Raw genomic sequence first — 57,671 nt, 5'->3', positions numbered from 1 at the left:
AGATCCGGATGCTGCCGGCCCTGCCCGCCGCCTGGTCGGCGGGCTCGGTCAGCGGCCTCAAGGCGCGGGGTGACGTGACGGTCGGCGCCACCTGGCAGGCCGACGGAAGCACGGAGTTCACCCTCGCACCGCGAGACAGCGGGCAACTCGCCGTTCGCGACGCACTGTTCACCCACCCGTACAGTTTGGTGGACACCGCGACCGGCCAGACGCAGACGGTCTCCGCCTCCGGTGACCGGATCACCTTCGCCGCGGTCGCGGGCCACACGTACCGCGTCACCGGGACACGCGCGGTGAGGCCGGAGAACGGCCGCACGTACACCCTCACCAGCATGTCCAGCGGCAAGGCGGCCGACGTCCGGGACGGCTCCACCGCCGACGGCGCGGCGGTCATCCAGTACACGCCCGGTGGCGCCGCCAACCAGAGGTGGCGGCTCACCGACACCGGGAGCGGGACCTTCACCCTGGCCGCCGCACACAGCGGCAAGTGCCTGGAGGTGCCGGCCGGATCGACCGGTACCGACGGCGCCGTCATCCGGCAGTGGGGCTGCTCGACCGGCACGCACCAGCAATGGCGCTTCGAGTCCGTCGGGGCCGACGTCTACCGGCTGGTGTCCGCCGGCGGCAAATGCCTGGACGTGCCGGGGGCCTCGACCGCCGACGGCGTCCAGCTGATCCAGTGGACGTGCAGCACGGCCGCCAACCAGAAGTGGAGACTCGCTCTGGCCGAGTGAGCCACCCACGGCGAACGGCGCCCGCCTTCCGGCGGGCGCCGTTCTGCGTGTCGGGGCGCCGTCTCCGTGTCAGGGGGTGCGCACGGCGAGGCCGGGGGAGTCTGCCGCCGTGCCGTCCGTCAGCCAGTGCTCGACGGCGGCGACATGCACGGCGCTGGCGCTCGCGGCGAGCGAGGCGTCACCCGAGGCGAGCGCGCGCCAGATGGCCTCGTGCTCGCGGTGTGCCTGCTGCCGGGCCGGCGCGTAGCGCGTGCCCCGGACGATGCGCAGCCGCTGGGTGTGGGTGGAGAGGATGCCGAGCAGGGTGGAGAGGACCGGGTTCCCGACGGCGTCGGCGATGATCCGGTGGAACTCCATGTCCAGTTCGACGAACTCTTCGATGCCGATGTCCGCTGCGCACTGGTCGAGGACGGCACGCAGCGTCCCCAGCTGTTCCGCGGAGAGCCGGCCGGCCGCCAGCGCGGTCACCTGGGGTTCCAGCAGGCGCCGCACCTCCAGGAGCTGACGGGCCGTGTGGCCCTCGGAGACGTCGGCGGCGAAGGACAGGGATTCGAGGAGAATGTGCGGTTCGAGCCCGGAGACGTACGTCCCGTCGCCCTGCCGGGGGACCAGGATACGCATCGCGGTGAGCGCCCGGACGGCCTCGCGCAGCGAGCTGCGGGACAGTCCGAGCTGGTCGGCGAGATCGGCTTCGTTCGGCAGCTTGGCACCGGGCCGGAGAGCACCGCGGACGATCATCTCCTTGATCTTCTCGATCGCCTGGTCGGTCACGGCCATCGTGGGACTCCCTCATGGGCGGGGTGAGGGGGACGGCAGGGAGTGACGTCGGAGCGGCGCGTCCCTGAGGGGACACGCCGCTCCGACGGCTCGCCGACCGCCCCGGGGGCGTGATGTCATTCCTGCTTCTCGCCGGAGGCGAAGCGAGAGATGATCAGCGCGACGATGATGATCGCGCCGTTGAGGAACTGGTTCCACAGCGGTGGTACGCCGGCCAGCGTCATGACGTTGACCACGAGCTGGAGCGTCAGCACACCGGTGAGGGCGCCGAAGAGCGTGCCACGGCCGCCGTTCAGGCTGACACCGCCGATGACGGTGGCCGCGAAGACCTGGAAGATCCAGCCGCTGCCCTGGTCGGCGGAGATGGAGCCGTAGTGGCCGGTGTAGAGGATGCCGGCGAAGGCGGCGAGCAGACTGCCCAGGATGAGCACCGTCCAGACGATCCGGTCCACGCGGATGCCCGCGGCGCGGGCCGCCTCCGCGTTGCCGCCGATCGCGTAGAGCGCGCGTCCGTGCCGCAGCCAGGCGAGAGCCGAGCCGCCGAGCAGGAACAGCACCGCGCAGATCCACACCGCCGCGGGGACGCCGAACCAGCTCGCGCGCCCGAGGTAGCTGAAGGAGGCGGGCACGTTGACGATCGACTGCCCCTCGGAGATGGCGATCTGCAGACCCCGGAGCAGGGTGAGCCCGCCCAGCGTGACGATGAAGCCGTTGAGCCGCAGCTTGAGGATGAGGAACCCGTTGATCGCCCCGATGATCGCGCCCACCAGCAGACAGAGGGGGACGGACGTCCACTCCGGGAACAGCCCGAGGCCGGTGAACCTCGCCCCGTAGTCGGGCAGCACCAGCCACACGGCGACGACCGGCGCGAGGCCGATGGTGGACTCCAGAGAGAGGTCCATCCGGCCGATGATCAGGATCAACGCCTGAGCCAGGACCAGCAGGCTCAGCTCGGTGGCCTGCTGGCCCACGCCGAGCAGGTTGTCCGACGTGAGGAAGGCGGGCGAGACGATGAAACCGATGACGCCCAGGACGAGGAGCACGGGAACCAGCGACAGATCGCGGAACCGTGCCAGTTCGAAGCGTCTGCCGGCGGACTCGGGGACGGTGGCCGTCGGCGGCTCGCGCAACTCAAGGGTGGGGGACATGGTGTTCCTTCTCGGTCGGCTTCTCGGTCGGGACGGCCATGCCTTCCATGGCCGCGACCAGTTCTTCGTCGCTCCATCCGTGCGCGAACTCCGCTACCACCCGGCCGTGGAACATGGCCACGACCCGGTCGCAGACGCGCAGGTCGTCGAGTTCGTCGGAGACGATCACGGCGGTCCGGCCCTTGTCGGCGACCCGGCGGACGGTGCCGAGCAGGGATTCCTTGGACTTGACGTCCACGCCGTTGGTCGGACGGATCGCGACCAGGACGTGTGGCGCGGTGGCCAGCGCGCGGGCGATGACGACCTTCTGCTGATTGCCGCCGGACAGGGCGGTGACGGGGGCGGCGGGGCCGGGAGTCTTGATGTCGAGGTCGTCGATCATGCGCTCGGCGAAGGCCCGTGTCCTCGACGGCAGTACCAGGCCGTACGGACCCAGTTGGCCGGTCACGGTCAGGGTGGCGTTCTCGGCGACGCTCCGCTGTGGGACGAGGCCCTGGATGTGCCGGTCCTCTGGTACGAAGCCGATGCCGGCCGCCAGCGCGGCGGGGACCTGCCCGGTGCGGACCGCGCGGCCCGCCACGGTGATCGTGCCGCTGTCGGGCCGGCGCAGACCGGCGAGGGTCTCGCCGAGCCGGACGTTGCCGCTGGCGGCGGCTCCGGCCAGCCCCACCACCTCACCCGCGTGCGCGGTGAGGGAGACGTCCTGGTAGCTGCCGGACAGGCCGAGGCCTGCCACGTCGAGCAGGGCAGGCCCGTCCGGCCGACTGGTGCCGCTCACCGGCCGGCCGGGTTCCGCCCTCCTGGAACTCTCACCGGTCATCGCCTCCACCAGGGCCCGCCGGTCGAGCTCCGCGACGGGCGCGGTGACGATGTGGCGGGCGTCCCGGTAGACGGTCACCGTGCCGCACAGCTCGTACACCTCCTGGAGGTGGTGCGAGATGAACAGGAAGGCGACACCCTGCTCCTGGAGCGCGCGCAGCTTGCCGAAGAGCCGGTCGATCCCGCGCGCGTCGAGCTTCGCGGTGGGTTCGTCGAGGATGATGAACCGGGCGCCGAAGGACAGTGCCCGGGCGATCTCGACGAACTGGCGCTGCTCCACCGTCAGGTCCTCGGCGCGCGCGTCGGGGTCGACGTCCACTCCGTACTCGGCGAGCAGCTCCGTGGCGCGGTGTCGCAGTCGCTTCCAGCTGATGGGGCGGAGCGGCCCGTTGCTCTGCCGGTCCAGGAAGAGGTTCTCGGCGACGGTGAGGGCGGGGATGATCGTGGAGCGCTGGTAGACGCAGGCGACCCGGGAGCGCCAGGCACGGGTGTCGCCGAGGGCGGGGGCGGGCTCCCCGCCGAACCGCAGGGTGCCGGTGTCCGGACTCTGCAGGCCGGTGAGGAGGGAGACGAGCGTGGACTTGCCGGCACCGTTGCGGCCCACCAGGGCGTGTGACTCGCCGGGTGCGACGCTGATGCGGGCGTCCTTGAGCGCGACCGTGACGCCGAAGCGCTTGCTGATGCCGTCGGCTTCGACGACGGGGGCCCGGACGGGGCTGGAGTCCGCCATGGCGGGGGGTTTCCTTTCCGCGGTGACCGTGAGCGGTGGGCGCGCGGGCGGGGCGTTGTGTGACCGCCCGCCGCTCACGGGGCCTGTGGGCGGGGCTTGACCGGCAAGCTCCGGAAGAGAGGGCCTAGCCGATGGTGTTGCCCCAGAGGGACTTGTCGTCCACGTTGTCCTTGGTGACCAGCGGGGCGGGAAGCTGGTCCTCCAGACCGTTGGGCAGCTCGACGATGGTGGAGTCGTGGTCGGTGGGGCCCGGCTTGAAGGTCTTGCCCTCGGTGGCCGCCTTGGCGTAGTACAGGGCGTACTTGGCGTACAGGTCGGCGGGCTGGGAGACGGTCGCGTCGATCTGGCCCTTGCGGATCGCGTCGAACTCGGCCGGGATGCCGTCGTTGGAGACGATGGCGATGTGCCCGGGCGTTCCGGCCGGTTTGAGCAGGCCCTTCTGCTGGAGCAGGGTGAGGGTCGGCTGCAGGAAGACGCCGCCGGCCTGCATGTAGACGCCCTTGAGGTCCGGGTGCGCGGTGAGGGTCGACTGGAGCTTCGCCGAGGCGACGTCGCCCTTCCAGTCGGTGGCCAGCTCGATGACCTGGATGCCGGGGAACTTCTCCTTCATGCAGGCGGCGAAGGCCTCGGACCGGTCGCGGCCGTTGACGGAGTCGAGCGCCCCCTGGAGCTCGGCGACCTTGCCCTTGCCGCCGAGCTGCTTGCCGAGGAACTCGCAGGCCTTGGTGCCGTACGCCTTGTTGTCGGCGCGCACCACCATGTAGACGTTCCCCTTGTCGGGGCGGGTGTCGACGCTGACCACCGGGATCTTCGCGGCTTCGAGCCGATCGAGGGTGGAGGCGATCGCACCGGTGTCCTGCGGGGCCATGACAACGGCCTTGGCGCCGGTGTTCTGGAGGACCTGGACGTTGGCGACCAGCTTGGTCACGTCGTTCTGCGAGTTGCTCACCGGCAGCGTGTCGAGGCCGAGGGCCTTGGTCTCGCTGCCGATGTACTGGGCGTAGGAGTTCCAGAAGTCGGAGTCCGCCCGCGGGAGATCGATGCCGATGGCGGCCTTGCCGCCGGAGCCGGAGTCGGCGCCCTCCCGGTTGCAGGCGGTACCGAGACCGGCCACGGCGACCACGGTGGCGGCCATGGCCGCGATTCTGACGGAGCGGGGCTTCATGCTGGGGATCTCCTTGCTGGGATGCCGGCGTACCCGTGCGGGGTGGGCGTGAGCCAGTGGTGTCCGGGGCGACGGGGGAGGACCGCGGGAGAGGCGGGTGACCTGGTGGTTCTGGGGGCCTACGACGTGGATCGCGCCTCTGAAGTCATCCGATGACTTCCGGGTAACGAGGACCATACGAGCCGGGAACCCGGCTGACAAGAGGTGGGAGCGGATCTCTCGTGACCGCTTCCTCGCGTGCTCGGCTGGGGTGGTGAAGTCGGGTCGCCTGCTGGTGAACCGCGCCGGTGGGAGGCGATGGACGGATTTGATCCACAGACATCGGATGTCTTCTTGCGGCCGCGCGGCTCGGACTCGTATGGTCCTGGGCAAGCAGATTCATCCGATGTATTGGTGAGGCGACAGCTCGCCCTCCCGACACAAGGACAGGAGACGGACCATGAGGCTATTGCGCGTCGGTGACCCGGGGGCAGAGATCCCGGCGGTCCTCGGCGACGACGGCACCGTCCACGCGCTCACCGGACTCACCGCCGACATCGACGGGGCGTTCCTCGCCTCCGACGGCGTCGACCGCGTCCGGCGGGCGCTCGCGGAAGGCACGCTGCCGCCCCTCGACACGGAAGGACAGCGGATCGCCGCCCCTGTCGCCCGCCCCGGCAAGATCGTGTGCATCGGGCTCAACTACCGCGACCATGCCGCGGAGACCGGCGTCCCCGTGCCGGAGCGGCCGGTGGTGTTCATGAAGGATCCGGCCACCGTTGTCGGGCCCTGCGACCAGGTGCTCATCCCGCGCGGTTCGGTGAAGACGGACTGGGAGGTGGAGCTCGCCGTCGTGATCGGTCGCCGCGCCCAGTACCTCAGCTCGCCCGAGCAGTCCCTCGGCCATGTCGCGGGGTACGCGATCAGCAACGACGTCTCGGAGCGGGAGTTCCAGCTGGAGTACTCCGGGCAGTGGGACCTCGGCAAGTCCTGCGAGACGTTCAACCCGCTGGGGCCGTGGCTGGTCACCCCGGACGAGGCCGGCGACCCCCAGGCGCTGGGCCTCCGGCTCGCCGTCAACGGCGACACGCGCCAGAACGGCCACACCAAGAACATGATCTTCGATGTCACCCACGTCGTCTGGTACCTGAGTCAGTACATGGTGCTCAACCCCGGCGACGTCATCAACACCGGCACCCCGGCCGGCGTGGCCCTCGGCCTGCCCGGCACCCCCTACCTGCGCGCGGGCGATGTGGTCGAGCTGTCCATCGACGGCCTCGGCACCCAGCGTCAGACCTTCGCACACGCCTGAAAGGCACCACGTTGAGCGCACACGCCGCGCGGATCACCGCCCTCGACACGTACGACATACGCTTCCCCACCTCGCGCGAGCTCGACGGCTCCGACGCGATGAACCCCGACCCCGACTATTCCGCCGCCTACCTCGTCCTGCGCACCGACGCGGAAGACGGCGCTGAAGGCCACGGCTTCACCTTCACCATCGGGCGCGGAAACGACGTCCAGGTCGCCGCCATCGGCGCGCTGCGCGAGCACGTGCTCGGCCGGCCGGTCGACGAGCTGTGCGCCGACCCCGGCTCCCTGTACCGCGACCTGATCGGCGACAGCCAGCTGCGCTGGCTCGGCCCCGAGAAGGGCGTGATGCACATGGCGATCGGCGCCGTCGTCAACGCGGTGTGGGACCTCGCCGCCAAACGCGAGGGCAAGCCGCTGTGGCGGCTCCTCGCCGACGCGGAACCCGAATGGCTGGTGGGGCAGATCGACTTCCGCTACATCGAGGACGCCCTGACACCCGCCGAGGCACTGGAGCTCCTGACCAAGGGCAGGCAGGGCGCGCGCGAGCGGGCAATGCGGCTGCGCGAGCGGGGCTACCCGGCGTACACGACCTCGCCCGGCTGGCTCGGCTACTCCGACGAGAAGCTCACCCGCCTCGCCCGGGAGGCCGTCGCCGACGGCTTCACCCAGATCAAGCTGAAGGTCGGCGCCGACCTGGCGGACGACATCCGCCGCTGCCGCGCCGCCCGCGCGGCAGTGGGACCGGACATCCGGATGGCGATCGACGCCAACCAGCGGTGGAACGTCGCCGAGGCCATCACCTGGACGAGGGCGCTCGCCGAGTTCGACCCGTACTGGATCGAGGAGCCCACCAGCCCCGACGACATCCTCGGTCACGCCGCCGTCCGGCAGGGCGTCCACCCGGTCAAGGTCGCCACCGGCGAGCACGTACAGAACCGGATCGTCTTCAAGCAGCTCCTCCAGGCCGACGCCATCGACGTGCTCCAGCTGGACTCCGCCCGCGTGGCCGGTGTCAACGAGAACCTCGCGATCCTGCTGCTCGCCGCCAAGTTCGGCGTACCCGTCTGCCCGCACGCGGGCGGCGTGGGCCTGTGCGAACTCGTCCAGCACCTCTCGATGTTCGACTACGTGGCCCTGTCGGGCACGGTCGAGGACCGCGTCGTCGAGTACGTCGACCATCTCCACGAGCACTTCGTCGACCCCGTCGTCATCGAGGCCGGTCACTACCGGGCACCCACCACGCCCGGCTTCTCCGCCACCCTGTACCAGAGCACCATCGACACGTTCACTTATCCCCACGGCACCTTCTGGGCTGCGGACGCCGCAGCCCAAGCAGCCTCAGTCGTTGCGGCCGAAGCCGATGCAGCCGCCGCGACCACGGCCGGTGCGGACACGGAGGAACCGGCATGACCCTCGACCTCGGCGGACTCACCGCCCTCGTCACCGGAGGCGCCTCCGGTATCGGACTGGCCACCGCCCGGCTCCTGCACGAGCGCGGGGCGGACGTCGCCGTCCTCGACCTCGACCCGAGCGGCGCCGGCGGCCCCCTGCACGGCTTCACCGCCGACGTCGCCGACGATGCCTCCGTCCGCTCGGCCGTCGAGGGGGCGGCCGAACGGCTCGGCGGCATCGACATCCTCGTCAACAACGCCGGCATCGGCGCCGCCGGCACCGTGGAGGACAACGACGACGAGCAGTGGCACCGTGTCCTGGACGTGAACGTGCTCGGCATCGTCCGCACCACCCGCGCCGCCCTCCCGTACCTGCGCCGTTCGACGGCCGCCGCCGTGGTCAACACCTGCTCCATCGCTGCCACCGCGGGACTCCCGCAGCGCGCGCTGTACTCGGCGAGCAAGGGCGCCGTCCTGTCCCTGACCCTCGCCATGGCGGCGGACCACGTCCGCGAGGGCATCCGCGTCAATTGCGTCAACCCCGGCACCGTCGACACGCCCTGGGTGGGCCGGCTCCTCGACCAGGCGCCCGACCCCGCCGCCGAACGCGCGGCGCTCGACGCCCGCCAGCCCACCGGCCGGCTCGTCACCGCCGACGAGGTCGCCGCCGCCATCGCCTACCTCGCCTCACCCTCCGCCTCCTCCGTCACCGGCACCGCACTCGCCGTCGACGGCGGAATGGCCGGCCTGCGCCTGCGCCCGGAGCCGAAGCCATGAGCCTGCGCGACAATCCACTCGGCCGCGGCACACTGCGCGTGAGCGAACTCGCCTTCGGTGCCGCCGGGATCGGGAACCTGTTCACCCCGGTGAGCGACGCCCAGGCGGAGCAGGCCGTGTCGGCCGCCTGGGAAGGCGGCGTACGGTACTTCGACACCGCCCCGCACTACGGCCTCGGCCTGTCCGAACGGCGCCTCGGCGCCGCGCTGCGCGGTCTGCCCAGGGACGAGTACGTCGTCTCCACCAAGGTCGGCCGGCTGCTTAGCCCCCGTACGGAGACGACCGGCGACGACCTGGCCAACGGTTTCGCCGTCCCGGCCACTCACGAGCGAGTCTGGGACTTCACCGCCGACGGCGTACGCAGGAGTCTGGAGGCCAGCCTTGAGCGGCTGGGTCTTGACCGGATCGACCTCGTCTACGTACACGATCCTGACGACCACGCCGAGCAGGCTCTGACCGAGGCGTATCCCGCGCTGGAGGCGCTGCGCGCGGAAGGAATCGTGGGCGCGATCGGCGTCGGCATGAACCAGGCCGGGCTCCTCGCCCGCTTCGTCCGCGAGACCGACATCGACACCGTCCTGCTCGCCGGCCGCTATACCCTGCTCGACCAGCGCGGGCTCACGGAACTCCTCCCCCTGGCCGCCGAGCGCGGGGTCGACGTGGTCGTCGGAGGCGTCTTCAACTCCGGACTGCTCGCCGACCCCCGCCCCGGCGCCACCTTCGACTACGTCACCGCCCCCGACGACGTACTGGCCCGCGCCATCGCGCTCAGGACCGTGTGCGAGGACCACGGCGTACCCTTGCGCGCCGCCGCCCTGCGCTTCCCGTTCGGGCACCGGGCCGTCACGAGCGTCCTGGTCGGGGCGCGCAGCGCCGCCGAGGCGCAGGACGCCGCCGCCATGGTCCGCACCCCCGTGCCGGCCGCGCTGTGGGCGGAACTCAAGGAACGCGGACTACTCCCCGCCGACGTCCCGACCCCCGAGGGGACGGGCTGATGCGCGTCGCATTGTTCATCACCTGCTTCAACGACACCCTCTTCCCCGGCAGCGGACGCGCCGTGGTGAGCGTCCTCGAACGCCTCGGCCACACCGTCGACTTCCCGACGGAGCAGACCTGCTGCGGGCAGATGCACTTCAACACCGGCTACCGCCGGGACGCCGCGCCGCTGGTGACCCGTTTCGCCCGGACCTTCGCCGAGTACGACGCCGTGGTCACCCCGTCCGCGTCCTGCGCCGGGATGGTACGGGAGAACCACCCGCTCCTCGCCGAGCAGTACGGGGACACCGCCCTCCAGCGGCAGGTGGACGAACTGATGCCCCGGGTGCATGAGTTCACCGAGTTCCTCACCGACGTCCTGGGCGTCACCGACGTCGGCGCGCACTTCCCCCGCCGGGTCGCCTACCACCCCACCTGCCACTCGCTGCGCGGCCTGCGGCTGGGCGACCGGCCCCAGCGCCTGCTGAGCGCGGTCGACGGCCTCGAACTCGTCGACCTGCCCTCCGCCGACTCCTGCTGCGGCTTCGGCGGCACCTTCGCGGTCAAGAACGCCGACACGTCGAACGTCATGCTCGCCGACAAGACCGCCGCCGTCCGCGCCAGCGGCGCCGAGGTGCTGTGCGCCGCCGACAACTCCTGCCTCCTGCACATCGGCGGCGGCCTCTCCCGACAGGGCGACCGGGTCCGGAGCATGCACCTGGCCGAAATCCTGGCGAGCACCGAGGGAGAGCCGTGGTGAGCGATCCCCGGAGCCGCGGCGTGATCTGGCTGGGCTCCCCGGCCTTCCCCGAGGCGGCACGCACCGCCCTCGCGGACGAACAGCTGCGTGCGAACCTCAAGCGGGCCACCGGCACCATCCGCGACAAGCGACTCGCGGTGGCGGCCGAGCTGGACGACTGGGAGGAGCTGCGCGACTCCGCCGCCGCGATCAAGAAGCGGGTCTCACGCCACCTGGACCACTACCTGCTGGCGCTGGAGGCCTCGGTCACCGCGGCGGGCGGAACCGTCCACTGGGCCTCCGACGCCGCCGAGGCCAACCGCATCGTCACCGAACTCGTCCGCGCCACCGGCGAGTCGGAGGTGGTCAAGGTCAAGTCCATGGCCACCCAGGAGATCGGCCTCAACGAACACCTCGCCGAGGTCGGCATCACCGCCTACGAGACCGACCTGGCCGAGCTCATCGTCCAGCTCGGCGACGACCGGCCCTCCCACATCCTGGTCCCCGCGATCCACAAGAACCGCACCGAGGTCCGCGACCTCTTCGTCGCCGAGATGGGCCACTGGGGGCAGCCCGCCCCCGAGGATCTGAGCGACGACCCGCGTGAGCTCGCCGAGGCCGCGCGCCTGCACCTGCGGGAGAAGTTCCTCACCGCCAAGGTCGCCGTCTCCGGCGCCAACTTCGCCGTCGCCGACACCGGAACCGTGATGGTCGTCGAGTCCGAGGGCAACGGCCGCATGTGCCTCACCCTGCCCGAGACCCTCATCACGGTCATGGGCATCGAGAAAGTGATCCCCACCTGGCAGGACCTGGAGGTGTTCCTGCAACTCCTGCCCCGCTCCTCCACCGGCGAGCGCATGAACCCCTACACCTCGACCTGGACCGGAACGACCGAAGGCGACGGCCCCCGGGACTTCCATCTCGTCCTGCTCGACAACGGCCGCACCGACACCCTCGCCGACGAGACCGGCCGCCAGGCACTCGCCTGCATCCGCTGCTCCGCCTGCCTGAACGTCTGCCCCGTCTTCGAGCGCACCGGCGGCCACGCCTACGGCTCCGTCTACCCCGGGCCGATCGGCGCCGTCCTCACCCCCCAACTCGTAGGGGTGGAGAACGCCGCCTCCCTCCCCTTCGCCTCCACCCTGTGCGGAGCCTGCTACGACGCCTGCCCCGTCAAGATCAACATCCCGGAGGTCCTCACCCACCTCCGCGTCAAGGCGGTCGAGGGGAAGGGCAGGGCATCCGCCGAAGCGCTCGCCATGAAGGCGGCGGCCACCGTCCTCGACTCCCCGCGCCTGCTCGCAGCCGCGCAACGCGCCGCCGCCCTCGGCGGCAAGGTCCTGGCCCGCGAGGGCCGCATCGGCCGCCTGCCGGGACCGCTCAGCGGCTGGTCGGACACCCGCGACACTCCCGCACCGCCTGCGGAGTCCTTCCGCACTTGGTGGCGCAAGAACCGGAAGGAGGAGCGCCCGTGAGCAGCCGCGACGCCGTCCTCGGCCGTATCCGCGCCGCCCTCGCCGACGTAGCAGCCGAGGAACGGCCCGAGGACGTGCCCGTCCCGCGTGCCTACCGCCGCCGCCACGTCGAGCCCGGGCAGGACGTCGTCGCCCTGTTCGCGGAACGGGTCGCCGACTACCGCGCGAACGTCATCCGGACCGACGAGGCCGGGCTCCCTCTCGCCCTCGCGGCGGCGCTCGGCGGGCGCGGCGCCCGGAACCTGGCCGTGCCCCGGGGGTTCCCCGCCGCCATGCTGCCGACCGGCGCGTGGAAGTGGCACGCCGAGCCCCTGGACGTCCCCGAGCTGGACGCCCTGGACGGAGCGATCACGCTGGCCGCCGCGGGGATCGCGGTCACCGGAACGATCGTCCTGGACACCGGCCCCGGCCAGGGCCGGCGCGCCCTCACCCTCGTCCCCGACTACCACCTGTGCGTCGTCCGCGCCGAGCAGATCGCCGACGATCTCCCCGACGCCCTCGCCCGCCTCGACCCACAACACCCGCTCACCTTCGTCTCCGGCCCGTCCGCCACCAGCGACATCGAACTCGACCGGGTGGAAGGCGTCCACGGTCCCCGCGCCCTGGACGTCGTCATCGTCGACCCCACGCCCACGGAGCAGCCATGAGGATCGCCCTGCACACCCGCCTCCGCGCGGGCCGGATCGACGAGTACGAGGCGGCCCACCGCGCCGTACCGGCCGAACTCACCGCCGCCATCAGGGCCGCGGGCGTCACGTCGTGGACCATCTGGCGCAGCGACCGCGAGCTCTTCCACGTACTCGACTGCGAGGACTACGCCCGCCTCCTGGCGGAGCTGGAATCCCTCCCGGTCAACATCGCCTGGCAGGCGGAGATGGCTGAACTCCTCGACACCGTCCACGACTACTCCTCGGCGGGGGCCGAGGCCGGACTCCCGGTGGTGTGGCGGCTGTGACGACCCGGGAGATCATCGACGCCCACCATCACGTCTGGGACCTGGCGATCCGGTCGCAGCCCTGGATCACCGGCGACGCCCTCGCCCCACTGGCCCGCAGCTTCTCGATGGACGACCTCGCGACGGAGGCGCGGGCGGCGGGCGTGGTCGGCACCGTCCTCGTACAGACCGTCTGCGTCCCCGAGGAGACGCCCGAGATGCTGACCCTCGCGGCCGGCAGCGACCTGATCGCGGGAGTCGTCGGCTGGGTCGACCTCACCGCGCCGGGCGTCGTCGACGCGATCGCCGCCCTGCGTGAGGGGCCAGGGGGAGACCGTCTCGTCGGCATTCGTCACCAGGTCCAGGAGGAGCCCGACCCCGAGTGGCTGCTCCGTCCCGACGTACGGCGCGGACTGGCCGCCGTCGCGGAGGCGGGGCTCGTGTACGACCTCGTCGTCACGCCGCGCCAGCTGCCCGCCGCGACTGCGGCAGCGGCCTGGGTCCCAGGCCTGACGTTCGTCCTCGACCATCTCGGCAAGCCGCCGATCGCCGGTGGCGAGCCCGGCCCCTGGGCGGCCGACCTCGGTCGTCTGGCGGCCCTCCCCAACACGGTCGCCAAGCTCTCCGGCCTCGTCACCGAGGCCGCCCCCGGAGCCCGGCGCACCGAGGACCTGGTGCCGTACGCCGACACAGCGCTCGACGCCTTCGGCCCGGGTCGGCTGCTGTTCGGCTCCGACTGGCCGGTCTGCACCCTGGCGGCCGACTACGCGACGGTCGTCGGGATCGCCGAGACACTCGTGCACGCGCTCGACACGGCGGAGAAGGACGCGGTGTTCCGCGGCAACGCGATCCGTGTCTACGGACTCGAGGGGACCGGTCGGCCACCGGTGGGCGACGGGCGCCCCGCGCCCGGGTGAGCACGGCACTGTCGGCCCCGGCTGAGCGAGGCGACCGCGGGAGCGAGGACTATGCTGCATGGAGCAGGAGCGAGGGAGGTGGAGCGGGTGCCGGTCACGGACGAGGCGATCGAGAAGATCAAGGCCATGATCGTGAGTGGCGAGCTCGGCCCCGGCTCGAAGCTCCCCAAGGAGGCCGATCTCGCCGAGCGGCTCGGTCTGTCGCGCAACTCCCTGCGGGAGGCGGTCAAGGCACTCTCCCTCATCCGGGTGCTCGACGTGCGCCAGGGCGACGGCACGTACGTGACCAGTCTGCAGCCCCAACTGCTGCTGGACACGCTGGGCTTCGTCGTCGACTTCCACCAGGACGACACCGTCCTGGAGTTCCTGGAGGTCCGCCGCATCCTGGAGCCCGCCGCCGCTGCCATGGCCGCACGCGTCATGCCCGACGAGGACATCGCCGCGCTGCGGGAGGTGCTGGACGACCTCGCCGAGGACGCCTCGCTGGAGGAACTGATCGCCAACGACTTCGCCTTTCACCGCGCGATCGCCGTCGGTTCGGGCAACACCGTGCTCTGCTCGCTGATCGAGGGACTCTCCGGGCCGACCGCGCGAGCGCGGACATGGCGCGGGGTGACGGAGGAGGGCGCCGTGGAGCGGACCCGGCAGCAGCACCGGGCCATCTTCGAGGCCATCGCCGGTCGTCGTCCCGATCTCGCGCATTCCTGGGCGACGGTCCATGTGGCAGGAGTCGAGCAGTGGCTGCGCGACACCCTCGGCGCGGACGGGTCTCCGCTCGGCTGAGGTGCCGCCACGGAGGTGAGGCTCCTCAGCCCGCGGTGACCGAGCGGTCCACCGCCCCCGGGCTGAGGGCGTCCTCGATCACCATGACCGCGGCGCCGACGACGCCCGCGCGGTCGCCGAGGAGGCGGCCGCGCATGGTCAGGTGCTGCGTGGCCAGTGGCAGGGAGCGGCTGTAGACGACCTCGCGGATGCCCGCGAGAAGGTGCTCGCCCGCGTCCGCGAGGTCGCCGCCTACGACGATCACGCCCGGGTTGAAGAAGTTCACCAGAGAGGCAAGAACCTCGCCGATGTCCCGGCCGGTCTGGCGGACCAGCTGGACGGCCAACGGGCTTCCCGAGCGCACCAGATGGACCACCCCTCGGGCGTCGGCGGCATCCTCGCCCAGGGCGCGCAGTCGCGCGGCAAGGGCGGCGCCGCCGGCGACGGCCTCCAGACAGCCGGTGTTGCCGCACCGACAGAGCTGGTCCCCGGCGGAAGGAACCCTGATGTGTCCGATGTCGCCGGCGGCCCCCTGGGCGCCGCGGTGGAGGCGGTGCTCCGTGATGATGCCGCTGCCGATTCCGGTGCCGACCTTCACGAACAGGAGGTGCTCGCACTCGTCGCCGGCAGCCCAGTGCTCGCCGAGCGCCATGATGTTGACGTCGTTGTCGACCAGGACGGGGACGCCGAGCCGTTCGCGCAGCCACTGGGACACGTCGAAGCCGTCCCAGCCGGGCATGATCGGCGGGTTGACGGGGCGTCCGGTGCCGTGTTCGACGGGCCCGGGAAGTCCGATTCCTGCGCCGCACACCTCGGCGAGGGTGCGGCTGCTCTGGTCGAGGAGGGCGCCGAAGGCGTCGAGCAGCCAGCCGAGGACGTGCTCGGGCCCCTCGGAGATCGGCATGTCCTGGGTGTGTTCGGCCAGTACCCGGGTCTTCAGGTCGGTCAGGGCGATCCGCGCGTGCGTGGCGCCGAGGTCGGCCGAGAGCACCAGCCTGGCCTCGTCGTTGAAGGCGAACGCCACGGCGGGCCGGCCGCCCGAGGAGATGGCGTCGCCGGCCGGGGCGATCCATTCCTGGTCGAGCAGGGCGTCGAGGCGCTGCGACACCGTGGATCGGGCGAGCCCCGTCAGCTGCATCAGTTCGGTACGCGTGCGGGCGCGGCCGTCCCGAAGGATCGCCAGCAGTGCACCCGCTCCAGCCACCTCTGTGGTCAATGCCCCGTCTCCTCGCCGTCTCGATGTCGTCGCGCCCCATTAACGGTATCGAACTTCGCACTTTTTCTTGACCGTCGTCATAAGTCCTTCCTACGATCCGTAACATGCTTGAAATAAGACGAGAGTTGGCGGAACTCAGGGTGGGTATCGTCGGAACTGGCTTCATCGGCCGGGTACATGCCCGGGCCGTGGCCAAGGCCGGTGCCCGGCTCGTCGGCGTTGCCGCGACGAGCGCCGAGGCCGCGCTCGAGGGCGGCAGGCTCCTCGGAGCAGAGCTCGCCTTCGAGTCGGCCGAGGAGCTCATCGGCTCCGGCCGCATCGACGTCGTCCACATCTGCACCCCCAACCACCTCCACGCGCCCCTGGCCCTGAAGGCGCTCGACGCCGGGCTCGCCGTCATCTGCGAGAAGCCGCTCGCCACCGACGCACCGACCGCGGCGCTCATGGCCGAACGCGCCGCCCAGACCGGGCTCGTCGCCACCGTCCCGTTCGCCTACCGCTTCCACGCGATGGTCCGGGAGGCCCGCGCCAGGCTCGCCGAGATCGGCAAGGTGAGCCTTGTCCAGGGCAGTTACCTCCAGGACTGGCTCCTGGAGTCGACCGACGACAACTGGCGCGTCGACCCGGCACTCGGCGGTCCCGGCCGAGCGGTCGGCGACATCGGCTCCCACTGGTGCGACCTGGCCGAGTTCATCACCGGCGACCGGATCACCAAGGTCAGCGCCCAGACCGCCGTGGTCGTCCCGGAGCGGGCAGGCCGAGGGACCGTACGCACCGAGGACATCGCCACCGTCCAGTTCACCACCGTGTCCGGAGCCCTCGGCGCGATGACGATCAGCCAGGTCGCCCCCGGACGCAAGAACCGCCTGTTCCTGGAGATCTCCGGGACCACCGGCAGTCTCGCCTTCGACCAGGAGCACCCCGACCAGCTGTGGCTCGGCGGCCGCACCGACTCCAGAGCCCTCGTCCGGGACCCGCTGACCCTCACCGAAGCCGCCCTGCCCTACTCGCCGCTCCCGGCGGGGCACCCGCAGGGTTTCCACGACTGCTTCGACGCCTTCGTCGCCGACACCTACGCCGCGGTGCGCGGGGAGCACCGGGACGGACTGCCCACGTTCGCGGACGGCGCCCGGGCCGCCGTCGTCACCGACGCGATCCTCGACTCGGCACGGACCGGCGGGTGGGTCTCGTGCTGAGGATGACCGGGATCGGAAAGAGCTTCCCCGGCGCCCGGGTGCTCTCCGGGGTCGACCTGGAGGTGGCGGCCGGCGAGGTGCACGCCCTCATCGGGGAGAACGGCGCCGGCAAGTCCACCCTCATGAAGATCCTCGCCGGGGTGCACACCCCCGACGAGGGCACGATCGAGATCGAGGGTCGCGCCCTGGCCTTCGGGCACCCGTTGGACGCCCAGCGGGCCGGAGTCTCGATCATCTACCAGGAACTGACGCTGCTGCCCGAGCGGACCGTCGCCGAGAACGTCTTCCTCGGCCGCGAACCCGTCCGCCGCGGTCTCGTCGACCGGGAAACGATGGAGCGCACGACCGCCGAGCTCCTCGCCTCGCTCGGCGAGGACTCGTTCGGCCCCCGCGATCTCGTCCGCCGGCTCTCCGTCGCCCAGCAGCAGGTCGTGGAGATCGTCAAGGCGCTCTCCGTCGACGCCCGGATCGTCGTCATGGACGAGCCCACCGCGGCCCTCGCCGAACACGAGGTGGAACTGCTCTACCGCCTGGTCCGCCAGTTGCGCGAGCGCGGCATCGCCGTCCTCTACATCTCCCACCGGCTGCGCGAGATCTTCGACCTCGCCGACCGGGTCACGGTCCTCAAGGACGGCGCCAAGGTCGCCACCGAACCCATCGACCGGATCACCACCGCCGACCTGGTCCGGCTGATGGTCGGCCGCGAACTCACCGACTACTACCCGCCCCGCGCCCAGCGGCCCCCGGGAGACGTCCTGCTCGCGGTCCGCGGCGGCGGCAACGACCGGCTCGACGGCATCGACCTGGAGCTGCGCGCCGGGGAGATCGTCGGCGTGGCCGGACTCCAGGGCGCCGGCCGCACCGAACTGGTCAAGGCGCTCTTCGGCGCGGAGCCCTTCACCCGGGGCGAGATGACCCCGCGCAGACCCCGCTCGGTACGGGACGGCATCGCCGCCGGCATCGGCCTGGTCACCGAGGACCGCAAGTCCGAAGGGCTCGCCCTGCACCAGTCGGTCCGCGACAACGCGCTGCTCGTGGCGAGGGCCCGCAAGGGACGCGCCGGCGGAACCGTACTCCAGCTGCTCGAACGGGTACGGCTGGCCCCGCCCCGCCCCGAGCAGGAGGTCCGCTATCTCTCCGGCGGCAACCAGCAGAAGGTCGTCCTGGCCAAGTGGCTGACCGTCGCCCCGAGGGTGCTGCTCTTCGACGAGCCGACCAGAGGCGTCGACGTCGGTGCCAAGGCGGCCATCCACGAGCTCGTACGAGAACTCGCCGACGGCGGCATGGCCGTCCTGATGGTCTCCTCCGAGCTCCCCGAACTCATCGGCATGAGCGACCGGATCCTCGTCCTGCGGGACGGCCGGATCGCCGGTCGACTGCCCGCAGGCGCGACGGAGGAAGCCGTGATGGAACTGGCGGCCGGATCATGACCCAGGAACTGCACACCCCCCTGCCCAGGACCTCGGCTCCGCGCGGTCTCCGCGACCTCGGCGCCGACAGCCCGGCCCGCCCCGTCTACCTGGCGCTCGTGGCGCTGACGGTCCTCGCCTGGATCCTCTTCCTCACCGACGGCGGCCAGTTCTTCAGCCAGGCGAACACCGTCGGCATCCTCCAGCGCTCGGCCGCGCTCGGCATCGTCGCCGTGGGCCAGACGCTCGTGATCCTCGCCGGCTCCCTGGACCTCTCGGTCGCCTTCCTCGTCAGCCTGGTCTCCCTGGTCGCGGCCGAGACCATGGCCGGCTACGGGGTCCTCCCCGCGGTCGGCGCCGTTCTGGCCGTCAGCGCCCTCGTCGGCCTGGTGAACGGACTGGTGATCACCCGTCTCAAGGTGCACGCGTTCATCGCGACCCTGGGCATCTCACTGATCATCAAGGGCGTACTCGACCAGCGGTACGACGGCCCCGCAGGCAGCGTGCCCGAGTCCTTCCAGCACCTGGGGTACGACCGCGTCGGCCCCGTCCCCGTATCAGCCCTGCTCTGGGCGGCCATCGCGTTCGCCGCCTGGTTCCTGCTCCGCCGCACCACCCTCGGCTACCGGATCTACGCCGTCGGAGGCGATCCCGAGGTCGCCCGCCTCTCCGGAGTACGCACGGACCGGGTCGTCGTCGCCGCCCATGTGCTCTGCGCGCTGTGCGCCGGCATGGCCGGTCTCCTGCTCGCCGCACGGCTCGGCGCCGGCGCGCCGACCGTCGGCAGCGACGGAGGCTACGACCTGGAGTCCATCGCCGCGGTCGTCCTCGGCGGCACCGCCCTCGCGGGGGGCCGGGGAGGCGTGGCCGGCACCGCCGGAGGCGTGCTCCTCCTGGCCGTCCTCGACAGCGTCTTCAACCAGCTCGAGATCAACTCGTTCGCCAAGGACGTGGTCCGCGGGCTTGTTTTTGTCGCCGCCCTGGCGATCTACGCCCGCCGGAGGCTCGCCCGATGAGACGCACCCTGCCCATCTTCGGAGTCCTCGCAGTCCTGCTCGTCGCGATCGCCGTCGCCAACCCGTACTTCCTCGAACTCCCCGGCTTCCTCGCCTTCGTGAAGCGGGCCGCGCCGCTGGCGATCCTCGCCGCCGGCCAGTACTTCGTCATCGTCTCCGGAGAGTTCGACCTGTCGGTCGGCTCGCTCGTCACCGCCGAAGTCGTGATCGCGGCGCGGCTGATCGACGGCGACCCCGGGGCGACCTGGCCCGTCATCGCCCTGCTGCTCGTCCTCGGCGCGCTGGTCGGACTGGTCAACGGGGCGGTGACCACGTTCCTGCGGGTCCCCTCCTTCATCACCACCCTCGGCATGATGCTGATCCTGGCCGGCGCCGTGTTCCTGTGGACGGGCGGCGCCCCGCGCGGCGCGCTCACCGAACAGTTCCGCACCTTCGGGCGCGGTGACCTCGGCCCCGTACCGTGGTCCGTCCTGATCCTCCTGGCCGTCGTGGCCGCCGTCGTGCTCCTGATGCGCGCCGACTTCGGACGCACCCTCGTCGCCACCGGCGACAACCCGGGCGCCGCCGCGCTCTCGGGCGTACGGGTGCCCCTCACCAAGACGATCGCGTTCGTGCTCTCCGGAGCGTCGGCCGCGGTCTGCGCGATCCTCCTCGGCGGGTTCGCCGGAGTCTCCGCCCAGGTCGGCCAGGGCCTGGAGTTCCAGGCCATCACCGCGGTCGTCCTCGGCGGCGTCGTCCTCGGCGGCGGCCGCGGCTCGGTGGTGGCCGCCATCGCCGGAGCCTTCACCCTCGAAGCCCTGTTCACCCTGCTCAACCTGTACGGCATCTCGGGCGCCCTCGAATCCGCAGTCCAGGGCGTCATCCTCATCGCCGCCATCGCCCTGGGCGCTCTGAACCTCCCCGCATGGGCGGCCCGCGCCCGCGCCACGAACGCCACCACCCACACCACCCCCGACCCCACCCACGCGAAGGGCTGATCTCCATGTCACTCACCCCCAGACGCGCGCTCGCCGGTGCCGTGCTCGCCACTCTGCTTCCGCTCACGGCCTGTTCCAGCGACCTGCCCGAGGGACCCGCGGCCTCCGGCGGCGCCACCTCCCAGGGCTCGGGGGACGGCAAGAAGAAGACCGGCGACCAGTCGAAGTTCTTCGTCCAGGCCGACTACGACGCCCAACTCGCCATGCGCGCCAAGCAGCCGACCGGGCCGGCCGACAAGCCGTGGGAGCAGGCCATCGATCCGCAGCCGGTCGACACGGCCGCGTACAAGAAGACCGGGCAATACCACCTGTGCTTCTCCAACGCGGCCACCGACAACCCCTGGCGCCAAGTGGGTTGGAAGACGATGCAGGCCGAGGTCGCCCTGCACGAGGAGATCGCCGAGTTCACCGTCCTGGACGCCGAAGGCAAGGACGACAAGCAGATCTCCGACATCGCCGAGCTCTCCGCCAAGGGCTGTGACGCGCTGATCGTCTCGCCCAACACCACCGCCACGCTCACCCCCGCCGTCAAGGGCGCCTGCCCGAAGGTGCCGGTCATCGTCTTCGACCGCGGAGTCCAGACGGACTGCCCGGTCACCTTCATCAAGCCGATCGGCGGGTACGCGTTCGGCGCCGACGCCGCCGAGTTCCTCATCGACGAGGTGAAGCCCGGCGGCAAGGTCCTCGCCCTGCGCATCCTGCCCGGCGTCGACGTCCTGGAGACCCGCTGGTCGGCCGCGGAGATCGCCTTCGACAAGAGTGAACTGGACGTCGTCGGAGTCGAGTTCACCGACGGCGACGCCGCCAAGACCAAGGTCGTCGTCAGTGACTACATCCAGCGCTTCGGAAAGATCGACGGTGTCTGGATGGATGCCGGCGCCACCTCCGTCGCCGCCGTCGAGGCCTTCGAGGACGCGGGCGTGCCCGTCCCGCCGATCAACGGCGAGGACCAGCAGGACTTCCTCCAGAAGTGGAAGGACGCCGACCTGACCGCCGTCGCCCCCACCTACCCCACGTACCAATGGCGCACTCCGGTCATCGCCGCCCTCAAGATCCTCAAGGGCGAGAGCGTGCCCAAGGTCTGGAACCTGCCGCAGCCCAAGGTCACCCAGGAAAGCCTCGGTGACTACCTCAAACCCGGCATGCCGCCCCTGCACTACGCGCTCTGCGGCTGCGAAGCCATGCCCGGATACCCGCAGAAGTGGGGCGGCAAGTAGATGCGCTCCCTCGGCGTCAACACCTGGGTCTGGGCCTCGCCCCTCACCGACACCGTCCTGGAGAAGCTCGCCCCCCACATCGCCGACTGGGGGTTCGACGCGATCGAACTTCCCGTCGAGCGCCCGGGCGACTGGGATCCCGACCGGGCCGCCGAACTCCTCGCACGCCTCGGTCTCGCCGCCTCGGTCGTCCTCGTCATGCCGCCGGGCCGCGAACTGGTCGCCGCCTCCGCCGAGACGATCCGCGAGACCCAGGACTACCTGCGGCACTGCGTGGACGTCGCCGTCACCCTGGGCGCCCCGGCCGTCAGCGGACCGGCGTACGCCTCGGTCGGCCGCACCTGGAAGCTCGACGCCCGCGAACGCGCCGCCGTCTACGCGGAGCTGCGGGAGAACCTCACGCCCGTCGTGGACCACGCAGCCGAACGAGGTGTGCGGATCGGCGTCGAACCGCTCAACCGCTACGAGACCAGCCTGATCAACACCGTCGACCAGGCCCTGGAGGCGCTGCCCGAGCACTGCGGGCTGGCCCTCGACACCTACCACCTCAACATCGAGGAAAGGAGCCCGATCCAGGCCGTCCGGGACGCCGGTTCCAGGATCGCCCACCTCCAGGTGTGCGGGACCGACCGCGGTGCCCCCGGCGCCGACCACTTCGACTGGTCCGGCTTCGCCGCCGCAGTCGACGAGAGCGGCTACGAAGGCCCGCTCGTCATCGAGTCCTTCACCCCGGACAACGCGGCCATCGCCACGGCCGCCTCCATCTGGCGGCCCCTGGCCGCCTCCCAGGATGCCCTCGCCACCGACGGACTGGCATTCCTGCGGACCCTCTGAGCACTGACCCCAGCCGACCCTCCGTCTCAGGGAGACCAAGCAGTGCAATCCTCACGCATGAGGCGTGCCCTCTCGGCCGTCGCCATGACGCTCCTCGCCCTTCTCTTCCTCCAACTCCCCGTCCAGCAGGCCGCCGCCGCACCGCGGGCCGTCGCCGAGCCGACGTTCAAGGTGCTGTTGTTCACCAAGACCGCTGCCGGCGCCTATCGCCATGACTCCATCTCGGCCGGCGTGGCGATGTTCCAGCAGCTCGCCGTGGACAACGGCTTCCAGCTCGACCAGAGCGAGGACTCCGCCGTCTTCGCCTCGGCCGGGCTGAACACCTACGACGCCGTCATCATGTTCCAGACCTCCGGCATGGTCTGGGACAACGACGCCGAGCGCCAGGGCATGCAGAACTACGTGCGCAGCGGACGCGGTGTCGTCGCCGTCCACAACGCCACCGACATGAACATCGAGGCGGAGTTCCCCTGGTGGGACCAGGTCGTCATGGGGGGTGCGCACATGACCGCGCACTCCGCCATCGTCCAGGGCACCGCCAAGGTCGCCGACAAGGTGCACCCGTCCACCGCCGGGCTGCCGGACCGCTGGGTACGTGCCGAGGAGTGGTACAACTTCGACAAGAGCGCGCGCGGCAACGTGCACGTCCTCGTCACCGCCGACGAGACCACCTACGACGCGGGCGGCGCCAAGATGGGCGCCGACCACCCCATCTCCTGGTGCCAGGTCGCCGAGGGCGGCAAGGTGTGGGCCACCGCGATGGGCCACCAGACCTCCTCGTACTCCGAGCCGCTGTTCCGGCAGCACCTGCTCGGCGGCCTGCAGTGGGCCGCGGGCGCCGCGGCCGGCGACTGCGGCGGCACGGTGACCAACCGCTACCAGAAGGTGGCCCTCGACAGCGCGCCCGACCAGCCCATGGCCCTGGACGTCGCCGACGACGGCAAGGTCTTCTACATCTCCCGCTCCGGCTCCGTCCACGTCATCCACGAGCACGACGGCGTCTCGGAGACGCACACGGCCGGCGTCCTGGACGTCTACGACGGCGGCGAGGACGGCGGGATCGGCCTGGCCCTCGACCCGGACTTCGTCACCAACCGCTGGATCTACCTCAATTACTCGCCCACGGGCACGGCCGAGGTCAACCGGGTCTCCCGCTTCACCGTCAAGGCCGACGACACGCTGGACATGGCCAGTGAGAAGAAGGTCATCGAGGTTCCGGCCTACCGCGAGGTCGACGAGCCCGGCCACACCGGCGGCTACCTCGACTTCGGCCCCGGCGGCAACCTGTACATAGGCCCCGGCGACGACACCAACCCCTTCGCCTCCGACGGGTACGCCCCGATCGACGAGCGGGAGGGCCGGGAGCACTACGACGCCCAGCGCACCTCCTCCAACACCAACGACCTGCGCGGCAAGATCCTGCGCATCCACCCCGAGGCCGACGGCACGTACACCGTCCCGCAGGGCAACCTCTTCGCGGCGGGCACGGCGAAGACCCGGCCCGAGATCTACGCGATGGGCTTCCGCAACCCGTTCCGTTTCGCGGTCGACCCGGAGACCGGCTGGATATCGCTCGGCGACTACGGCCCCGACGCCGGCGCCGCCAACCCCGACCGCGGCCCCGAGGGCACGGTCGAATGGAACCTGGTCAAGGAGCCCGGCTTCTACGGCTGGCCGTACTGCACGGGCAACAACACCCCGTTCAACGACTACGACTTCACCACCAACACCTCGGGCGCGAAGTTCGACTGCTCCGCGCCGAAGAACGACTCGCCCAACAACACCGGTCTCACCGACCTGCCCGCCGCCAAGGCGGCCACCGTCTGGTACGACTACCACGCCTCGACCCGGTTCCCCGAGCTCGGCAGCGGCGGCGGCGCCCCGATGGGCGGCCCGTTCTACCACTACGACCCGGCGAGCACCTCGGAGCGCAAGTTCCCCGCGTACTACGACAAGACGCCGTTCTTCTACGAGTGGAGCCGCAACTACTTCAAGGAGTTCCGCCTGGACTCCGACGGCCAGCTGCTGAAGATCAACCCGCTGGTCGCCCAGATCGACCCGCACGCCGCCATCGACATGAAGTTCGGCCCCGACGGCGCCATGTACATCGCCGAGTGGGGCAACGGCTTCGGCCACTCCAACACCGACGACGGCATCTATCGCATCGACTACGTCGCCGGCAACCGGTCCCCGCTGGCCAAGGCGTCCGCGACGCCGGACTCCGGACAGGCCCCGCTCCCCGTCACCTTCTCCCCGGCGGGCTCCAGCGACCCCGACGGCGACGCCCTCACGTACGCCTGGGACTTCGGCGACGGAGCCACCTCCACCGAGGAGAACCCCACGCACACCTACACCACCAACGGGCAGTACACCGCCCGGCTGACGGTCCGTGACGCGGGCGGCAAGACCGCCACCGCCAACGTCCCCGTGACCGTGGGCAACACCCGCCCCAAGGTCACCTTCACCAATCCGCCCGACGGCAGCTTCATCCAGCTCGGTGACAGCATCGCCTACAAGGTGACCGTGACCGACCCCGAGGACCGCAGGATCGACTGCTCCAAGGTCGTCGTGACCGCGGCGCTCGGACACGACAGCCACAGCCACGACACCGGCCAGTTCACCGGCTGCTCCGGAACGATCCAGACCAGCGCCTCCGGTCACGACGCCGACGCCAACACCTTCTTCGTCCTCTCCGCCGACTACACCGACGCGGGCGGTCTGAAGGGCACCACCAGCATCACCCTGCAGCCCCGGCACAAGCAGGCCGAGTACGCCACGGCCAAGTCCGGGGTCCGGATCGTCGAGCAGGGCGGAGCCGAGGGCGGCAAGCGCGTCGGCGACATCTCCGACGGCGACTGGATCGCCTTCACCCCGATGAACATGACCGGCATCGACAAGGTGAGCTTCCGGGTGTCCTCCCCGTCGGCCACCGGTGGTTCCATCGAACTGCGCGCCGGCTCGCCGACGGGCAAGCTCATCGCCTCCACCCCCGTCCCGAGCACGGGAGGCTGGGACAACTACAAGCACCTCACGCCGGTGAAGGTCACCGACCCGCGGGGCACGCACACCGTCTACGCGGTGTTCAAGGCCCCCGGCGGGAGCCCCTTCGACCTGGACTCGCTGACCTTCCTGCGGCGGGGCGACGCCGCGCCGACGGACCCGCCGGGCCCGGAGAACGGAAGCACGTACACGCTCACGAGCGTGTCCAGCGGCAAGCTCGTCGACGTGCGGTCGGCCTCCACCGAGGACGGCGCAGCGGTCATCCAGTACGCGGCCAACGGCGGCACCAACCAGCAGTGGAAGCTCACGGACGCCGGGGACGGAACCTTCCGGCTGGTCTCGGGACTGAGCGCCAAATGCCTGGAAGTGCCGGGTGACCAGGTCTCCCAGGACGGCGCGCTCGCCCGTCAGTGGACCTGCGGCACCGGTGACCACCAGCGCTGGAAGCTGGAGTCCGCGGGGACGGGCGTCTACCGGGTCGTGTCGCTCTCCGGCGGCAAGTGCCTGGACGTCCCCGGGCAGTCCACCGACGACGACGTCCAGCTGATCCAGTGGACCTGCAACGGCGGCACCAACCAGCAGTGGAAGTTCACCAAGACCGGCTGATCGCGTCCCGTCGGACCGACCTGACCCGATCCGACGGGACCTGAGCCGCCCTCCGGCCCGGCGCCCGCACATCCAGCGGGTGCCGGGCCCCCGGCGGCAGCCCCGCTGACTCTCACCACCCCGCACGCGCACGAGGAGTGAAACCCCGATGACACGTCCGATCACCCTCTTCACCGGGCAATGGGCCGACCTCCCGTTCGAGGAGGTGTGCCGGCTCGCCGCCGAGTGGGGCTACGACGGCCTCGAGATCGCCTGCTGGGGCGACCACTTCGAAGTCGACCGCGCCCTCGCCGACCCGGAGTACGTACCGAAGAAGCGCGCGGTCCTCGACCAGTACGGCCTGGGTGTCTGGGCCGTGTCCAACCACCTCGTCGGCCAGGCCGTCTGCGACCATCCGATCGACGCCCGTCACCGGGCCATCCTGCCCGGCCGGCTCTGGGACGACGATCCGGAGCGGGTACGCCGGAACGCGGCCCGCGAGATGGCGGACACGGCGAGGGCCGCGGCGCTGCTCGGCGTCGACACGGTCGTCGGCTTCACCGGATCGTCGATCTGGCACACGGTGGCCATGTTCCCGCCGGTCCCCGCCGACACGATCGACGCCGGATACCGCGACTTCGCCGACCGATGGCATCCGATCCTCGACGTCTTCGAGGAGCACGGCGTCCGGTTCGCCCTGGAGGTCCACCCCAGCGAGATCGCCTACGACCACTGGACCACCCGGCGCGCTCTGGACGCGATCGGCCACCGCTCCTCCTTCGGGCTCAACTGGGACCCGTCCCACATGATGTGGCAGGACATCGACCCGGCCGGCTTCATCCTCGACTTCGCCGACCGCATCTACCACGTGGACTGCAAGGACACGAAGATCCGCGCCCGGGACGGCCGCCGGGGCCGGCTCTCCTCGCACCTTCCCTGGGGCGACCCGCGCCGGGCCTGGGACTTCGTCTCCACCGGCCACGGAGACGTTCCGTGGGAGGAGTGCCTCCGCGCGCTGAACACCGTCGGCTACACCGGCCCCCTCTCCGTCGAATGGGAGGACGCGGGCATGGACCGCCTGGCCGGCGCCGCAGAGGCCGTGACCTTCCTGCGTCACCTGTCCCGCATCAGCCCCCCGGCCGCCTCCTTCGACGCCGCGTTCGACACCTCCGCCTCAGGAGCCGACCATGAGTGACACCGCACGCCGGACCACACGGGACAGCGCCCCCGACGCCGCGCAGGGCACCGGGACCGACGGCCCGCAGCGCGCCCCGCGGGGCAGAGCCCCCGAGGCCCCTCAGGGCACCGCGCGGGACTCCGGGCGGATCGGCGTCTGGCTGGTCGGGGCCCGCGGCTCGGTCGCCACCACGGCCGTCATCGGCGCCGCCGCCGTCTCCGCCGGTCTCGTCCCCCCGACCGGCATGGTCGCCCAGCTGCCGGAGTTCGCCGGCAGCGGGCTGCCCGCCCTGGACCGCCTCGTCTTCGGCGGGCACGACGTCACCGAGACCCCGCTGCCGAAGCGTGCCGAGCAGCTCGCGGAGGCCGGGGCGTTCTCGGCGGCACTGCTCGGGCCCGTCGCCGGGGCCCTTCACGCCGCCGACGCCGAGATCCGGCCGGGCGTACGGAACGAGGCCGGCGGACCGCCCCAGGCGCTGACCGCCGCCGCGCTCGTCGAGGACCTGGTCGCCTTCCGCCGCCGCCACCGGCTGAGCGACGTCGTCGTCGTCGACGTCTCCTCCACAGAGCCCCCGGCCGTACCCCATCCCGCCCACGAAGACCCGGAAGCCCTGGAACAGGCCCTCACCACCAGCGCCGACGTCCTGCCGCCCAGCTCCCTGTACGCCTACGCCGCCCTGCGCGCCGGCTGCGCCCACATCGGCTTCACCCCGTCACCGGGCATGCGGATCCCGGCCCTCCGCCGCCTCGCCGAGGACCTCGGCCTGCCCTACGCCGGAAGCGACGCGAAGACCGGCGAGACCCTCGTCCGCACGGCCCTCGCGCCCCTGTTCGCCCACCGGGCCCTGCGCGTGCGGTCCTGGTCCGGCACGAACCTGCTGGGCGGCGGCGACGGAGCCACCCTGGCCGACCCGGAAGCCGCCGCCAGCAAGAACGCCTCCAAGCGCGGCGGGCTCGCCGCCCTGCTGGGCACCGGCGTCGAAGGGCTCACCCACATCGACTACGTCCCCAGCATGGGGGAGCGGAAGACGGCCTGGGACCACATCGCCTTCGAGGGGTTCCTCGGCGCCTCCATGACGCTCCAGTTCACCTGGGACGGCTGGGACTCGGCCCTGGCCGCACCCCTCGTCCTCGACCTGGTCCGGTTCCTCGCCCGCGCCCGGCAGACCGGCGCCGCCGGACCGCAGGAACAGCTCGGCTTCTTCTTCAAGGACCCCGTCGGCCCGGAGGGGACCGTCCCCGACCACCGGCTCGTCACCCAGTTCGAGCGGCTGAGCACCTGGTACGCGGAGGGCGCCCGATGACCGACCCGCGCGCCCTCCTCGAACTCGTCAGAGCTCCGGCGGCGCTCACCGTTCCCGGTGACGTCCTCGCCGGCGCCGCCGCGGCGGGCCGGCCCCTCCGGGCGAACACGGCCGGCCTCGCCGCGGCCTCCGTCTGCCTCTACTGGTCGGGCATGGCCCTCAACGACTACGCCGACCGGAAGGTGGACGCCGAGGAACGTCCCGGGCGCCCCATCCCCTCCGGCAGGGTCGCTCCCCGTACCGCGATCGCCGTCGCCACCGCGCTCACCGGAGCCGGACTCGCCCTCGCCGCGGTGGCCGGGGGCCGGCGCGCCCTCGGCGCCGCCGTGCCGCTCGCCGCCACCGGCTGGGCGTACGACCTGCGCCTCAAGGACACCTCCTACGGCCCCGTCGCCATGGCCGCCGCGCGCGGCCTCGACGTCCTCATGGGCGCCGGCAGCGGCGCGTGGCGCCGCGCGCTCCCGGCCGCCCTGACCGTCGCAGGCCATACGTACGCCCTCACCACCGTGAGCCGGAAGGAGGTCGAGGGCGCCGCCGCGTCGCTCCCAGCCGCCGCGCTCGCCACCTCCGTTGCCCTGTGCCTCACCACGGCCGCCTCCACCGCCGGGGACACGAGCCGTGCCCGCCGTGCCGCCACCACCGCGCTGCTCGGCGGCTACCTCGCGGCCTGCCTCCCCGCCCAGCTCCAGGCGGTCGCCCGCCCCGACGCCGCCCGCCTCCAGCGCGTCGTCGCCGCCGGCATCCACGCCCTCGTCCCGCTCCAGGCGGCACTGACCGCGCGCAGCGGCTCCCCCCGAGCCGTCCTGCCGCTCCTGGCGGCCTACCCCCTCGCCCGCCGTCTCTCCCGGAAGGTCTCCCCGACATGACCGCGCTGCGCTTCGGCTACGGCACCAACGGCCTGGCCAACCACCGTCTCGACGAGGCCCTGGAGGTCGTTGCCGGACTGGGCTACTCGGGAGTCGCGCTCACCCTGGACCACGCCCACCTCGACCCGTACGCGCCCGACCTGCCCCAGCGGTTGGCGCACACGCGCCGAAAACTCTCCGCCCTCGGGCTCGGCGTCGTGGTGGAGACGGGGGCCCGCTACCTCCTCGACCCCTGGCACAAACACGCCCCCACCCTCCTGGACCTCGACCCCGCCCGCCGCGCCCACCGCCTCGACTTCCTCTCGCGGGCCGTGCGGATCGCCGCCGAGCTGGAAGCGGACGCGGTCTCGCTGTGGAGCGGCGTCCTCGGCCCCGGCACCTCGCACGACCAGGCCTGGGACCTCCTCGCCGACGGCTGCGCCACCCTCGTGGAGATCGCCCGCGAGGCCGGCGTACGCCTCGGCTTCGAGCCGGAACCCGGCATGCTCGTCTCCGATCTGGCCGGGTACGAGCGCCTGCGGCACACCCTCGGCGACCCGGAGACCTTCGGCCTCACCCTGGACATCGGGCACTGCCAGTGCCTGGAGGAGGAGACCCCGGCCCAGTGCGTCCGGCGGGCCGCGCCCTGGCTGGTCAGCGTCCAGATCGAGGACATGCGCCGTGGCGTCCACGACCACCTCGAATTCGGCGAGGGGGACGTTGACTTCCCGTCCGTCCTGGAAGCGCTGTCCGAGACCGGATACCAGGGGATCGTCGGCGTCGAACTGCCCCGCCACAGCCACAGCGGCCCGCAGACCGCCCTGCGCTCACTGAACGCGCTGCGCGCCGCCGCCACCCCACCCTGGACGAGCAAGGCACTCGACCGGCTCCGCTCCGACCCCGCCGCGATCACCTCTCTGTTCCCCGTCGCCGCACGCGGCGGTGCACCGGTCCCCGGCGACGTGACCCGCGCCCAGCTGCTCCAGGCCCTCCCCGCACGCGAGGGCGAACTGGCGGTGATCCTCACGGAGTTGTACGAGTCAGGGGACGCCGCCGAACGGCTCGCCGTGCTCCGCGCCCTCCCGCTCCTCGACGCGGCCGGACACCTAGGTCCGCACGCCACGCCCCTGATCGAGGACGCCCTGCGCACCAACGACGCCCGGCTCGTCACGGCCGCCGTCGGACCGTACGCCGCCCGCCACCTGGGCCAGAGCCAGTGGCGCCAGGCCGTCCTCAAGTGCGTCTTCCTCGGCGTCCCCCTCGACGCCGTGGCCGGTCTCGACCGGCGCAGCGGCCCCGAGCTCACCCGCATGCTGGCGGCCTTCGCCGCGGAACGCACCGCCGCCGGGCGGGCCGTACCCGACGACGTACACGAACGGCTCGACCCGCCGCCCGCTCCCGACACCCTGCCGGCCCAGGCCTGACCCGCCCGAAAGGAGAAGCCATGCGCATCTTCGACCCGCACATCCACATGAGCTCCCGCACCACCGACGACTACCGGGCGATGCACGCGGCCGGCGTAAGGGCCGTCGTGGAGCCCGCCTTCTGGCTCGGCCAGCCGCGCACCTCGGCGGCCAGCTTCCGCGACTACTTCGACTCCCTGCTCGGCTGGGAGCCCTACCGCGCCGCCCAGTACCGCATCCAGCACTTCTGCGCCCTGGCCCTCAATCCCAAGGAGGCCAACGACCCCCGCTGCGCACCCGTCCTCGACGACCTGCCCCGCTACCTGCTCAAGGACAACGTCGTCGCCGTCGGCGAGATCGGCTTCGACTCGATGACCGACACCGAGGAGCACGCCTTCACCATCCAGCTCGCCCTCGCCGACGCACACGGGCTCCCGGCCCTCGTGCACACCCCGCACCGTGACAAGGCCGTCGGCACCTCCCGCACGCTGGAGCTCGTACGCTCATCCGGCATCGACCCCGGCAGGGTCCTGATCGACCACCTCAACGAGGTGACCGTGCCCCTCGTCGCCGACTCCGGCTGCTGGATGGGCTTCTCCATCTACCCCGACACCAAGATGGACCCCGACCGGATGGTCCGCATCCTCCAGGAGTACGGAACCTCCCGGATGCTCGTCAACTCGGCGGCCGACTGGGGCCACAGCGACCCGCTGCGCACGGCGGCCACCGCCTCCGCGATGCGTACGGCGGGGTTCACCGAGGAGGACGTCGAACAGGTCCTCTGGCACAACCCGGTGGCCTTCTACGCCCAGAGCGGCCGCCTCGCCCTCGAAGCCGAGGGCGCCGGGGCCCGCCCGTCGGACGCCGCGGACTTCGCCGGCAACTCCGTGCGCAGGGGCGGCAGCTGATGCGCCTACGGCATCGCGGCGGCGACCTCGTCCACCTCGCCTACTGCACCAACGTGCACCCGGCCGAAGACCTGCACGGGATCCTGGCCCAGCTCGACACCTACGCCGTCGCCGTACGGGACCACCTGGGCGCGGACCGCCTCGGCATCGGCCTCTGGCTCGCCCACCGCGTCGCCGCCGACCTGGCGGCCAACCCGGATGCGGCGCTCCGGCTGCGTGCCGAGCTCACCCGGCGCGGCCTGGAGGTCGTCACCCTCAACGGCTTCCCGTACCAGGGCTTCCACCAGCCGGTGGTCAAGCACACGGTCTACCGTCCCGACTGGTCGGAGCGGGCGCGTTGGGAGCACACGGCGAATCTCGCACGGATTCTCGCGTTGCTGCTGCCCGACGACGTCACCACCGGCAGCGTCTCCACGCTCCCGCTCGGCTGGCGCGCCGGCTGGACCCGGGACCACCAGGACCGTGCCCTACGGCACGTGGACGCACTCGGCCGCGAGCTCGCCGAGCTCCGCCGCAGGACGGGCCGCACGATCAGGATCGCCTTCGAACCGGAACCGGGGTGCGTCGTCGAGACGACCGCGCAGGCCGTCCAGCACCTCCAGGGCCTGGATCCGGGGCACTTCGGCGTGTGCCTGGACATCTGCCACCTCGCCGTCGCCTTCGAGGACCCCGGGACGGCGCTGGCACGCCTTGCCCAGGCAGGCATCGGGGTGGTCAAGGCCCAGGTCTCCTGCGCCCTGCACGCGGAGACACCCGCCGACCCCGAGGTACGGCGGGCTCTCGGCGCCTTCGACGAGCCCCGGTTCCTCCACCAGACCTGCCGGGCGGGTACTCCGGCCCCAGGCGTCGACGACCTGCCCGCGGCGCTGACCGGCGCGGGTGCTCTCAGCGACGACGCGCCGTGGCGCTCCCACTTCCACATCCCCGTGCACGCCGATCCCACGCCGCCCCTGGCCAGTACCCGGCCGGTGCTCAAGGACACCTTGGCCACCCTGCTCACGCCCGACCGGCCGCGCACCACGCACCTCGAAGTGGAGACCTACACCTGGTCCGTGCTGCCCGAGCCGCCGCGTGACGAGAAGGAGCTGGCAGCGGGCATCGCGGCCGAACTCGACTGGACCCGCCGGGAACTCCTTGCGCTCGGCCTCACCGACCCGGCCACGCCGACAGAGGCCGACTTCCCGAACTCGAACCCGATCAGGAGCTCGTCATGAGCGTCGTCGTCCTCGATGTCGTCGGACTCACCCCGCGCGTACTCGCCCACATGCCCCACCTCCGCGCCGTCGCCGACACCGGCTTCGCCGCACAGCTGGACACGGTCCTCCCGGCGGTCACCTGCTCGGTCCAGTCGACCTTCCTGACCGGCGAACCGCCCACCGGGCACGGCATCGTCGGCAACGGCTGGTACGACCGCGACATGGGCGAGGTGGCCTTCTGGCGTCAGCACAACCGGCTCGTCGGTGGCGAGAAGGTCTGGCAGACCGCGCGCCGCACCCGCCCCGGCCTCACCGTGGCGAACATCTGCTGGTGGTACGCGATGGGCGCGGACGTCGACATCACGGTCACTCCCCGCCCCGTCTACCACTACGACGGCCGCAAGTCCCCCGACTGCTACACCCGCCCGCCCGAACTGCGCGACGAACTCACCGCGGAACTGGGCACCTTCCCCCTCTTCCACTACTGGGGGCCCAAGGCGGGCCTCACGTCCTCGCGCTGGATCATCGACGCCGCCCGCCGCGTCCTCGACCGGCACGACCCGGACCTGACCCTCGTCTACGTCCCGCACCTCGACTACGACCTCCAGCGCCACGGCCCGGAGTCGCCCCAGGCCCGCGAGGCCGCCCGCGAGCTCGACGCGGCCCTGGCCCCCCTGCTCACCGAGACGCTCGCCCGGGGAACGACGATCGTCGCGCTCTCCGAGTACGGCATCACCGAGGTCAGCCGCCCCGTCGACATCAACCGCGCCCTGCGCCGGGCCGGCCTCCTGAACGTCCACCGCCAGCAGGGCATGGAGTACCTGGACCCGTGGACCTCGCGCGCTTTCGCCGTCGCCGACCACCAGATCGCCCACGTCTACGTGGCCGACCCGGCGGACGTGCCGCGCGTCCGGGAGGTGCTCCGGGAGCTCGACGGCGTCGAGGAAGTCCTGGACCGCGAGGCCCAGGCCAAGCACGGCCTCGACCACACCCGCTCGGGCGAGCTGGTCGTTGTCGCCGCGGCCGACAGCTGGTTCACGTACTACTACTGGCTGGACGACGCGCACGCCCCGGACTTCGCCCGGGGCGTGGAGATCCACCGCAAGCCCGGCTACGACCCCGCCGAGCTGTTCTTCGACCCCGCCGATCCGCTGGTGATAGCGCGGGCCGCGGTCTCCCTGGCCAAGCTGAAACTCGGCATCCGCGGCACCATGTCCGTGGTCCCGACCGACCCGTCCTGCGTGCGCGGCAGCCACGGCCGCCTCCCCGACGACCCCGCCCACGCACCCGTGCTGCTCTGCTCCGCACCCGAACTCATGCGGGAGCGCTACCGGGCCACTGACGTCAAGGAGCTGCTCCTCGCCTGCCTCGCCGGCACCCCGGGCGGGTCTCGCGACGCGGGCTGAGTGCTTTCTCGGGCAGGCTCGCCGTGAGAGGCGAGCAGCGAATCCGGCGCACCCGCCGGGGCCGGGTTCGCCCTCCCGGGTCACAGCAGCTTCACGAGGTACCTTCCGCGGGTGTGGCGTCGTCCTTCAGATCGATCCTCACGACGGTGTCGACCGAATCGGGCAGCGGATACGTGAAGTGGCCGACGTCGCCGAACTGCACGAAGGGGATGTCGGGGTACGAGGCCACGACCCACTCCTCACAGAGCTTCAGCTCCTGGCCGTCGGCGACCAGGCTGATGCGCTCGATCGCGTCCTTCGGCACACCGGTCAGCGGCAGCGGTCCGATCGGGGCCCGCAGGACGTGGGCGTACAGGGTCGACCCGGAGCGTGTGTAGTAGCCCCACTCGGGCGTACCGAGGCCGGCAGGCCCCGCCCCGTAGACGGACTCGCCGTTGGCCTCCAGCCAGTGGCCGATCCGACGCAGTCGTTCGGCGGCCTCGGGCTGGATGGTGCCGCGCGCGTCGGGGCCGACGTTGAGCAGCAGGTTCCCGCCCTTCGCGACGCACTCCACGAGCTTGGTGATCATCTGTCCCGGGGACTTCCACAGGTCGTCGTCGGCGAAGAACCCCCAGTTGTTGTTGAGGGTGACGCACGCTTCCCATGGCACCGGGGTGCCGTCCGGGGTGTGGAAGCCCTCCACCGGGATCACCTGCTCAGGGGAGACGAAGTCCCCGCAGTACGGGGTGGGCTCGTCGGTCACGATGGAGCCCATGCCCTCACCGCTGGTCTCCAGACGGTTGTCCATGATGACGTCCGGCTGGAGCTCGCGGACCATCGCCACGAGGTCGGCGGCCCCCCACTGCTCCGGGCCCATCCCCTCATAGGAGAAGTCGAACCACAGGATGTCGAGCTTGCCGTAGTTGGTGCACAGCTCCCTCACCTGGCCGCGCAGGAACGCCCGGTAGGACTCCAGGTCGGGCTGGTGGGAGGCGAAGGCGGGGTTGTCGCGCTCGGGGTGCGCCCAGTCGCCGTGGTGCGGGTAGTCGGGGTGGCGCCAGTCGAGCAGTGAGAAGTAGAGGCCGACTTTGATGCCGCGGGCGCGGAACGCCTCCAGGAACTCGGCGACCAGGTCCCGGCCGATGCCGTTGTGCATGCTGCCGTAGTCGGTGAGTGCGGTGTCGAACAGGCAGAAACCGTCGTGGTGCTTGGCCGTGAGCACCGCGTACTTCTGGCCGGCCGCGGCGGCGAGTTCGGCCCAGGTGTGCGGGTCGAAGTCCTCGGCGCCGAAGCCGTCGACGGCGTACTGGTAGTCGGCGAGCGGGACGCGTTCGTGGGAGCGGAGCCATTCACCGCGGGCGGGGACGGCGTACGGCCCCCAGTGGATGAACATCCCGAAGCGGTCGTGCCGGAACCACGCCGAGCGTGCGAAACGGTCCTCGCTCATGCCTTCACCGCTCCCGCGACCATCCCGCTGACGATGTACTTCTGGGCCACGAGGTACACGGCGACCACCGGAAGCATGGTCAGGACGAGGTTGGCGCACACCAGCCCGTAGTCGAAGCTGTGCGTGGTCTGGAAGGTGAACACCGTCATGGGAAGGGTCCACCGATCGGCGTCGGGGATCAAGAAGAGCACGTTCTGAAACTCGTTCCAGGCATAGGTGAAGACCAGGACCAGCGCGGTGAAGCTGACCGGCCGCAGCAGCGGGAAGATGACGGTGAAGAACAGCCGCAGGGATCCCGCGCCGTCCAGCAGCGCGGCCTCGTCGATCTCGCGGGGCAGCTGCCGGATGAACCCGACGTAGGTCAGCGTGATGAAGGGGATCTGCACGGCGATGTCCGTCAGGATGAGGCCGAGGTACGAGCCGCCCAGACCGATCTGCTGCAGGAGCCGGATCGCCGGGATGAACGCGAACGGTGCGACGAGCCCGGTCAGCAGGTAGCTGTAGACGCCGCCGGTGACCCGGCCCGGGCGGCGCGCGATCACGAACGCCGCCATCGAGCACACCAGGACCGTGCCGCCCGTGACACCGACCGCGATCAGGACGCTGTTGCCGAGGGCCTGGAGCGAGTCGCCGGTGGTGATCACCGTGAGGTAGTTGTCGAAGTGCCAGCTGGCGGGGAGCGCGAAGCTCATCGTCCCCGACTCCGCGGTCCCCTTCACGCTGGTGATCAGCACCAGGTACAGCGGAGCGAGGAAGACCAGGGCGACCAGGGCCGCCAGGGTGTACGTGGCCGAGGAGGCGAGGAGCCTTCGGGCGCGGAGCCGGGCCGGTCGGCGGGTCATGCCGTCGCCTCCATCCTGCGGACGAAGCGGTTGATCACCAGGGCGACGGCGGTGATCATGAGGAACTGGAAGACGTTGACGGCGGCGGCGTAACCGAGGGCGCCGGTGTTGAGCTGTTTGTAGACGTACGAGGTGAGCACCTCGGTCGCCGTACCGGGGCCGCCGCCCGTGGTCGCGTAGATCATGTCGAACGCCTTCATTCCGGTGATGAAGGTGAGCAGCGCTGCCAGATTGATGGCGTGCCGGATGTACGGGATCTTGATGTGCCGGGCCACCTGCCAGGGGCCGGCGCCGTCGAGGTGGGCGCTCTCGATCAGTTCCGCCGGAACCGCCTGGAGGGCGGCGAGGACGAGGACGACGGTCCAGCCGACGCCCATCCAGGTGTCGACGGCGGTGACGCTGTAAAGCGCCAGGTCGAAGCTGCCGAACCAGTCCTGCGCGAGCCCGAAGGGCTTCAGGAGGACGTTGAGCGGGCCGTCGGCCTTGAGGATGTAGCCGAAGAGCAGGCCGACCACGATCGTGGAGAACATGATCGGCAGGTAGACGACGACCCGCAGGAACCTGGCCCCGCGGAAGGTGCGGTCGAGGAGGAAGGCGATCGCCACGCCCAGGACCGTCTTGCCGACGGTCACGCAGGCGGCGTAGGCGAACTGGCTACAGGTGGCGTTCCACAGCACTGAGCTGTCGCCGGCCATCAGACGGTAGTTGTCCAGACCGATGAAGCGTGTGTCCGGGACGAAGGTCGAAGCGTCGGTGAGCGAGAGGTACATGCCGAAGAAGGCAGGCAGCAGGAAGAAGACGGTGAAGACGGCGACCGCGGGGACGAGAAACGCGTACCGGTAGGTGCGGACCACACCGGAACCGTCGGCTCGCCCCGAGCTCTTGCGTGCTCCGTCTCCCCTATGTGCTCCGCGTCCCTGCTTCCGTCCCGATCCGGGCGACGCTTCTCTGCGTCCGGTGGCGGCGAGGCTCATACTGGGTGTCTCCGATCTCGGGCGGGGTCAGAACCCGGCGGCGCCGGACTTGGCGCCCGCGCTCTGCCACGCCTTCTGGACGCGGTCGCCGAACTCGGCGACATCAGCGCGCTTGCCGATCAGCTCCTGGTAGGCGGCGATGATGTCGTCCTGCGGCTGCGGGATCACCGACTGCTGGTCGAAGGGCAGCACGGACCCGCCCTGGTCGACGAGCTTCTGCAGGTCGGCGACGCCGCCGGAGGGCTTGGCGGCCTTGACGTCGGTGAACGCGGACACACCGGGGTTGGCGTCCAGGAAGGACTGCGCCTGCGGCTGCGCGATCATGAAGTTCAGGAAGTCCTGGGCCTGCGGGGCGACCTTGGAGAACTTCGCGACCTTGAGCATGTTGGGCTTCTGCAGGCCGAGGGTGTTGTGGCCGTCCGCCGCCGGGAGCAGGAAGAACCCGATGTGCGCGTCCGCGTTCGACTTGACGATCTCCCCGAGCGCCCAACTGCCGTTGATGATCGCGCCGGCCCTGCCCTTCGCGAGGGCGGCGGTGGAGGCCTCGTATGTCGACGTGAGGGCGTCGTCGTTGGTCAGCCCGCCGTTCACCCAGTCGGACAGCGCCTGGTACTCCTGGTCGAAGCCCGGCGTGTCGGCCCACTTCACCTTGTTGCCGTCGAGCTTGGCGACCAGGTCCTTGTCCGCGCCTATGAAGCTCGCGTTGACCGAGCTGCGGTGCTGGAGCAGCGTCCAGCCGTCCTTGCCGGCCAGGTGGAGCGGCGTGACGCCGGACTTCTTCACCTTCTCGAGGTCGGCCCGGAACTCGGCGAGGGTGGTGGGCGGGGCGGTGATGCCGGCCTTGGCGAAGACGTCCTTGTTGTAGAGGACGCCGGTGGCGTTGAGACCGTCGGCACTGGGCGTGCCCCAGATCTTGCCGTCGGGGGAAGTGACCGCCTTGCGAACGTCCGGGTTGAGCCGCTGCACCCACGGGCCGGTGGCCGGCTGCATGATCGCGGCCTTGTCCTTGGCGGTGTCCTGGCCGGCGAAGATGTCGACGCCGTTCTTGGAGGCGATCCGGGCCTGCACGAGCGCGTCGTAGTTGGCGTCCGGTACCGGGGCGAGCGTGACCTGGTGGCCGGTCTTCTGCTCCCAGGCCCGCACGTTCTCCTTGAAGCCGGGGACGCCCACCCAGGAGCTCGGCAGCATGTAGGTGACCGTCACATGGCCGCTGGCGTCGGTGCCGTCGTCCCCGGCGCAGCCGCTGACGACGGCCGACACGGTGAGTGCCGCGGCTCCGATGAGGGCGATTCTCCGGATTCTGCGCATGACGAGGTTCCTCTCGGTACTGCTCAGGGGGAAGGGGAAATGCGGGATTGTTCCGGTGGGTGCGCGGCTACAAGACGGCGGCGGTTGTACGGACGCCGTCCCGGCCGCCCTCGTACGCTCCGGACTTCAAGGGCCTCATGTCGATCCGTGCGGGGAAGGCGGGATCGCCGAGCAGGGTGTGGAAGGCGTGCGTGAGCGCGAGCTGCAGGGAGCCGAGCGCCGGGCCGAACGTCTGGTTCTCGGTGATCGCGAGCTTCACCGGGTACGCCTTGCGCATCATGGTGTGTAAACGCGCCGCGATCCGGTCGGTGAGAGCTTCCCGGTGGGCGAGCGGCCCGCCGAGGACGACCACCTCGGGGTCGACCGCCAGGGTCAGGTAGGCGATGTGGCGCGCGGCGCGAGCGGCGAACGCATCCAACTCCTCCTGCGCGGCCGGGTCACCACGGTCGGCGGCGTCCACGACCGGCAGGAACGATTCGACGTCGGCCCAGTGCGCGGGCGCGACCGGGCCGTCGTCGATCAGGTTGAGCTCCCCGGCCAGGTTCCGGCTGCCCCGCTGGACCCGCCCCTCCACGACCAGACCGGCCGCCACCTCGTGCCAGGCCAGGGCCAGGACGAACGTGTCGGCACCGCGGGCGGCGCCGTAGGCGTGCTCGGCTATCGCGGCGGCGTTCAGGTCGTGCTCGACGATGAGCGGTACGTCCCCGAAGACCAGCCCGGCCTCCGCGGGGGACAGTCCCTGGAGATCCGGATAGTGCGGGGCGTAGCTGATCCGCCCGTCCGGCCCGACACCGCCGGTGAGCGCGATGCCGAGACCGAGCCAGTCGCCGTGGGTGGCCTTCAGGGAGGCCACCAGGCGGTCCAGTCGTCCCCTGAACGCCCTGACCCGGTCCTGCCCGGATCGGGGTTCGGGGTCATGATGACGGCCCACGTGGAGGAGCCTGCCGGCGACGTCGCTGACGAGGATCCGCTCGTCGTGCTTGCCGATCTCGGCGCCGATCACGAAGCCGTGCCGGCCCCGGAACCGGAACCGGGAGGCGGGCCGGCCGCCCACGGGCGTCGGGGACTCCCCGTGCTCGGCCCCCGAGATGACCTCCACGAGGTGGGGGAGTTCGGCCAGTCGGTCCCGGACCGTCGGCCGGGACAGTCCGGTGACGTTCGCGAGCTCGCTGATCGTCGCCTCGCCCAGCGAGTGCAGCGCGGCGGCACAAGCCACGGTGGTCGTCCGCCCGGAGGCTCGGTCACCTGAGGCGAACGTGAACATGGCGTGCTCTCTTCGGAAGCCCTTCCGGTCGGGTCCCGGGGAGGGCCCCGCCCGAAGGTATGGCAAGGAGGTTTCGAATCCGGCTTTCGTAACCGGGTGGCAGGAACGTAAACGACGCGTCACCGGGCCTGCAACAGTTCCGAAAGCGAGAGGGGCAACCTTTCGGAACCTAGGCATAGGGCAGGTGTTTTCTTGCTTTCACCCTGATTCATCCTGTGGATACAAAGGCTTGCCCGGATGAGTTTCCGAACTCTTTCAGTCATGAACCCGTGTCGCCTACGTTTCCGCTACTTCACCAGGACGTGGCCCCAGGGCGGGCCCACCAGACGCAGGAGGCAGCGGTGGCAGATCGCGAGCACCCCTCAGCGAGGTCCGACGCGGGTACGGTCGGCGGTTCCGGCGGTTCCGGCGGCCCCGCCGGTCCGGGGCGCCGACAGCTCCTCGCGGCGATCGCGGCCGTCGGCGCGGGCACGGCCGCTTCCGGCCTTCTCGGCGCCTTCGGCCTCGGAGGGACCGCCGCAGCGGCGACCTCCGAGGCCAAGCCCGCCGCGACACTGCGCGCGACCATCGACGAGACGCACCCCGCGCACCTGGTCAACCTCGGGCAGAGCGACGAGCCGTACCAGGGCACGCTCGTCCAGCTGTGGGCCACGATCCCGGACAGCCTCAAGCCGTACTGCTACATCAACCTCATACCCGGCAGCGAGATCCACGACGTGCCGGCCGCGACCGACTGGATCCAGGCCCGGCTCGACACCGCCGAGGCGGCCGGCATCCCGGTCACCGTGCAGGTCGCCCAGGGCGCCACCGGCAACCAGGGCATTCCCGTCAGCAAGTGGCGGGCCTGGGCGCAGACCCACCCGAAGACCTTCGTCGGCCTCAACGCGGCCGAGCTGTACAACGGCATCGACCAGAGCAACTACCTGATCGACCTGTTCAACCTCGTCGGCGAACAGGGCATGCACTTCTTCTGGACCGACACCAACATCTTCGGCAATCACGGCATGATGCTGGACTACATGCAGAACAACGCCCGGTTCCTGCCGACCATGAAGGCGAACGCCAAGAACCTGGCCTTCCTCAACAAGGAGTCCTGGGCCACCGACTCCACCGACGCGCTGCTCAAGGGCCTGTGGCTCACCGGATACATCGGCAACTGGGGCTCGTCCACCGACTGGTGGAAGTGGGGCCTCGACAACAAGGGCGTCTTCCCCGGCGGCGAGGGCTGGCAGGACTGGAAGTTCATCCTCCAGTACCCGCAGGGGCTTCAAGTCCAGTCGATCGTCCGCGATCTGTCGCAGGGCGCGACCTGCTTCCTCGCGGAAGCCTCGTACTTCACCAACGGCGCCCTCGGAAACCGTTACGCCGGAGCACAGTTCGGCATCTACCCGCTGCTCCAGAGCATCCTCAACGGCTGGATCCAGATCCCCACTCGCGCCCAGGTCGCCGCCCAGCAGCAGGCCCTGATCAAGGGCATCGCCGCCTACTCCACGCCGGGCTGGAACGGTTCCGTCAACAACGCCATGGCCGTCGACGGGCGGTACGGGATGGTCTCGCTGGTCCCCACCACGATGCCCGCCGCCGACCTGACCGGCTTCACCACCGTCACCTCCAAGCAGCCGACCAGCTACTACGACGGGCTGTTCCCCGGCTACGCCCGAACCGGCAACGGCTGGGTCGTGCGCTCCGACGGCACGAACAAGCAGTGGTACTACACCAACCCCGTCATGTGGGAGCAGCGCAAGACCGCCTCGGTCATCCCCCTGACCAACGTGCCCGGCGCGCAGGTGACCGTCAGCTCCGACGAACACGCCAGCGTGATCATCCAGGAGAACCCCTCCAACCTCGGCGTCCATGTCTTCAACTACCGCCTCAACCTGACCGACGCCATCTCCCAGGTCGTCGACGAGGCCGACACCGTCGCCTTCGGCCAGAACTACATGGCGCCTCGCCTCGACGCCGCCGGCAACCCGGTCGTCAACGCCGACGGCTCGATCACCACGGTCGGCAACCGCACCCTGCCGGACCAGACCTCCCGTGACGTCCGCAACGTCACCCTGACCATCGTCGGCACCTGGAACGGCGGCCAGCCACGCGTCACCTTCGACGACCAGGCGGGCATGACGCGCCCGTACACGAAGACCCAGACCTGGGACGCCGCCACCGGCACGCTCACCCTCAGCCTCACCATGAACGGGACCAGCCACTTCAACGTCCAGATCAACGGCGGTGGCCCGCACGTCCTGCCCCGCGACGGCTGGACCGTGACCTACACCGACAGCCAGGAGACCGCCGCCGAGAACACCCGGGCCACCAACGTCCTGGACGGCAACATGTCCACGTTCTGGCACACGGCGTGGTCGGACACCGACCCGGACCCCGCCTGCCCGCACGAGATCCAGCTCGACATGAAGAGCAGCCGTACGGTCTCCGGGTTCACCTACCTGCCGCGGCAGGACGGACCCAAGAACGGCTGGGTCGGCGGCTACGAGTTCTACGTCTCCGCCGACGGCACGAACTGGGGCAGCCCCGTCGCCACCGGTACGTTCGCCGCCGACGCCACCCTGAAGACCGTACGGTTCCCCGCCACCGCCGGCCGATACGTGCGGTTCCGCGCGCTGTCGGAGGTCAACGGCAACCCCTGGACCTCCTGCGCCGACCTCACGGTCATCGGCCTGTGACCCGCCCCCGGGCGACCCCACCGGAGACAACGCACTCATGACCCCGCACCACCACCAGGACCTGGCCGTGCTCGCCGCGGCCGGGTCCGCCCTGGTCCTCGACGCCTCGGGCCCCCACCTCCCCGCCGTCCTGCACTGGGGCGCCGACCCGGGCGAGCTGGACGATCCCCAGGAGCTGCTGCTCGCCCTCACCCCGGGATGGCCCGTTGCCTCCGTCGACCAGCCCGTACCCCTGCGGCTCGTCCCGCACCAGGCCGACGGCTGGACCGGACGCCCCGGCATCACCGGCCACCGCGACGGCGCCCACCCCCACCTGCGCCTGCGCCTCACCGATCCCGTGGTCTGCGTCCCCACGCACCGCGGGGGAGGCCACCTCCGGATCGCCGCAGCCGACCCGGACGCGGGAGTGACTGTCCGCACGGATGTCGAGATGGACGCCTTCGGCGTCATCCGAATCCGCCACACCCTCGGCAACGACGGTCCCGGCACCTTCACCCTCGACTTCGCGGCCTGCCTGCTACCGGCCGGCGACCAGGCCACCGAAGTCCTCGACTTCACCGGCCGCTGGGCGAACGAACGCCGCCCCCAGCGCGGACCGCTCCACCACGGACTGACCCTGCGCGAGTCCCGCCGCGGCCGCACCGGCCACGACGCCACCGGCCTCCTCGCCGTCGGACAGCCCGGATTCGGCTTCCGGCACGGCCAGGTGTGGGCCGTCCACACCGGCTGGAGCGGCAACCACCTCCACTACGCCGAACGCGTCCCCGAACACGGCCCCGTCCTCGGCGGCGGCGAACTGCTCGGCCCCGGCGAGATCCGCCTCGGCCAAGGCGAGACCCACCGCACCCCCTGGACGTACTTCGCCTGGTCCGACGCCGGACTCGACGGCCTGTCCGACCGCCTGCACCGGCACCTTCGTGCACGCCCCGGCCACCCCCGCACCCCACGGCCCGTGACGCTCAACACCTGGGAGGCGGTCTACTTCGACCACCGCCTCGACACCCTCACCGACCTCGCCGAACGCGCCGCTGCCGTCGGCGTCGAACGCTTCGTCCTCGACGACGGCTGGTTCACCGGCCGCCGCGACGACACCGCCGGCCTCGGCGACTGGACCGTCGACACACAGGTGTGGCCCGACGGGCTGCACCCGATCGTCGACCGGGTGCGGGAACTCGGCATGCAGTTCGGCCTCTGGGTCGAGCCGGAAATGATCAACCCTGACTCCGACCTCGCCCGCGCCCATCCCGACTGGCTGCTCACCACCCCGGGCCGGCCCGCCCTGGCCGCCCGGAACCAGCAGGTCCTCGACCTGGCCCACCCCGACGCGTACGCCCACATCGCCGCCCGCCTGCACGCGCTCGTCGACGAGTACGGCATCGCCTACCTCAAGTGGGACCACAACCGCGACCTGCTGGAAGCGGTCCACGACGGGACCACGGGGGTCCACGCCCAGACGGCCGCCGTCTACCGGCTCCTTGACGAACTACGCGACCGGCACCCCGGCCTGGAGATCGAGTCCTGCTCCTCGGGCGGCGCGCGCATCGACTACGGCATCCTGGAACGCACCGACCGCGTCTGGGCCTCCGACACCAACGACCCGCTCGAACGCCAGGCAATCCAGCGCTGGACCGGCCTGCTCGTCCCGCCGGAGCTCATGGGCTGCCACGTCGGCGAGGCCCGCGCCCACACCACCGGACGCGTCACCTCCCTCTCCACCCGCCTCGCGACCGCCCTGTACGGCCACGCCGGCATCGAATGGGACCTCACCCGTTGCCCCGACGACGAACTCGCTCAACTGACGGCGTGGGTACGGCTCCACAAGCGCCTCCGCCCCCTCCTCCACACCGGCACCACCGTCCACGCCGACCATCCGGACCCCGCCGCCTGGCTCCACGGCGTCGTCTCCGAGGACCGCCGCCACGCCCTCTTCACCCTCGCCCAGCTCACGGCGTCGATGGACTCCGTCCCATCCCGCCTCCGCCTCCCCGGCCTCGCCCCGGACCTCACCTACACCGTCACAGTCCGCCCGGAGTTCCCCTTCACCCAGTCCCACCCCAGCACCGCCGTCCCCTGGATCACCAACGGCACGATCCGCGCCCGGGGCGCCATCCTCGCGGACCTGGGGCTGGCGGCCCCGCTGCTGGATCCGGCGCAGTGCCTGGTCCTGGAGGTGGAAGCGAACGACGGCGACACCTGATCAACGGGTGCCGCTCCACGGAACCGGCAGCGCGCCGAGGGCCGTGACGAACGCGGCGCCCACCGGGACAAGGCGGGGGGTCGCGTCAGACCGGAGGGGACAGGAGAGTAGTAGTACTCCACCATCACAAGGACATCTGCACGTGCGTCGACTAGACCGTCGCGATGGTCGCCTCACTCCAGAAGAGCGACAACTCGCGCATCGATGACACGGAGCCGTACGACAACGTTTCCCGGGGCGTTGCGTCCTATCTCCTGCCTCCGAGCATCGTGGCCGAGCAGAATGCGGCCGAGGCCTGCGCAGACGACCCGAGGCCGCCTCCGCTCATCAAATGACCCCACGTCGCGCTCCCGTCCTCCGGCCGCTCGTGCCGCAGCACCCTACGCCCCCCGTACCGCCCGAAGCGCACTCATGCGCCCACGTACCGGAGTATCGAGCGACAGAATGGACGCACCCGTGCACGGAGCACTCGACATCGGCGGCACCAAAATCGCCGGAGGGCCCGTGGATAACCGTCGCCTGTCGGCTCGGGCGCAGTGCGCCACGCCGGCACACGGCTCGACCGAGGAGATGACGGCCATGGTCACGACGCTCCTCGACGACCTCGCGGCTCGACCGGAGTTGACCTCGCTCATCGGGGTCGACCTCGGAGGGGACAGTCCCGCGGAAACCGTAAGACAGGCGTTGTCCATACATATATCTGTACGGCCTCGGCGTGGAGATCACGGCAAGTTCCGACGACGTCCTGCGCTGCGGGCTGACGAAGAAGCACGTGGACGCGCCCGAGACTCCTGAAGGCCGTCCGCTTCGCCATGCGCACTCATACGAGGAGAGGCGCCGCGCACTCCCACACCGCTGTCCTCAGCCCCTGCTGTGCCTCGTCGGCTCGGTGACCGTCGCTTCAGCCGAGGGCGCGGCGGACCTCGGGCCCAGCCGTGCCGTCTACGTCTCCGCAGGCGAGACGCTGCGTCAGGGGGCGGGGGGAACGGTGTTCCCGCCACGACCGGACTCGACCGGCCCTGATCGACACGACACCCCAAGCCACCGGGACGCGCGAGCCCGGCAGGACCAACACATGGGAAGGAAGTGCTCCATCATGAACGCGCTCCGAAGAATCCGAAGAAGACGAGAGGGCCGTCCGGCGACCGTCCTCGGAGCAGCCCTGGTCTCGGTCGGGCTGCTCCTCCCGCTGCTCGGCAGTCCCGCGGCGAGCGCGGCCTCCGTCCCGGCGCCCCTTGTCCGGAACCCCGTCGCGTACGTGGACCCGCTGATCGGCACGGCCAACGGCGGCAACACCTACCCCGGTGCCACCATGCCGTTCGGGATGATCGGCTGGTCGCCGACCAGCACCGCGGGCGACCAGACCAACACCGCCGCCGCCAACGGCTACTCGTACTCCACCACACGGCTGCGCGGCTTCTCCCTCACCCATGTCAACGGCGCGGGCTGCCACCCCGGTGCGGCGGGCGACGTGCCGATCATGCCCTTCGTCGGGGACGTGGACTCGTCGCCGACCGCCGATACCAAGGACGCCACATACGCCGCGAACTTCTCGCACGCCGACGAGAAGGCTGAGCCCGGCCGCTACCGGGTGGGCCTCGATTCGGGCGTCACCACTGACCTCGCCGTCACGAAGCGGGCCGGCGTCGCCGACTTCACCTTCCCTCAGGACCGGCCCGCCAACTTGCTCTTCCGGGTCTCCAACTCCCTCAACGGCAGCGAGGACGCGCACGTCGACATCGACACCGCGCGACAGAAGGTCACTGGCTGGGTGGAGACCGGCGCGTTCTGCGGCCGTCGTGCCAACGGTGGTACCCCCAACAACAACCGCAAGAGCTACTACCGCCTGCACTTCAGCGCCACCTTCGACCGTCCCTTCTCCACCGTGGGCACGTGGCACGACGGAGAGCTGAGCCCGGGGTCCATCAGCGCCGGCGGAGGCGAGGGCTATCTGACCGGTGCGAGCCGGGCCGGCCGCGGCTCCGGAGGCTACGTCTCCTTCGACACGTCGGCCGACCCCGTCGTCCACATGCGGCTCGGTATCTCCTACGTCTCTCTGGCCGGTGCCGAGGAGAACCTGCGAACCGAGATCGCCCCGGCCGCCGGCGTCGAGGACGTGGCGCAGGCCGGCCGCAGGTCCTGGGACCAGGTCCTCAGGAAGGTACGGGTCGGCCGCGGGGATGAGGACCGTCTCACCGCCTTCTACACCGCGCTCTACCACTCCCTCCAGCAGCCCAACGTGATCAGCGACCGGGACGGTCGCTACGTGGGCATGGACCGAAGGGTCCACCGGCTCGCCGACGGCCAGGCGGCGCAGTACAGCAACTTCTCCGGCTGGGACCAGTACCGTGCCCAGGTGCAGTTGCTCGCCCTGCTCCAGCCGCGCGTGGCGGGCGACTTCGCTCAGTCGCTGTACAACTTCGCGCAGCAGAACGGCGGCGTCTGGGACCGCTGGGTGCACATCAGCGGAGCCACCCATGTGATGACCGGAGATCCCTCGGCGGCGACCCTGGCGACCTTCTACGCCATGGGGGTGCGTAACTTCGACGTCCAGGGCGCCTTCGCCTCGCTCTACCGCCAGGCCACCGTGCCGCACCCTTCCGAACTGTCCTACGCGGGCTGCCCCGGCCAGTGCGAGGCCGCACGCCCCAACCTCACCGCGTACAAGCAGCTGCGCTACGCCCCGCAGGACCAGTGCTACTGCTGGGGCGGCGCCGCCGAGACGCTGGAGGCCTCCGTCGCCGACGCGGCCCTCGCGCAGTGGGCACAGCAGCTGGGCCACGAAGAGGAGCACCAGGTGCTCAGCGAGCGCGGTGGCTACTGGAAGAACGTGTTCAACCCCGCCGCCACCCCGGACGCCGGCTACATCCAGGCCCGCAACGCGGACGGCTCCTGGGTGACCCCCTTCGACCCGGTTTCCCAACACGGCTTCGCCCAGGGCAGCGCCGCCACCTACCTGTGGATGGTGCCCCAGGACGTCCAGGGACTCGCCACCGCCATGGGCGGCCGGGAGAAGGCAGCGACCCGCCTGGACGCCTTCTTCCACAAGCCTGACGGCTCCTGGTCCGTCCGCGGAGGCGACGCGCTGCGCTACGACCCCACCAACGAGCCCGGCATCCACGCCCCTTGGCTCTACAACGCGCTCGGCCAGCCGTCGAAGACCCAGGAGACCGTGCGCCAGATCGTCGACACCGTGTACGGAACGGGCCCCGCAGGCCTCCCCGGCAATGACGACCTGGGCACGATGTCGGCGTGGTACGTCTTCGCCACGCTCGGCATCTACCCGAAGGCACCGGGCTCGGGCGACCTGCTCCTCGGCACCCCGGTCTTCCCCCGCGCCGTCATCGCCGCAGCGGGAGACCGCGCCGAGATCACCATCGACGCACCCCACGCCTCCCGCACCACCCCGTACGTGCGGTCGGTGACCCTGGACGGCGCGCCCCACACGTCGTCATGGGTGGATGCCTCGCTCGTGCGCCGGGGCGGCTCGCTCTCCTTCGTGGTGAGCGACCGGGCCGACACCGGCTGGGCGACCGACCCGGGCAGCCTGCCTCGCTGACGCTCTCCGGGGCGGCGCCGTGAGCAACGGCCGCCGTGGCCCGCGACAGCCACCGGGTCACGGCGACCGCGCGGCGGCGCCCCGCTTGACCCCGCTCTCCATCGGCGGTCGGGCTCTACGCTTCCTGTTGCGGCGTCGCTCGGCCATGGCGGGCCGGGCTCCGCGTGGGTCAAGGCCGCTGTAGCGACCGCCGTGAACCAAGCACGGCGGCGCGTGATGTCGTCGGCCGCGTGGTCCGTTATCGGGTGCTGCACATCACGTGGAGGTCAACGTCGATCGGCTCCCAGAGGCTGCCGGCATGGATCCACCAACCGTCGCGGTCGGCTCCCTCGCTCATCAGACCGGGCCTGGACGCGATGAGCACCGGCTCCTGACTGTTCGCGGCGGCGCCGCCGCTGGTGACCCGCCGCCCGTCGAGGCAGGTGAGGAACCCGCCGGCGGGCTGTTCGTGCTGACCTTGTAGGTCGTCCACACGTTGTCGGCGATGGGGTCGGCGCAGGTCACGAACCCGAGTACGCCGACGTCGCTGTTGGACCTGTTGGGGCCGGCGACCGTCCATGTCGTCGGTCCGGACGCGGCGAAGGCCGACGGGTAGCTCTTGGTGAGAGAGCTGCCGGCGCTCTGGATCTCGGCCCCGCCGCCGAGGGCGGTCTTGCCCGCCGGGCAGGAGACCGTGACGGTCTGATCGCTCGGGACCTGGACGAGCGTGGCCTTCACCAGCTCGTAGCCGCTGGGAATGATGGCGCAGACCGCCCATACGTTCACGGTGGTGGGATTCCTGCCGAAGTTGCGGGCGTTGCCGATCCACCCCCTGGCCTTGTTCCCGTTGTAGCGGGCGTAGGGGAAGCTCCCGACCAGGCCGACGGCGTCGTAGCCGACGCTGGGGGCCACCGCCTCGGTGCCGCCACTGATGGCGTAGGTCCCGTCGGGGCACTCCACTTGGACCTGCTGGAAGTCGGCGACGGTCTTCGTCGCCTTGACGACCCGGACCAACTGGAGCCGCGCTGGGGTGGTGTCGGCGGCGGCGTGCTGGGCCGGCACTGCTACCGACACGGCCAGCCCGAGGGCGGTGGCGCACCAGCCGAACCGGGAGGAAGCCCGGGACAGGAACTGCTGAAAGATCATTGATCCTCGATCTGTGAGAGCGCGACACGACGCGCAGCGCGATCAAGGTATTGCTGTGCGTGACCACCCGCCTGGCGGGTGTCACTGGATCTGGTGACACCCGCTTTTGCGCGGAGCCTGCGCGGCCGGGCCGCGATGGAGCCAAGGCAGGCCTTGATCGGGCAGGTGCCTGCCCGATCAACACCGGCGGTCGACTCGCGTGAAGGGGCGCACGGACCCTTGTTCGGCCTGGGCGCCGAAGGATCCGCCCTTGGCCGAAACGCCGAGCTTCGATGCACATGTGACGGGTGGGCCGTTGGGTCACCGCCCTGGGCTACAGCGGGCGGTCAGTTGATCGGGCGAGAGCGAAGGAGCGAGCCCGGCTCTGATGAGTTCCTGGATGGCGTACGGAAACAGGCCAACCGCCTCATCGAGCAGTCCATGGAGGAGTGGGACCGCGTCAGCCGAGGTGAGGCCCCTGCGGGCTGAGCCGGAGTTTTGGTCCGTGACTGGTCCTAAAGGGCTGGTCAGGATCGGGACACCGGTGGGGTGAAGTGGGAGTTTCGATGCAAACACGACCCCGTGATATGCGGGGTGAGCGAGAGGCGCCTGACAGGTAAAAGACCAGGTCAGGCGCCTCTTTTCGGGCCCCTAGGTCGTGTATCGAAAGTGGATCTTGGAGCGTGAATGATCACGGTTCGTGAGTCGGGGAGATCTCACGGACGAACAGTGGGCAACGCTGGAGGCGTTGCTGCCGAAGGGGACGAAGGCGGGGTGGCCTCCCGTCTGGCCTCGGCGGCGACTGATCGACGGCATACGGTTCCGGGTCCGGACCGGTGTTCCGTGGCGAGACGTACCGGTCGAGTACGGGCCGTGGAGCCGGGTCTACGACTTGTTCCGCCGGTGGCAGCGGAACGGTACCTGGCAGCGGATCCTCAGCCGTCTCCAGTCCCTGGCCGACGCGGAAGGTGCGATCACATGGGACCTGAGCGTCGACTCCACGGTGTGCCGCGCTCATCAGCATGCGGCCGGGGCCCGCAAACAAGGTGACCTGCAGAAGGAACCGCCGGGCGGTGTGTCTACCGAGCCCGGTGATCACGGGCTGGGACGGTCGCGCGGCGGGTTCACCACCAAGCTGCACCTGGCCGTCGAGCAGGGCCAGAAGCCCATGTCGATCGTGGTGACCGCCGGGCAGCGCGGGGACTCACCGCAGTTCGAGCCGGTGCTGGCCAAGGTCCGCGTACCCCGCATCGGGCCGGGCCGGCCGCGCGTCCGCCCCAACCGGGTCCGCGCGGACAAAGCGTATGCCTCCCGCAGGAACCGCGCCTACCTGCGCCGCCGCGGGATTCGCTGCACCATCCCGGACAAGGCCGACCAAGCGCGCAACCGCCGGAAGCTCGGCTCCCGCGGTGGGCGGCCGCCGCATTTCGACCCGGTCGACTACCGCGAGCGTCATGCGGTCGAGTGCGGGATCAACCGCTTCAAGAGACACCGCGCTGTCGCCACTCGGTACGACAAGCTCGCGGTCCGCTACGAGGCGACTGTCCTCGTCGCTGCCATCAACGAGTGGCTGTGAACCTCGGCCATCACACCGTGGGATCCACGTTCCACGTCTCCGGCAGATTGCTGCCGCAGAAGACGCAGACGAAGTCGTCCTCGCGCACGATGTTGTGCTCCTGGCAGCCAGGACATCGCCGGAACACCACTTCGTGGGTGAGGCCGGAGGGGCGCTCGAGCCCTACGTCGTCCAGAGCACGAGCGACTTCCGACCAGGAACCGATGTCGGGGCAGTAGCCGGTGGACTGGTTGCTGATCTCGCTCACGGCCCACCTGCCCGCCTCGCGCACAAAACCAATCTCGCCGGCACTCAGAACCGTGTCTCCGCCGGCACAGGCCACGTGCTCGCTCCGGCGCGGCGCCAGCCGGAGCACACCGTCCGTGCCGACCACGAAGGTGAACGGCTCGGCCAGCTCCGCCGCCGATCGCCCAGCGATCCAGTTGTCGAATTCTGCTGCTGAGCTGATCCGGCACCCGTCACTGCCAGGCCGGACCGCAGCCTTCAGCTCCACCGGTCCGACATATCGGTAACTCCGCCCCCGCGCACTCACGTCAGCCAACCTAGAGCACTTCCGACACACGCCCTAGTCCGCCCAGCACTTCAGCCTCGCATCGGCGAGCGCGTCGATGATTCCGTGAGTCCTCGCGGCGGGGAGATCGTGGGTGGATCCGGGCAGTGCCGGGGTTGCCCACAGCAGTCGGCCGAATGGATCGGTGAGGACCGCCTGGACGTTCATGCCGTGGCGGTTTGTGCTTGCCCGAGCAGCAGCACGAACGCCTTCGTCGGCGCCGACCTCATCGCCTCGGTGAGCCACGGGGCGAGGTTGGCCAGGATGTCGACGGCCTCACGTATGTAGCGGTACACCGTCGCGATGCCGATGCGGAACCCGGTGGCGAGCTGGGCGCAAGTATCGCCACACCGCAGGTGGGCCAGAGCGAGCAGGGCTTGTCGGCCGGCCGCGAGACGTCGCCACCGGGTCCCGATCTCCACCCGCCGAGAACGGAGGTGCCGGGCCAGGAAGCGCAGAGTGCGGCTGATCGATCCGCACTCGACCTGCCTCATGCGCTCGTGGAGTGGGTCACCATGCTGGTTGTCACCCGTGAGGGCGACCGGCGTTGCAAGCTCCGTCCGTCCCAGCGGGCGATGGTGGCAATGGTGTACCTACGCGAGCACACCACTCTGGCGAAGATTGCCGCCGGGTTCGGGATTAGCGAGTCCACCGCCCACGCCTGCACCCGCGCGGCCGTCGACCTGCTTGCCGAACGAGCACCGGCTCTGCTCAAGACGCTGCGCGAGCACGGTCCCGACGTCATCCTGCTCGACGGCACCCTCGCCGAGTGCGACGGGGTCGGCGACGGCCGGGCTGACTACTCCCACAAGCACCGGCGCCACGGAGTGAACGTGCAGGTCGTCACCGACCCCTGTGGCCGGTTGCTGTGGCTCTCGCCCGCCCTGCCGGGCCGCACACACAACCTGACTGCCGCCCGCACCCACCGCATGGTCCGGATCTGCGAGCGTCAGGGCGTTCCCATCCTGGCCGATCTCGCCTACCAAGGCGCAGGACCGTGGCTGACGACCGGCATCAAACGCAAGCCACTCCAGGAACTCACTTCTACCGAAAAGACCCTCAACCGGGCGTTGGTCGCAGCGCGAGCGCCCGTTGAACGCGGTGTCGCGATCCTGAAGTCCTGGCGGATCTCCCGCAGGTCCCGGTACAGCCCCAACCGCATGACGTCAATCGTCAAGGCCATCCTCACGTTGGAGCGACAGCGCTGAAAACCCCTGGGGTCAGTCCTGATCTTGGGTGTACTGGGCCGCGTACCAACTGGAGTCGATGACAGGGTTGCGCAGCGCCGCCCAAAAACGGTCGTCAGGTATCGGTGGCAGGGAGGGATGGCCCAGGTCCGCATGCAGATCCGCACGCCAGTCGAGAGTGAAGTGGCTTCGCATGTTCGCGCTTTCGCACACGGACCTGTACGGGGACCCCCAGATCCCGAGCGCTATCTGCTCCGCGGCCCACCTGCGCGTGCGGTCTCGTCCGGTGTCGGCCTGCGCGAGCACCGTGCGGAGTCGCAAGGCGAGCGGGCCGGTCTGGTCCGGCTGTGGCGGGGCCGCACCGCGCTCCCAAGCGTCCAGGGCTGCCTTGACCTCCGGGTAGTGGTTCAGGCCCGTTTCGACCGCCAGTCTGCGCAGTTGCTTCCGCGCGGCCTCAACCACCCGCTCATACGGCAGGGTCGCGATCAGTGCACCGAGTTCCTCGTGTCCGTCCAGGTAGCTCACGTGGAGGAGGTCGGTGGGACTGTAGGACAGGTCCAGCTCTGGCAACTGCTCATCCGGTGCGGGAAGGGGCTCGTCGGCACTGTACTTCGGCCTGGCAGGCAGAGGCGCTTCCCGGAACAGCCGGCCGTTGAAGGTGACGATACCGGCGTCCTGGCCGCGCTCAAGCTGGTCGGCCTCTGCGGCCAGATACTCGCCCAGCGAGTCGGCCTGCCCGAAACTGGTGCCGGTCTCGTCGAAGAACCGCCCGATCGCACCGAAGGAGTCCCGCCCGGTACGGCAGTCCACCAGAAGGCCGTCCGACGTCACGTCGTAAGAACCGAACTTCACGTAGCCGTGAAGCCAGTAGCACTCGGCCTCTCCGTCGATGCCCTGGCCGATGCCGCGCATGAACCCGGTGTCCCCGAGGATTCCGCTCACCCCGAGCAGCCGGTCGCCCGAGCTGAACCGGAAAGCCTCAGGTCCCTCCAGCGCTCCGTTGTGCCGGAGGAGTGAAGCGACCAGGTGAGGAGGAAAGGTGACCCCCAGTTCCTGTTGCGCTACCACGATCTCCTCGTCTCCTGCGGGCGGCCGTAGCGTGGCGAAAGTGCGGGGCGCGTGTTCGCGCAGCCACGCGTCGATGCGAGTCCATGAGGCCTGGACCAGGTCTGATGTCATGGTTTCGACCTTAGAGCCAGCTGCTGACAACAGCTTGATCGTCGCTCACCGACCTTGCCTCCGGGTTGGCGTTCAGGCCGGCAAGCTCGAGTGGACCCTTGTCCCGGCTCACCAAGCTGCCGGCACCGGACGCTGCAGCCGCCCACTCGACGCTGAAGCGCTCAGTCGCAATCACCCGATCGGTGGCCAACTCGAAGAAGCTCAATGATGCCTGTAGTACGGCGGAGGGCGGCCGGAGGCGCGGTGGCCTGGGCGCACAGAAGGGCCCCAGGGGTCACCGGGGCCCTTCTGCGGGTGGTGCTACTGGGCCACCGCCTCGATGATGACCAGGCCCACCTCCACGACCCACTCGGTGCGGATCGCCTTACAGGTACGCTTGGCGGCGTCCCACCAGGCGTTGTTGCCCCGGCCGTGCTTCGGCTACTTCCTGTTGCCCACGTCGACCTCACGGGGTCCGGGGGGCGCGGCGCTCCCCGTTCACCCCTTCCGCGGGAGCTGGTACGTTTTACAGTACGGATTTCACGTGACCTCGGTCACATTCGCTCCGGGCTGGGTCGGCATGGCAGGGCCTTCGACGGCTGCGGCAGAAATGCGCATGGTTGCGAGTTCGTCGGCGACGAAGTTCGCCGGCAGGCCGGCAGCGGTAGCGCGCTCCTCCCAGTCCGCGATCAGCTCGTCGACGAACGGCGCTGCCCAGGTGCCCTTGACGGCTTCCGGGAAGGGCACTTCGGCTCGGACGAGCAGCCGCGCCATAGTGATGGTCTGCGCTCCCAGCTCGGCGAGGGAGTCGTCGTCCATCTCGGCGTAGACGGCCTGGTACGCCTCGCTCTGGCGCATCCGGCCGAGGACCCGCATGTAGACCTCCGGATCCTCCAAGGCCTCTTCGGATTCGGCGGAGAGCGCCATCACCGCCTCGACGACCTGGAGTATCTGACGGGCTTGCTCCTCCGTGATGTCACTGGGCTTCAGCACGTGCCCCGACGAGTTGGCGTCCGTGTAGAAGCCGCGCATCTTGTTCTTGTGCGTGCGGCGCGCGTCTCTGAGGGCCAGCTTGAACAGCTCCTCCATCCCCTCCGGCATCTCCTCGTTCATCATGCCGAGCATCATGAAGGCGTAGAACGCCTTCATCTCGTGGCTGTTGAAGGCCTTGCGGAAGACCTCCTCGTTCGCCAGACGCTGCTCGTGGGGCTGAAGGAGAGCCGACGTGCAGATCATGGCCTTGCCGAGCTCTTCGAGGACGAGAGCCGCATTGGCGAAGGCGACCGACCAGATGCCGACGTCGAGGACCGCGCGGGCGGCGATCAGGTGCTGGCGGGCGTGCTTGTGCGCCTCGGAGGCCAGCGTGATGAGGACCCGGTCCGTCTCTTCCGGGTCAGAGAGCAACATTGCCATCAGAACACTGTGACAGCGGCCGTTGTTCAATGCACCAGAGTTCCGCGACCCCGATAGCCGAGGTCCGCGGGTCAGAACAGTGCGGGCGCCTCCGGCTCCGCCTGGTCCTGCTCGGCGGGCTCTTCGGCGGGAGTTCCATCGACCTGGCGCAGGACACGAGGAGCGTCCCGGGCTCACGGTGCATCAGGGCGGGGTCGTGGCACCACAGGCAGCCATTGCTGAGGCGTCCGGCGACCGGGCCGACGGCGATGGGCCGGTCGCACTTCTCGCAGCGGACATGTGACAGCTTCATCGAGCCAGTGTGTCGGACACTGCGGGGGCGGGGCCTCGGATCCGTTCAATGCCCGAGGGAAGGGCTGGGTGATGAATTCGGCCGCGCGCCAGCTCACTTAGAGGGCATCTGATCAATGTTCACGCCACTGTGGGAGGGGTGTCCGTTTCGATTCGCCAGGTTGGTGCAGATTCTCCGGTGAGTTCGCGGCTCATTTTGTTAGCCATCGCCCAATGGATCATCGTTCGGGATCTCTGCGGCAGTGCCTCGTAGTCACGTGCCAGGCGGCGGTGCTGCATCAGCCAGCCGAAGGTCCGCTCGATCACCCACCGTTTGGGCAGCGGCTGGAAGCCCTTCTCTCTCGGCCGCTGCACCACCTCCACATCGATTCCGAGGCCGGCGCCGTGCTGGATGACGCTGGTCTGGTAGCCACCGTCGGCCCACACCTTGGTCACACTCGGATGGGCCGCCGCCAGCTCGGTCAGAGCCTGCTTGCCGCCGGCGGAATCATGGACGGAAGCCGCAGTGACAAGGACGGTCAGGACCAGGCCGAGGGTGTCGGTGATCAGGTGACGCTTACGCCCTTTGATCTTCTTGCCGGTGTCGATGCCCTGACTCGCCTCGGCGACATTCCCCGAGGTCTTCACGCTCTGGGCATCCACCACGGCCGCGGACGGCTCCACCGTTCGGGCGGCTGCCCGGCGGGTCCTGTCCCGCAACAGATCGTGGACCTGCTCGGTGGTTCCGTCCGCCTCCCACTTGGCGTAGTAGTCGTAGACGGTCTTGAACGGCGGGAAGTCGTGCGGAAGGTACTCCCACGGGATCCCGGTGCGGTTGACGTAGAGGATCGCGTTCACGATCTCCCTCAGATCATGCACCCGCGCTGCCGGCCCGGGCCCTGAGCGGGCCGCCCGCCAAGCAACGAACACGGGCTCGATCAACGCCCAACGGGCATCGGAGATGTCACTGCGATACGCACGTCGAAGTGTCACGTCCCGGACAACGAGCGCTACGGCCTACAGTCACAAGAGCATCCCATAACACCAACTACCTAGATCAGATGCCCTCTAAGGCAGAGGCCACGGACAGCGGCGGTCTGCGCATCATCAAGACGAACCCCGAAGGAAATCCCGTCACCGGCACCGGATTTCAACTGCTCGACACCACCGGCAAGACCATCGCCGACGGCAAGACCGGCAGCGACGGCACCCTGACCTTCTCCGGCCTGGCACCGGGCATCGCCCGGCTCAAGGAGACCACTTCCGGAAGCCCCCTCCTGGGCACCGTCCCCGACCAGGACGTCGTCATCGTCCCCGGCCCACCTGCGGACTTGCCGATCACCGACCCCTACAGGGCCGCCGCACTCACCCTCAAGGTCACCGACAAGACCACCGGCAAGGGCCTGGCAGGCGCGGTCGCCAACGTCGTCCCGAAGGGCGCCAAGGACGACAAGGGCGCCTTCACCCTGACCACCGGCAAGGACGGCACCGCCAAGGCACCCCTCCCGATCGGGAAGAAGACCGGCACCACCTACACCGTCACCCAGACCAAGGTCCCCGCCGGCTACCGGTCTCAGACCACATCCGTCGACGTCGCTGCCGTCCCCGGCCAACCCGTCACACCCTCCTTCGCCAACACCAGCACTGCCGCGCCGCCCACCCAGAAGCCGACCGCGCGGCCGACCGGCCGACCCACCGCGTCAGCCTCCGACCAGCCGATCCCCAGCAGCTCTCAGTCCGCTAGGTCCTGTCCGGCCGATCAAGGCCGGCCCTAGGGGTTCTGCAAGGATGCTGGGATGCAGCACCTGCCGGATGACCCGTCGCTCCTGCCCGCCCCG

General features: G+C 70.5%; 46 protein-coding genes and 1 pseudogene (1 of these 47 running past the window's edge). 31 read left to right on the top strand and 16 right to left on the bottom strand.

Going from position 1 to position 57,671, the window contains the following annotated elements; translation table 11 throughout:
* Positions 1-734: the final stretch of a glycosyl hydrolase family 95 catalytic domain-containing protein gene (locus tag OO54_RS29035; RefSeq protein ID WP_051787262.1), read on the top strand. 2,116 nt of this gene lie to the left of the window's left edge; the window shows 734 of its 2,850 coding nt (coding positions 2,117-2,850); its start codon lies beyond the left edge, outside the window; its stop codon occupies positions 732-734.
* Positions 735-803: 69 nt separating this feature from the next.
* Here OO54_RS29035 and OO54_RS29030 read toward each other — a convergent pair whose 3' ends face one another.
* The 4 genes from OO54_RS29030 to OO54_RS29015 form a co-directional block, all read right to left on the bottom strand.
* A complete protein-coding gene (locus tag OO54_RS29030) occupies positions 804-1,511 on the bottom strand; it encodes a FadR/GntR family transcriptional regulator (RefSeq protein WP_033208181.1) in 708 nt (235 codons plus the stop codon).
* A 116-nt stretch (positions 1,512-1,627) separates the two neighbouring features.
* Positions 1,628-2,659, bottom strand: coding sequence for an ABC transporter permease (locus OO54_RS29025; RefSeq protein ID WP_033208179.1), 1,032 nt, complete (start codon positions 2,657-2,659; stop codon positions 1,628-1,630).
* Positions 2,643-4,208 carry a sugar ABC transporter ATP-binding protein gene (locus OO54_RS29020; RefSeq protein ID WP_033208177.1) on the bottom strand — a complete coding sequence of 522 codons (1,566 nt, stop codon included), beginning with the start codon at positions 4,206-4,208 and terminating at the stop codon, positions 2,643-2,645. Before OO54_RS29020 ends, OO54_RS29025 begins: the two co-directional genes overlap by 17 nt.
* A 124-nt stretch (positions 4,209-4,332) precedes the next feature.
* Positions 4,333-5,373: a sugar ABC transporter substrate-binding protein gene (locus tag OO54_RS29015; protein WP_033208175.1), complete on the bottom strand. Its 1,041-nt coding sequence runs from the start codon at positions 5,371-5,373 to the stop codon at positions 4,333-4,335.
* A 439-nt stretch (positions 5,374-5,812) separates the two neighbouring features.
* Between OO54_RS29015 and OO54_RS29010 the strand changes: the two genes are divergently transcribed.
* From OO54_RS29010 to OO54_RS28965, 10 genes are all read left to right on the top strand, one after another.
* Complete coding sequence (locus OO54_RS29010; RefSeq protein WP_033208171.1) at positions 5,813-6,664, top strand: fumarylacetoacetate hydrolase family protein; 852 nt, start codon at positions 5,813-5,815, stop codon at positions 6,662-6,664.
* A gap of 11 nt (positions 6,665-6,675) precedes the next feature.
* Positions 6,676-8,076 (top strand): L-fuconate dehydratase, encoded by a 1,401-nt coding sequence (locus OO54_RS29005; protein WP_078905390.1) that lies wholly within the window; start codon positions 6,676-6,678, stop codon positions 8,074-8,076.
* Entirely contained in the window at positions 8,073-8,834 is a 762-nt protein-coding gene (locus tag OO54_RS29000; protein WP_033208168.1) for an SDR family NAD(P)-dependent oxidoreductase, read from the top strand. Before OO54_RS29005 ends, OO54_RS29000 begins: the two co-directional genes overlap by 4 nt.
* A gap of 2 nt (positions 8,835-8,836) precedes the next feature.
* The gene (locus OO54_RS28995; protein ID WP_033208211.1) at positions 8,837-9,829 is read left to right on the top strand and encodes an aldo/keto reductase; all 993 of its coding nucleotides are present in this window, start codon (positions 8,837-8,839) and stop codon (positions 9,827-9,829) included.
* The gene (locus OO54_RS28990) at positions 9,829-10,569 is read left to right on the top strand and encodes a (Fe-S)-binding protein (RefSeq protein ID WP_033208167.1); all 741 of its coding nucleotides are present in this window, start codon (positions 9,829-9,831) and stop codon (positions 10,567-10,569) included. The genes OO54_RS28995 and OO54_RS28990 overlap by 1 nt, the downstream gene beginning before the upstream one ends.
* Positions 10,566-12,023 (top strand): LutB/LldF family L-lactate oxidation iron-sulfur protein, encoded by a 1,458-nt coding sequence (locus tag OO54_RS28985; protein WP_033208164.1) that lies wholly within the window; start codon positions 10,566-10,568, stop codon positions 12,021-12,023. Before OO54_RS28990 ends, OO54_RS28985 begins: the two co-directional genes overlap by 4 nt.
* Positions 12,020-12,670 (top strand): LutC/YkgG family protein, encoded by a 651-nt coding sequence (locus OO54_RS28980; protein ID WP_078905389.1) that lies wholly within the window; start codon positions 12,020-12,022, stop codon positions 12,668-12,670. The genes OO54_RS28985 and OO54_RS28980 overlap by 4 nt, the downstream gene beginning before the upstream one ends.
* Positions 12,667-12,978 (top strand): L-rhamnose mutarotase, encoded by a 312-nt coding sequence (locus tag OO54_RS28975; RefSeq protein ID WP_033208160.1) that lies wholly within the window; start codon positions 12,667-12,669, stop codon positions 12,976-12,978. Before OO54_RS28980 ends, OO54_RS28975 begins: the two co-directional genes overlap by 4 nt.
* Positions 12,975-13,874, top strand: a complete 900-nt coding sequence (locus OO54_RS28970) for an amidohydrolase family protein (RefSeq protein ID WP_051787261.1) — start codon at positions 12,975-12,977, stop codon at positions 13,872-13,874. The genes OO54_RS28975 and OO54_RS28970 overlap by 4 nt, the downstream gene beginning before the upstream one ends.
* An 87-nt stretch (positions 13,875-13,961) precedes the next feature.
* Positions 13,962-14,657, top strand: coding sequence for a FadR/GntR family transcriptional regulator (locus OO54_RS28965; RefSeq protein WP_033208206.1), 696 nt, complete (start codon positions 13,962-13,964; stop codon positions 14,655-14,657).
* 25 nt (positions 14,658-14,682) lie between these two features.
* Here the strand turns inward: OO54_RS28965 and OO54_RS28960 are convergent, their stop codons facing one another.
* Positions 14,683-15,852, bottom strand: a complete 1,170-nt coding sequence (locus OO54_RS28960) for an ROK family protein (protein ID WP_033208158.1) — start codon at positions 15,850-15,852, stop codon at positions 14,683-14,685.
* Between the two features lie 104 nt (positions 15,853-15,956).
* Here OO54_RS28960 and OO54_RS28955 point away from each other — a divergent pair, with 104 nt between their 5' ends.
* The 14 genes from OO54_RS28955 to OO54_RS28890 all read left to right on the top strand — a co-directional run bounded on the left by OO54_RS28955 (position 15,957) and on the right by OO54_RS28890 (position 34,324).
* Positions 15,957-17,048, top strand: coding sequence for a Gfo/Idh/MocA family protein (locus OO54_RS28955; RefSeq protein ID WP_051787260.1), 1,092 nt, complete (start codon positions 15,957-15,959; stop codon positions 17,046-17,048).
* A complete protein-coding gene (locus OO54_RS28950; protein ID WP_033208204.1) occupies positions 17,042-18,478 on the top strand; it encodes a sugar ABC transporter ATP-binding protein in 1,437 nt (478 codons plus the stop codon). The genes OO54_RS28955 and OO54_RS28950 overlap by 7 nt, the downstream gene beginning before the upstream one ends.
* Positions 18,475-19,473 carry an ABC transporter permease gene (locus tag OO54_RS28945; protein ID WP_033208155.1) on the top strand — a complete coding sequence of 333 codons (999 nt, stop codon included), beginning with the start codon at positions 18,475-18,477 and terminating at the stop codon, positions 19,471-19,473. Before OO54_RS28950 ends, OO54_RS28945 begins: the two co-directional genes overlap by 4 nt.
* Complete coding sequence (locus tag OO54_RS28940) at positions 19,470-20,450, top strand: ABC transporter permease (RefSeq protein WP_078905388.1); 981 nt, start codon at positions 19,470-19,472, stop codon at positions 20,448-20,450. The genes OO54_RS28945 and OO54_RS28940 overlap by 4 nt, the downstream gene beginning before the upstream one ends.
* Positions 20,451-20,455: 5 nt before the next feature.
* Entirely contained in the window at positions 20,456-21,667 is a 1,212-nt protein-coding gene (locus tag OO54_RS28935; RefSeq protein WP_051787259.1) for a substrate-binding domain-containing protein, read from the top strand.
* Positions 21,668-22,501, top strand: a complete 834-nt coding sequence (locus tag OO54_RS28930) for a sugar phosphate isomerase/epimerase family protein (RefSeq protein WP_033208154.1) — start codon at positions 21,668-21,670, stop codon at positions 22,499-22,501.
* Positions 22,502-22,558: 57 nt separating this feature from the next.
* A complete protein-coding gene (locus OO54_RS28925; protein WP_033208152.1) occupies positions 22,559-26,107 on the top strand; it encodes a ThuA domain-containing protein in 3,549 nt (1,182 codons plus the stop codon).
* A 148-nt stretch (positions 26,108-26,255) separates the two neighbouring features.
* Complete coding sequence (locus OO54_RS28920; protein ID WP_033208151.1) at positions 26,256-27,281, top strand: sugar phosphate isomerase/epimerase family protein; 1,026 nt, start codon at positions 26,256-26,258, stop codon at positions 27,279-27,281.
* Complete coding sequence (locus OO54_RS28915; RefSeq protein ID WP_078905387.1) at positions 27,274-28,566, top strand: inositol-3-phosphate synthase; 1,293 nt, start codon at positions 27,274-27,276, stop codon at positions 28,564-28,566. Before OO54_RS28920 ends, OO54_RS28915 begins: the two co-directional genes overlap by 8 nt.
* Positions 28,563-29,432, top strand: a complete 870-nt coding sequence (locus OO54_RS28910) for an SCO3242 family prenyltransferase (RefSeq protein ID WP_033208150.1) — start codon at positions 28,563-28,565, stop codon at positions 29,430-29,432. Before OO54_RS28915 ends, OO54_RS28910 begins: the two co-directional genes overlap by 4 nt.
* Positions 29,429-30,835 (top strand): EboA domain-containing protein, encoded by a 1,407-nt coding sequence (locus OO54_RS48585; protein ID WP_051787258.1) that lies wholly within the window; start codon positions 29,429-29,431, stop codon positions 30,833-30,835. Before OO54_RS28910 ends, OO54_RS48585 begins: the two co-directional genes overlap by 4 nt.
* Before the next feature lie 20 nt (positions 30,836-30,855).
* Positions 30,856-31,722, top strand: a complete 867-nt coding sequence (locus tag OO54_RS28900; protein ID WP_033208149.1) for a TatD family hydrolase — start codon at positions 30,856-30,858, stop codon at positions 31,720-31,722.
* A complete protein-coding gene (eboE, locus tag OO54_RS28895; RefSeq protein ID WP_051787257.1) occupies positions 31,722-32,936 on the top strand; it encodes a metabolite traffic protein EboE in 1,215 nt (404 codons plus the stop codon). Before OO54_RS28900 ends, eboE begins: the two co-directional genes overlap by 1 nt.
* Positions 32,933-34,324 carry an alkaline phosphatase family protein gene (locus tag OO54_RS28890; RefSeq protein WP_033208148.1) on the top strand — a complete coding sequence of 464 codons (1,392 nt, stop codon included), beginning with the start codon at positions 32,933-32,935 and terminating at the stop codon, positions 34,322-34,324. The genes eboE and OO54_RS28890 overlap by 4 nt, the downstream gene beginning before the upstream one ends.
* A gap of 91 nt (positions 34,325-34,415) precedes the next feature.
* Here the strand turns inward: OO54_RS28890 and OO54_RS28885 are convergent, their stop codons facing one another.
* The 5 genes from OO54_RS28885 to OO54_RS28865 form a co-directional block, all read right to left on the bottom strand.
* The gene (locus OO54_RS28885) at positions 34,416-35,750 is read right to left on the bottom strand and encodes an alpha-L-fucosidase (protein WP_033208147.1); all 1,335 of its coding nucleotides are present in this window, start codon (positions 35,748-35,750) and stop codon (positions 34,416-34,418) included.
* Positions 35,747-36,592, bottom strand: coding sequence for a carbohydrate ABC transporter permease (locus tag OO54_RS28880; RefSeq protein ID WP_033208145.1), 846 nt, complete (start codon positions 36,590-36,592; stop codon positions 35,747-35,749). Before OO54_RS28880 ends, OO54_RS28885 begins: the two co-directional genes overlap by 4 nt.
* Complete coding sequence (locus tag OO54_RS28875) at positions 36,589-37,446, bottom strand: carbohydrate ABC transporter permease (RefSeq protein WP_033208143.1); 858 nt, start codon at positions 37,444-37,446, stop codon at positions 36,589-36,591. Before OO54_RS28875 ends, OO54_RS28880 begins: the two co-directional genes overlap by 4 nt.
* A 147-nt stretch (positions 37,447-37,593) precedes the next feature.
* Entirely contained in the window at positions 37,594-38,874 is a 1,281-nt protein-coding gene (locus OO54_RS28870; RefSeq protein WP_033208140.1) for an ABC transporter substrate-binding protein, read from the bottom strand.
* A gap of 67 nt (positions 38,875-38,941) precedes the next feature.
* On the bottom strand, positions 38,942-40,138 hold the full coding sequence (locus OO54_RS28865; protein ID WP_033208138.1) for an ROK family protein: 1,197 nt from the start codon (positions 40,136-40,138) through the stop codon (positions 38,942-38,944).
* Positions 40,139-40,479: 341 nt separating this feature from the next.
* Between OO54_RS28865 and OO54_RS46490 the strand changes: the two genes are divergently transcribed.
* The 3 genes from OO54_RS46490 (at position 40,480) to OO54_RS28850 (ending at position 48,575) form a co-directional block, all read left to right on the top strand.
* On the top strand, positions 40,480-42,819 hold the full coding sequence (locus OO54_RS46490; protein ID WP_033208135.1) for a discoidin domain-containing protein: 2,340 nt from the start codon (positions 40,480-40,482) through the stop codon (positions 42,817-42,819).
* A gap of 37 nt (positions 42,820-42,856) precedes the next feature.
* A complete protein-coding gene (locus OO54_RS28855; protein ID WP_033208133.1) occupies positions 42,857-45,016 on the top strand; it encodes an alpha-galactosidase in 2,160 nt (719 codons plus the stop codon).
* 1,096 nt (positions 45,017-46,112) lie between these two features.
* Entirely contained in the window at positions 46,113-48,575 is a 2,463-nt protein-coding gene (locus tag OO54_RS28850) for a GH92 family glycosyl hydrolase (RefSeq protein WP_033208130.1), read from the top strand.
* 336 nt (positions 48,576-48,911) lie between these two features.
* Here the strand turns inward: OO54_RS28850 and OO54_RS28845 are convergent, their stop codons facing one another.
* Entirely contained in the window at positions 48,912-49,700 is a 789-nt protein-coding gene (locus tag OO54_RS28845; protein WP_033208127.1) for a hypothetical protein, read from the bottom strand.
* A gap of 679 nt (positions 49,701-50,379) precedes the next feature.
* Here OO54_RS28845 and OO54_RS28840 point away from each other — a divergent pair.
* The gene (locus OO54_RS28840; protein ID WP_033208124.1) at positions 50,380-51,255 is read left to right on the top strand and encodes an IS5 family transposase; all 876 of its coding nucleotides are present in this window, start codon (positions 50,380-50,382) and stop codon (positions 51,253-51,255) included.
* Positions 51,256-51,265: 10 nt separating this feature from the next.
* Here OO54_RS28840 and OO54_RS28835 read toward each other — a convergent pair whose 3' ends face one another.
* Positions 51,266-51,742 (bottom strand): hypothetical protein, encoded by a 477-nt coding sequence (locus OO54_RS28835; protein WP_234439471.1) that lies wholly within the window; start codon positions 51,740-51,742, stop codon positions 51,266-51,268.
* Positions 51,743-51,823: 81 nt separating this feature from the next.
* Positions 51,824-52,299 (bottom strand): annotated as a pseudogene (locus OO54_RS28830) (transposase family protein); the annotation flags it as partial.
* A 21-nt stretch (positions 52,300-52,320) separates the two neighbouring features.
* Here OO54_RS28830 and OO54_RS28825 point away from each other — a divergent pair.
* On the top strand, positions 52,321-53,013 hold the full coding sequence (locus OO54_RS28825) for an IS5/IS1182 family transposase (protein WP_051787263.1): 693 nt from the start codon (positions 52,321-52,323) through the stop codon (positions 53,011-53,013).
* A 12-nt stretch (positions 53,014-53,025) separates the two neighbouring features.
* Here OO54_RS28825 and OO54_RS28820 read toward each other — a convergent pair whose 3' ends face one another.
* The 3 genes from OO54_RS28820 to OO54_RS28810 form a co-directional block, all read right to left on the bottom strand.
* Entirely contained in the window at positions 53,026-54,171 is a 1,146-nt protein-coding gene (locus OO54_RS28820; protein ID WP_033208115.1) for an SMI1/KNR4 family protein, read from the bottom strand.
* Between the two features lie 519 nt (positions 54,172-54,690).
* On the bottom strand, positions 54,691-55,563 hold the full coding sequence (locus OO54_RS28815) for an AbiV family abortive infection protein (RefSeq protein ID WP_078905383.1): 873 nt from the start codon (positions 55,561-55,563) through the stop codon (positions 54,691-54,693).
* A 411-nt stretch (positions 55,564-55,974) separates the two neighbouring features.
* Positions 55,975-56,826, bottom strand: coding sequence for an IS5 family transposase (locus OO54_RS28810; protein WP_033208109.1), 852 nt, complete (start codon positions 56,824-56,826; stop codon positions 55,975-55,977).
* Between the two features lie 68 nt (positions 56,827-56,894).
* Here OO54_RS28810 and OO54_RS28805 point away from each other — a divergent pair, with 68 nt between their 5' ends.
* The gene (locus OO54_RS28805; RefSeq protein ID WP_051787256.1) at positions 56,895-57,608 is read left to right on the top strand and encodes an MSCRAMM family protein; all 714 of its coding nucleotides are present in this window, start codon (positions 56,895-56,897) and stop codon (positions 57,606-57,608) included.
* Positions 57,609-57,671: the final 63 nt, after the last annotated feature.

Origin of the sequence: Streptomyces wedmorensis, from assembly GCF_000716445.1 — a bacterium.
In the GTDB taxonomy this organism is placed as follows: domain Bacteria; phylum Actinomycetota; class Actinomycetes; order Streptomycetales; family Streptomycetaceae; genus Streptomyces; species Streptomyces wedmorensis.
This window is presented reverse-complemented; position numbering and strand designations above follow the sequence as displayed.

Bases quoted from the DNA above. Each gene is read 5' to 3' on its own strand.
- OO54_RS29025 (WP_033208179.1), bottom strand. From the start codon at position 2,659: ATGTCCCCCACCCTTGAGTTGCGCGAGCCGCCGACGGCCACCGTCCCC.
- OO54_RS28865 (WP_033208138.1), bottom strand. From the start codon at position 40,138: ATGTTCACGTTCGCCTCAGGTGACCGAGCCTCCGGGCGGACGACCACC.
- OO54_RS29020 (WP_033208177.1), bottom strand. From the start codon at position 4,208: ATGGCGGACTCCAGCCCCGTCCGGGCCCCCGTCGTCGAAGCCGACGGC.
- OO54_RS28845 (WP_033208127.1), bottom strand. From the start codon at position 49,700: ATGATCTTTCAGCAGTTCCTGTCCCGGGCTTCCTCCCGGTTCGGCTGG.
- OO54_RS28975 (WP_033208160.1), top strand. From the start codon at position 12,667: ATGAGGATCGCCCTGCACACCCGCCTCCGCGCGGGCCGGATCGACGAG.
- OO54_RS28815 (WP_078905383.1), bottom strand. From the start codon at position 55,563: ATGGCAATGTTGCTCTCTGACCCGGAAGAGACGGACCGGGTCCTCATC.
- OO54_RS28825 (WP_051787263.1), top strand. From the start codon at position 52,321: ATGCTGGTTGTCACCCGTGAGGGCGACCGGCGTTGCAAGCTCCGTCCG.
- OO54_RS29010 (WP_033208171.1), top strand. From the start codon at position 5,813: ATGAGGCTATTGCGCGTCGGTGACCCGGGGGCAGAGATCCCGGCGGTC.
- OO54_RS28915 (WP_078905387.1), top strand. From the start codon at position 27,274: ATGAGTGACACCGCACGCCGGACCACACGGGACAGCGCCCCCGACGCC.
- OO54_RS28945 (WP_033208155.1), top strand. From the start codon at position 18,475: ATGACCCAGGAACTGCACACCCCCCTGCCCAGGACCTCGGCTCCGCGC.
- OO54_RS28925 (WP_033208152.1), top strand. From the start codon at position 22,559: ATGAGGCGTGCCCTCTCGGCCGTCGCCATGACGCTCCTCGCCCTTCTC.
- OO54_RS28900 (WP_033208149.1), top strand. From the start codon at position 30,856: ATGCGCATCTTCGACCCGCACATCCACATGAGCTCCCGCACCACCGAC.
- OO54_RS28930 (WP_033208154.1), top strand. From the start codon at position 21,668: ATGCGCTCCCTCGGCGTCAACACCTGGGTCTGGGCCTCGCCCCTCACC.
- OO54_RS28910 (WP_033208150.1), top strand. From the start codon at position 28,563: ATGACCGACCCGCGCGCCCTCCTCGAACTCGTCAGAGCTCCGGCGGCG.
- OO54_RS28990 (WP_033208167.1), top strand. From the start codon at position 9,829: ATGCGCGTCGCATTGTTCATCACCTGCTTCAACGACACCCTCTTCCCC.
- eboE (WP_051787257.1), top strand. From the start codon at position 31,722: ATGCGCCTACGGCATCGCGGCGGCGACCTCGTCCACCTCGCCTACTGC.
- OO54_RS28885 (WP_033208147.1), bottom strand. From the start codon at position 35,750: ATGAGCGAGGACCGTTTCGCACGCTCGGCGTGGTTCCGGCACGACCGC.
- OO54_RS48585 (WP_051787258.1), top strand. From the start codon at position 29,429: ATGACCGCGCTGCGCTTCGGCTACGGCACCAACGGCCTGGCCAACCAC.
- OO54_RS28935 (WP_051787259.1), top strand. From the start codon at position 20,456: ATGTCACTCACCCCCAGACGCGCGCTCGCCGGTGCCGTGCTCGCCACT.
- OO54_RS28855 (WP_033208133.1), top strand. From the start codon at position 42,857: ATGACCCCGCACCACCACCAGGACCTGGCCGTGCTCGCCGCGGCCGGG.
- OO54_RS28940 (WP_078905388.1), top strand. From the start codon at position 19,470: ATGAGACGCACCCTGCCCATCTTCGGAGTCCTCGCAGTCCTGCTCGTC.
- OO54_RS29030 (WP_033208181.1), bottom strand. From the start codon at position 1,511: ATGGCCGTGACCGACCAGGCGATCGAGAAGATCAAGGAGATGATCGTC.
- OO54_RS28920 (WP_033208151.1), top strand. From the start codon at position 26,256: ATGACACGTCCGATCACCCTCTTCACCGGGCAATGGGCCGACCTCCCG.
- OO54_RS29000 (WP_033208168.1), top strand. From the start codon at position 8,073: ATGACCCTCGACCTCGGCGGACTCACCGCCCTCGTCACCGGAGGCGCC.
- OO54_RS28805 (WP_051787256.1), top strand. From the start codon at position 56,895: ATGCCCTCTAAGGCAGAGGCCACGGACAGCGGCGGTCTGCGCATCATC.
- OO54_RS28955 (WP_051787260.1), top strand. From the start codon at position 15,957: ATGCTTGAAATAAGACGAGAGTTGGCGGAACTCAGGGTGGGTATCGTC.
- OO54_RS28880 (WP_033208145.1), bottom strand. From the start codon at position 36,592: ATGACCCGCCGACCGGCCCGGCTCCGCGCCCGAAGGCTCCTCGCCTCC.
- OO54_RS28820 (WP_033208115.1), bottom strand. From the start codon at position 54,171: ATGACATCAGACCTGGTCCAGGCCTCATGGACTCGCATCGACGCGTGG.
- OO54_RS29015 (WP_033208175.1), bottom strand. From the start codon at position 5,373: ATGAAGCCCCGCTCCGTCAGAATCGCGGCCATGGCCGCCACCGTGGTC.
- OO54_RS28890 (WP_033208148.1), top strand. From the start codon at position 32,933: ATGAGCGTCGTCGTCCTCGATGTCGTCGGACTCACCCCGCGCGTACTC.
- OO54_RS28870 (WP_033208140.1), bottom strand. From the start codon at position 38,874: ATGCGCAGAATCCGGAGAATCGCCCTCATCGGAGCCGCGGCACTCACC.
- OO54_RS28850 (WP_033208130.1), top strand. From the start codon at position 46,113: ATGAACGCGCTCCGAAGAATCCGAAGAAGACGAGAGGGCCGTCCGGCG.